Here is a 57,671-nt window from a genome sequence, read left to right on the forward strand (position 1 = left end):
GGCATTTCAAAAATCAATTCAACTCGTTCTGGAGTTAAATACGTTTGATTAATGATTTGTCCACGTTTCTCAATACATAAACTCATTACTTGTCCAACGAAATCAGATTTCGTGATAATCGAAGCTTTAATAAATGGCTCCTCTACTCTATCTAATTTTGATGGATCCGGTAAATCTGATGGATTATTTACAATAATAATCTCGTCTGGTTCTTTCTTTGTATATGCATGATAAGATACGTTAGGAACCGTAGTAATAACTGTCATGTTAAACTCACGTTCTAAACGTTCTTGGATAATCTCCATGTGTAACATTCCTAAGAATCCACAACGGAAACCGAAACCTAAAGCCGCAGAACTCTCTGGTTGAAATACTAAAGAAGCATCATTCAATTGTAACTTCTCCATAGAAGCTCTTAACTCTTCATAATCCTCAGTATCTACAGGATAAATACCTGCGAATACCATTGGCTTTACATCCTCAAAACCTTCAATATTATCAGTTGTTGGATTTGCAAAATCTGTAATAGTATCTCCTACCTTTACTTCCTTCGCTGTTTTAATACCTGTAATTAAATATCCAACATCACCAGTTTTAATTTCTTTCTTTGGCTCTTGATTTAACTTTAACGTTCCAACCTCATCTGCGAAATAATCATTTCCAGTAGCCATGAACTTAATCTTTTGGTTCTTTTTAATTGAACCATCGATAATTCTGAAGTAGGTTTCAATTCCTCTATATGAATTATAAACACTATCAAAAATTAAAGCTTTTAAAGGTGCATCTGGATTTCCTTCCGGAGCAGGAATTCTATCAATAATTGCTTCTAAAATATTATCTACTCCGAATCCTGTTTTTCCACTTGCAGGAATTACATCTTCAGGATCACAACCTAATAAGTCTACAATATCATCAGTAACTTCTTCTGGATTCGCAGAAGGCAAATCAACTTTATTTAATACTGGAATAATCTCCAAGTCGTTTTCTAAAGCTAAGTATAAGTTAGAAATAGTTTGCGCTTGAATACTTTGAGCAGCATCAACAATTAATAAAGCTCCTTCACAAGCCGCAATAGAACGTGAAACTTCGTAAGAAAAATCTACATGACCTGGAGTGTCGATTAAATTCAAGATATATGGTTCTCCATTGTGAACATAATCCATTTGAATTGCGTGTGATTTAATTGTAATTCCACGCTCTCTCTCCAAATCCATATTATCTAATAATTGATCTTGTTTTTCTCGCTCAGTTACTGTTTGAGTAAAATCTAATAATCTATCAGCAAGTGTACTTTTTCCATGATCAATATGGGCGATAATACAAAAATTCCTAATGTTTTTCATTCGTTCTTTATTCCTTCTTAATGACTTGCAAAGATACGCTAATTGTACCGTGTCTGGCAAATAAAAGTTTAGGTATAGAATTTAATTCGAATTACAAGTAGCTGATTTCACATGAATAAACTATTTCAACAGAACAACCGCATAAAACCTGAGGCTTAAAATGGATTGTTCACGAAATTTTCAACCCCATTTTTTCCCTTTTAACCCAAAAAAGTTCCTTTTAACAATGTTTTATAAGGATTAAACAAAACTTCTGAAATACTTTCGTCTACGAATTAATGAACAGAAGGCTACTTGATTTGTTTTACAATTTATGTAGTCATATTTAAAATACCCATTGTGATTGTTCAGAGTAATATCTGGATAATGTTGTTAGAGCGCTGATTCTTGAATTGGCAGATTATACTCAGCATATATGTTTTATGCTTTTGGATTAAAAACTAGGTTAAAGGGGGACGTATTAATAATTAAAGTTTTAAATTCATTTAATTAATTAACACCTTATGCTGAGTTCTCTTACAAACAGTTTCTTTTAAACGTTCTTTTTTCCCTTTTAACCTAAAATAATTCCTGTTAAGTGAGTTTATTCCTTTTAAAACACTGGATACACTATACTTTCGTGGAAGCTTTAAAATGGAATTTATATGGAATAAAGCTTTTGCTTTTTTCGTTATTAAATCATAAACATCATATCATGAAAAAACTAAACCTAACATTACTTTTAGCCTTATCAATTTCGATAATGAGTTGTTCTTCTTCTGAAGTATCTAGTGAAGATCCAGTAGTTATTGATCCTACAACTAAAGTTACTTACGAAAAAGATGTAAAAAACATTATTAATAACAGCTGTGCTGTTAGTGGATGCCATACAGGATCATCTCCTGCAGCTGGAATTGCTTTCAACACTTATAATCAAGTAAGAAGTCAAGCAGAAAACGGAAATTTAATTGGTCGTATAAACAGTGGTTCTAATCCAATGCCTCCAACAGGATTACTACCAACTTCAACAAGAAGTATTATTGATCAATGGAAGGCAGACGGATTCCTTGAAAACTAAACATTAACTATAAAAAGAAACTACCCCATGAGATTACTCGTAATTATTTTATTGATTTCCCAATCTGTTTTTGCTCAAAAATATTTCACAAGAACTGGATCTACTGGATTTAGAGCTTCTGTAAAAGCTTTTGAACCAGTACAAGCTCTTAATAAAAGTACAAGTGCAATTATTACTAATGACGGACAAATTGCAGCACAATTATTTATTAGTGCATTTAAATTTAGATTAGCATTAATGCAAGAACACTTTAATGAAAACTTTATGGATTCTGCTGAATTTCCAAAAGCTACATTTAGAGGTAAAGTTGAAGATGTTAACTTAAGTGAATTAAAAGATTCTAAAGAAGTTGTAATAAAAGGTGTATTAACTGTAAAAGGAATCGACAAGAACATAGAAACAAAAGGAACCTTGTCTAGAATTGGTGATAAGGTAAAATTGGTTTCAAAATTAGTAGTTCTTCCTGGTGATTTCAACATTGAAATCCCAAGTTTAATACGTCGTAAAATCGCTCGTGAGGTAACTATTGATTTAAACTATGAATTCACTGAAAAAAAATAAGAAACTAATTCTCGTCTCTATAATAGTTTTAGCAGGCTTCTTTACATACAATTATGTATTTCAAGAAACTGAAACAACAGAAGATATAGAGGTTGTTTTTACAGGATCTTCCAAGGATTTAATATCTAAGATCAATGAAGGAACAACATATACAAGTAAAGCTGTACTGATTGAAGGAAAAATTTCAACAATAAATGATGAAGGAATTGTAATTGATGAAAGTGTTTTCTGTCAATTTACAAACCCTGACACAGTGCAACAATTAAAACAAAATCAATCTGTAAAAGTCAAAGGAATTATTATTGGCTACGATGATTTATTAAACGAATTAAAACTGAACCAATGTATTATAAAAGACTAACTATACTTTTCTGTTTTATTTTTTCACTCAACATCTTTTCGACATTCGCTCAGGAAGATTTGTTAAACGAACTAGATGATTTAGTAAAAAAAGATAAAGATTCAACAAAAAATAATGATGGAGGTGAAACTAATTTTGAACTTCCAGCATTCAAAACACTCAAAATTGGCAACTTGCAATCAACAAAAGTTGCCGATAAAGGGGATTTATTCTTAATTGTTTCGCATAGATTCGGGCCTTTAAAAGATGGTTTTGATACTTTTCTAGGTCTTGATCTAGCGAATACAAAGATTGAGTTGTTATATAGTTTTTTCGACGGACTTCAATTTAGCATTAGTAGAGAATCTTTTGAAAAGACGATCGCTTTTGCTAGTAAAGTCCGTTTAAAAAGACAATCCAATTCTTTCCCTTTAAATTTAACTGCATATGGAACAATGAATATTAATGCAGAATTAAGTAATAGTCGTTTTACCAATTACACTTTAAAGGACGAAGATAGATTTAGCTATGCATTACAATTTTTAGCTTCTCGTAGATTTTCTAAAAACTTCTCTTTAGAGTTAGCTCCAACATATGTGAGAGAAAATTTACAAATCTTAGATGAAACTTTTGAAGCCAATCATAACCAATTTGCTTTAGGAATTGGAGGTCGTTTAAAGCTTAGTAAAAGAATAAGTTTTAATGCAGAATATGTACATAATTTCAACAGGCACAAAAATTCAATTTTCTATAACCCATATACATTTGGAGTTGATATAGAAACTGGAGGTCATGTATTTCAATTACTATTCACGAATGCACAATCTACTAATGAACCAGGATACATTAGTAATGCTGGTGGCGATATAGCATTTGGATTTAATATCGTAAGAGTATTTTAGCGATTAATCCCTGTCTAAAAAATGTAGTTTACTTCTAATTAATCATGATTAGGGTAAACTACATTTACTTTTTCTCTTATTTTATCTAAAGTTTTGATTAATCTCAAACTGAATTCATTGGTTAAAATTGGACTTTCTATCAATCCTTGATCTAAACACTCCATCACATGAGAAGCTTCAAAATAATAACCATATCCTGGTCCGTCATCTTCTTTTAATTCCTGAATCCCATCTTCTGTTTTTATAATAATCGGACAATTCATTTCTCTTGAAATCTGAACCGTTCCTTTCTCAAAATGAAAAATTGAAAAATTCGGAGTATCATTTTTAAAACCTGCTCTTAAATATGCTTTTTGATTATTCTCATATTCAAAAATAATATCAATATGTTCATCTGATCCTGTTGGACTTTTAATTGCATTAGAGATGATATTTTTAGGTTCTCCTAAAGTTTCAAGTGCTGTAAATACCGGATAAATTCCAATATCGAGTAAAGCTCCACCACCTAGGTCCAAGTTGTATAATCTACTTTTTTCATTATATGGTGAATGAAACATAAAATCAGACTGTACAGTTTTAAGTGCTCCTAATTTTTTAGACTCAATTATCGATAAAACCTTCTTAAATGTGGGAACCAAACGAGTCCAAAAAGCTTCCATTAAAAAAGTATTATACTCTTTCGAAGCATTAATCATTAACTGAACTTCCTTTTCGTTTATGGCAAAAGCTTTTTCGCATAAAACCGCCTTTTTATGTTTTAGAGATAATAATGTATGCTCGCAGTGCAATGTATGAGGTGTTGCAATGTAAACGATATCAACATTATCATCTTCTAACATTTCAAGATAACTTCCATAGGCTTTTTCAAAACCAAACTTATCTGCAAACTTTTCCGCTTTAGATATATCTCGTGAAGCTGCAGCATATAAAACGGCGCTATCTAATACTTTTAAATCGCTTGCAAAAATTTCTGCTATCCAACCACAACCTAATATGGCCCAATTATACTTCTTCAAAAGGAAAATATTTTAATTCAAGTGAAAAGTACAGCAAAACAAATCATGTTACTGATATTAATTCAGCAAACATTCAACAATTTATTCTTCAAAAAAACTAGTTAATCTAGGCTTACTAATTACAAACCACCGAAACAAAGTCCTAATCCAACTATTAAATACAGAACTGCCAAAATGTAAAACACAACAGAAACTTCTTTATATTTTTTTCGAAGCAAAAAACCAATTGCTGCAAGAACTAAAGGCGGAACCAATAGAATTACAAATATGATAATGAAAATACCAGAATAATCAGCTTCTAAAGGAATCATAGTTACAAGGTTTTTAAAGTTTCTAATTGTTTCTTTTTACCGTCTCGATACAACAAATTCATAGTTTCAAAAGGAATAATCTTATAATCCTTATCAACAATATGAACGCAAGATTTTTTAATGGCTCTTACATCAAAATTATAAGCATCAATAAACTGCATAATTATAATTCTGAACAAATTATCATAACCTAAATTGGGAGCATCAATATTTGGTAAACAACACATTATTGATTTTAAATTCTCTTCTGCAACTTCAACTGAATTTCCTGTACTGAACAACTCTATCATTTTACCATGTAATTGTTCATCTTGCTCATAAACAATAGTATTTTTACTATTATCCAATAAATCAGCCGGATTTACATATCGAGTTAATGGAAATACTTCTCCGTCTAATTTTAATGCATATCCCATGACCAATGCATCTGGATTACAAGGAACAGGAATCAAATCATCTGAATTAAAAATTGGAGCTTGTTCTAAAATTTTTCTTCGAACTTCCGTAAGTGTTAATCGATCTGTTTCTGGATCAAAATTCTCTAATCTACCTGCAATTTGAGTTGGTTGCAAAGTAACTCCTCGAACACATTTTTGTTGTAAAGCATAATCAATAATCTTTCCTATTTCATGATCATTTAACCCTTTTTGCAATGTAACTACAAGAGTTGTAGATAAATTTACCTCGTTTAAGTTTGCTATGGCTTGTTTCCGTATATCTGATAATTCAGCTCCTCTCATTGTTTTTAGAACCTCATCTTCAAAAGAATCAAACTGTAAATAAATTTCAAAATCAGGAGTATATGATTTCAACTTTTTTACAAACTCTTTGTCCTTGGCAATTTTGATTCCATTGGTATTTAACATCAAATGCCTAATTGGAAGTGATTTGGCATAATCTAGAATTTCAAAAAACTCAGGATGTATTGTTGGTTCTCCTCCACTAATCTGAACAACATCTGGCTCTTTTTCGTTCTTTACAATAGTATCCAACATCTTTTTAATCTCATCTAAAGTTCTATGTCTACCATATGTTGGCGAAGAACCTGCATAACAAGTTGGACAAGTCAAATTACATCGATCTGTTACTTCTAAAACCGTTAAACAAGAATGTTGTTCGTGATCTGGACATAAGCCACAATCATACGGACAACCATAATGTGTTTTCGTATTAAAAGTATATGGTGTTTCAGATGGTTTATTATAGTTTCTGATGTTTTTATAATATTCAATATCATCAGCTATCAAAACTTTTGAATTCCCGTGCTCAGGACATCTTTTGAGCATATAAACCTTATCATTCTCAAATACAATTTTAGCATCCACACGTTTCAAACATTCTGGACATAAACTCAAAGTAAAATCGTAATATGTATATTTTCTAACGGGCATTTTTCATAGCTTTTAGGATAAACTTATAGTAATATAACCAACAAGTTATGCATAATATTTGAATTGTACTTAAACCCAAAATAAAAAACGCATTTGGTTTTAAAAACTCAATCATAAATCGAAATCCGAAATAAAACAACATAAAAAGTTTAAAAACTTCACCGCTTTCCAAGTTTCGTTTGAGTTGACTTTTCAAGAATAGAAATAAAAACACTAAAAAGATTAATTCATATAATGCTAATGGATGACGAATAACGCCATCTCCTAAATCCATTCCTAAGAAAAAATTAGTTTCTCTCCCATAAGTGAATTCATTAACTCCAGTTAAAAAACAACCGATTCTTCCAATAAAGATTCCGAACACGATAGGTAGCGTGAATAAATCTCCAGATGAATGTCGTTCTCCAATAATTTTTTTAGCAATTTCAACTCCCAATAATCCTCCAAACAATCCACCCATAATTGTTTTTGAATTCATTGCATAAATAAAAGACTGATTGGTAAACGCAAATGGATGTTCTAAAACCCCGATAATTCTAGAACCTAATAATGCTCCAATTGCCGCTCCTAAAATGATATATAATCGATTTGACGAAGGAATTACATCTTCACTATTCTTTTTCAAATACGCGTAATATCGATACCCCAAGAAGAAAGCCAAGTACTCTAAAATTAAATGAATATTGATCTTAAAACCAAAAACAATAGGTTCAAAAGGAATGTCCAAAACGATTTAATTTGAAGTTATTACCAAACATATAAAATCGTTTTTTAAAAAATCTGTAATTTTGCAGCGATTTTGAATTATGGTAAAGATAGACAACATAGAACTTCCAGATTTTCCATTGCTACTAGCGCCAATGGAAGATGTTAGTGATCCTCCTTTCAGAGCTTTATGTAAGGAAAACGGTGCAGATGTAGTATATACAGAATTTATTTCTTCTGAAGGATTAATTCGTGATGCTGCCAAAAGCGTTATAAAATTAGATATTTATGAGAAGGAGCGACCTGTTGGAATTCAAATTTTTGGAGCCAATATGGATTCTATGCTACGCTCTATTGAAATCGTAGAGAAAACAAAACCAGACATTATTGATATCAACTTTGGATGCCCAGTTAAAAAAGTAGTTTCGAAAGGAGCTGGAGCTGGAATTTTAAAGGATATTGATTTAATGGTGAAATTAACTGAGGCCATGGTAAAGCATACAGATTTACCAGTTACAGTTAAAACTCGTTTAGGTTGGGATCATGATTCTATCCGAATTGTTGAAGTTGCGGAACGTTTACAAGATGTGGGAATTAAAGCCATTTCGATTCATGGTAGAACTAGAGCACAAATGTATAAAGGTAGTGCAGACTGGAAACCAATTGCTGACGTAAAAAACAATCCTAGAATGCATATTCCTGTATTTGGAAATGGTGATGTTGATTCACCAGAAAAAGCTATGGAAATGCGTGACAAATACGGGCTAGATGGTGCAATGATTGGAAGAGCATCTATCGGCTACCCATGGTTCTTTAATGAAGTAAAACACTTCTTCAAAACTGGAGAACATTTACAGAAACCTACAATTGCTGAACGAGTAGAAGTTGCTCGTCGTCATTTACAAATGTCAATTGACTGGAAAGGTGAACATTTAGGAGTTGTAGAAACAAGAAGACATTACACGAATTACTTTAAAGGAATTCCTCATTTTAAAGAATATCGATTGAAGTTAGTAACTTCTGATGATCCTAATGATGTTTTCAATGCTTTTAATGAGATTGAAAGTAAATTTGGAGATGCAAGAATTCCAGAAATAGGGTAGTTTTTCCATTTATCGAAGAAAACATTCAATTCACCGAAAAACAAGCTTTTAACTATCTAATTTTCGACTGACGAAAAGGATTTCGGTTGTATCTTGCAAGTGTTAATTAGTTGTAATAATCCCAAGTTATAGAATTAATTAAATTTTGAGTTGATAAATGAAACATAAAGTAAATCTCGCCTTCCCGTATAGAGATCACTAAAAAGAAACATGTATCAATCAAAACAATATAAAACCCTAGCGGGTTAGTTAGGGTTTCTTTTTTCTAATAACTTAGATTCTTATTTTCCGATAAAACTATGCGATATTCTAGAACTTGCAATTTTTGCAGCTAGAAAACCAAGAGTAGCAATAGTAAACATCACTACAAGTAAATTTGTCCATCTGAACTCTACAGGATATGGAATGTTTTGAGTAATCATAAACAATTCGAAACGCTGTTGTACAATTACCAAAATCACGCCTAGAATTAAACCAACTGCCATTCCTACAAGGCATAAAAGAAATCCTTGAAGAACAAATATTCGCTTAATATCTTGAAGCGTAGTACCAAGATCTAATAAAGTTTTTAAATTCTTTCTCTTATCGATTATCATCATAATAATTGCACCAATAACATTGAACAACGCAATAATTACAATTAGCGTGAATATTAGATAGGAAACAAAATTCTCTGTATTGATTACTTTATAGATCAAAGCATTTAATTCTGCTCTAGTTTGAACATTATAATTCTCTCCTAAATTCTTCTGTAGTAATTCTGCCTCCTCATCAACACGATTTGGATCTCTTAATTTAATCTCTACTCCTGTTATTTGTTTTGAATCATAATTCAATAATTGTTGAGCCACTTCCAATTCAGTGAAAACATATTTATTCTGATACTCTTCTGAACCAGAATATACTCCAATTATTTGCACATTTGTAGATCTAAAAGCATTGTTTGCATTTAGTAAACCTTTACCAGGTTTAGGAACAAAAATCTTTAAAGGATCTGAAAGATTAAAAATTCTAAGCGAAAGTTTGTAAGAAATTCCATTTCCGATAACTGCTGTGTTTCTGAACTCAGGATCAATCCAGTTTCCAACAACCAAAGACGAATCTACAGCAACAACATCAGTGTAATTATTATCTACTCCTTTTATATAGGCAATATGACTCTTATCTTTATATTTTAAGAATACTCGTTCTTCCGCTACCTTAGAAAAAGATTCAATATTTGTATTTGAGATTAACTCATCATCAACAATTTTAGAGTACTCAAAAGTTTTACTTTTTACTGGCGAAATTTTAATATCGGGATCTGATGCATTTAGTAAAGAATAACTAAACGTTCGTAATCCTGAAAAACCAGATAGAATTATAAATAAAGCTAAGGTCCCAACGATTACTCCAAACATAGCAATTATAGTAATGATATTAATCGCATTAGTACTGCTCTTTGATCTTAAATATCGTTTGGCTATGTAAAAAGGAAAATTCAATTCGTGTTTAAATGAATAGCAATTTAGTAATTATAATCTCGACTTAACGTTTTTGTCTGCGTGGTAAAATTTCAGGATTTTTTATTGGATTATCATCCTCTCCATTCAATGACTTATCAATCTCTTCGATATAGTCTAAACTATCATCTCCGAAGAATAATAAATCTGGCATTCTTCTTAATTGATTTCTTGTACGTTGTGCTAATTCATGACGAATTAATGGTGTATTAGATTTTACACCTTCAACAATTTCATCTCTTTTATCCGAAGGAAAAACACTAAGATACACTTTAGCTACCCCAAGATCTGCAGTTACTGAAACCTTAGATACTGAGATAATTACTCCTTTCATTCCGTTTTGAGCAGCACGTTGAAGTACATCAACTAAATCTTTTTGTAATAATGCTGCTATTTTTCGTTGCCTGTTCGTTTCTTCCATGCTGCAAATTTACCGATAAATATTGAATTTGTGATGATTCATTGATTTAGATTCAAATATGTAAAAATAAAAAGTCGCCTTTTATAACTCTATTTGAAATAGCGCTATAATACGGCGACTTTATGCTCCTGTAAAATTGTAAAGTTATGGCATATAAATTTTATGTTTAATTGCATACATTACCAATCCTACTCTGTTTCTAATGTCTAATTTCGTAAACAAGCTATCTCTATAGCCGTCTATTGTTTTTGGACTTAAAAACATTTTCTCTGCGATCTCTTTATACGTTAACTCTGAGCAAGCTAAACGCATAAACTTAATTTCGTTTTCTTTGAAATTAACTTGATCTCTACTTTTCTTTCCTGAAACAGAATCTAACAACAGGTTGGTTACACTTTTAGTGTGATAGAAACCATTATCCATTATTTCTAATAATGCTCTTTCTAAGACCTCTTTTTTAGTGTCTTTTAGCAAATAACCAATGGCTCCTGCTTTTAACATTTTAAGGATAGTTCCATCAGCATCTTCCACAGATAATGCTAGGACATTAACATTAGGATAGTTGGTAACAACCCATTCTGTTGTTTCAATACCATTCATTACAGGCATGTTGACATCTACTAGGACGATGTCAGGAATGTTTCGGGGGGAAGCAGTGAATTTTTCTTGAACTTCTCCTCCATTTTTACACGTGTATAATACTTTGAATTTATCAAAAGTATTAACCATACCTTCTATAGCCTGAGACAATAGCGTATGGTCGTCCACTACGACAACTGAATATTTCATGTACGTTAGGTAAAAGTTGGTTACTAAATTTTTTTTTTACTGTATATGTAGGAGATTATACTCTATAAATGTAATAATAAATATTTAAAGTTGTACCCTTATTAGGTATAGATTTTAAATTGGCTTCCGCATTTATTAATTTAACTCTTGTTTTAATATTTTGTAATCCAATACCTTTTTTGTTCACCTCATCGATATTAAAACCAACTCCGTTATCTTTTGCAGTTATTTCTAAAACATCCTCTTTAAAGTTTAAAAACACTTCTAATTTTGAGCCTCGAGCATGTTTTATTGTATTTGAAAAAAACTCTTGAAGAATCCTAAACATTATAATTCCGTGCTTCTGATCTATTTCCTGTTCTTCTCCCTTAACGGTTAAACTAGCATCTATAAATTGCAAACGATTGAATCTCTCAATTTCTAACTCTAGAGCTTCTTTTAGTTTTACATTTTTAATAAACTCTGGATTAATAAGTTTTGATAAAGAACGAATTTCATTCAAACTTTTGGTAATGGTTTCTGAAATATCGTTTAGATTTTCCGGTGAAGCATTTTGTAGTTGAATTTTAGCTAAAGTCAGGAGTTGCCCGATATTATCGTGCAACTCCCAACTTATATTTCTTAACGTTTCTTCTCGAATTTCTATCTGCGTTTCTGCAATTTCTTTCTCGAAACGCTCTTTTTCCTCTGCTTTTTCGCGTAATAAATGGTTCTTTCTTCTTTGAAATATTGTAAAAAGAACTATTAAAAATACAACAATTAAAACTATTAAAATTGTTGAGATTATAAGTACCTCTGCTCCTTGCTGCTCCATATTAAACCGTAAATAATTCCTGAATACATAATAATCCCTAAGATATAAAGTATATAATAGAATGATCTATCATTCATATACTTTAAAATTAGAAAAAACGGAATTGAACTCATATAAAAAATTATAAAAGAAACAGTTAACCAAAAAGGAAACACTTTTTTATAATTTATAATTTTATCAGAAACAAGCAATTCTCTCAAGTAAAGAAAACAATAAATACTAGTATTCAGAGAACCAAATATTAATATATAATTTATTGATACTTCAACAAAAAGACTTGAAAACCAGAATAAAGAAAACAGAACATTCAAAACAACCATAAATAATAAAACCTTTTTACTATTAATTAGTTTTGAATAAGTCAAATAAATGCAATTAAATAATATCAGAGAGTAATAATAGTGAACATTAAATCCAATAACATCAGTCATAAGAAAATATAAACTTAATCCTTCAGTTACAACTGTTGCGAGCAATAAAGCTAATAAGTAACTCATGTAATTATTGGAGTACTTCTTATAGTTTTTTACCGTCATCAATAAAGCAACGAATTCAAAGCAAAATAAAACTACTAAAAATGATATCATTTAAAACGCAAAATTAATGGTAAGGTGGTCTAATTCCTCCAAAATTACCTGCACTACTTTCCTCTTCTCCTGAAAGTCCATCTCCTCTCATAGCAACAGATTTGTGAATGTCCTTATCCTCTGTTATACTTGATTTATTTTTATAATTCTCTTTATTATCATAGCGCCAATCGTAATTATAGTTTTCAAGTATCTCTTTAAGTGTAACTACACTGCCCTTTGATGATTTTAGAACATCAATTTCTACTTCTTTCCCATTTACCATTGTAGTTGGGATGTATAAAAGGTTTTCATACCCTTTCGCAATATCTTTTGGTGCATTTTCTTCATTATACACACCTTTAATAAAACTAATTCCTTTAAGCGATATGTTTCTTTTCTTAGCTTCAATCTCCATATACTCCATATAATTTTTAAGTTCATAAAAATCAAAAGTATTTATTCTTGTATCTTCAAAACCAAGTCCATTAACTAATAATTCAAATCTTGTTCTATCATACTCATGGAGCATTGTAGCAATTTGTTTATAGGTTAATAAACGTTTTGGTTTGCTTGGATCTGGCCCAACATTCCCAGAGCAAAAAATCTTGCAAATGAATCTAAATAATTTTTTCATGATTGTATAAGTTTAGTTTGATCCAAAAATACATTCTATTTTCTTTACCTAAACTCCCCATTATTCGAATCTCTAATTAACTCAACATTTTAGGAATAAAAAATAGGAAAAACCCCTTTTAGCTATCGGTGGCTTTCCTATATCTATTTAAGTGTTTAATGGGGGAAAAATCAGGATTATAAAAAAATTTTTCTTGAAAAGATTGATAACTACTTAAAAACCCCATATAAATATCACAACCTAATTTCACTTATTACCAAGAAGAAAAACACCTAAAAAAGTAACTGAAATCAACTTTTGTATTTCCAGTTTTAATACTGCGCTTCAACCTCTTTCTTTTATAAATCTTTGCCCTCGCTATTTCGAAATACAGATATAATGGCGGAAACCGAAAAGCCAAATTTGAAAAAGAGTAGGTAACATTTTAAAATTATAAATCATGCCAAATTTAGTACCTGAGTTAAACAGCTTAGATTTTAATGTATACGTTGGGGGACCATTACAGGCAGCTATTCAAGCTCAAACTGCAGCTTCTATGGCTACAGTTAACTTTATCAAAGAAGTAGGTTTTGAAAAAGATGCAGATCCTACAAAACCAGACGCATTGCGTTATGTAGATTTCCAATACAAGAAATCTGTTCCGAATCCGCATAAAGGAAAAACTGCTCAAGAATTATCTGATGAAGGATTACCTGCAAATACAGATACCGCTGCTAACTTTATAGATAGTGAAATCGAGATTAAAGTTCCATTTTTAACTATGTTAACAATTCCATCAATTCGAATTGATGAAGTAAACATTGACTTTAATGCTCGTTTAAGTTCTACAGAAACAAGTAATGTTTCTTCTGAATTTGCAGCTAGTGCAGAATTAGGAATCAATTACAAAATCGTAAACTTTAAAGCTTCAGCTTCTTACAAAAGAAACACTTCACAAGGTGTAAAAGTTGATAAAACTTACAACTTAGGTGTAAAAGTTAAAGCGGTAAATGACGAATTACCTGAAGGATTAAGTAGAATTTTAGATATGCTAGAAGATAGCATCGCAGCAGTAGCTTAGTTTTAATTCAAAAGGTCATTCTTATTTTGAATGACCTTTTAAACCATTCAATTTTCATCACTTAATTTAAAATTTTCAATTATGATCAACTTAAATGAATATATCGGAAGTATTACAACAAGTTTAACTGAAGCAAGAATGATTTCTGATTTAAAATCTTTAGAAATCGCAGAGAAATTTGCACAGCACGACTTGCTAAAACATTTTTCTATTCCAAGATTTAGAGCTCAAAACATTGAACTTACGATTCCTGTAGCTATAGGAGAATTAGAAACACAATACGAAAAAGACTATCAGCCAATTGACAATATCGAATTTAGTTCTCAGACCTACACTATTTTGAAGGACGTTGCTCAAAAATCATCTTTTGATAGAAAAACATCGATCCAACTGAAATCAGTTATCAATAATGAAGTTGAATTATTAGAAAAGAAAATTAAGGCAACAAATGATGAATCAAAATCTTTACAAGCCTACTCTGAGAGAATTGCTGAACAATTTTTAGCAATTTCAAGAGAGAAAATTGAATTTCCGGTTTTAACCAAAAGAATATCTCAAAGTTTAGCATCCCAAATAAAACCTAAACAACCTGCCAAACAAGAACCAAAAGTAATTGTTGAAAGTCATAAACTTCAAGAAATAAAACCTGAGAATATTATTCAGATTAAAATGACATTAAACGAAGAAGGTATGGAATGGCATACTTCTGAGGATGATAATGGAAATGTGAATTCTAAATTATTACCAGAATAGCCATGAGAAAGTCAACGACCAAAATTGTTCGCGATATTGAGGCACAACTTGCACAAATTTCAACCATCGTCAACCTACTTGAAAAAAAGAGTAGTACTAGTTCTAAAAAATTAAAGGATTGGTTAACAGAAACAGAAGACATGCTTCAACAATTGAGTATTCCAGAAGCTTCTATGTTTGCCGTAAAAAGAGGAGAATTGACTACTTTTTTACCAAAGGATTCGAGAAATAAAAGAAAGGAACTCTATTTTTTCTCAGCTAACCTATTAACCAATGCGCAATCGGATTTATGGGATGTGTACAAAAAGCACACTGAGAAATTAGAAAACGCGACGCAACTGATTCATCAATTGCTCCAAATTATTTATCAAACCAAACAATTTAAGTACGATACCAATGAAGATTTTACTTTATTCATTCATCAAATTTGGGATTTTTGTGCTGCTCATGATCAGCTAAAAGCACTTACTGTGCAAATTCTTTCATTAATCAACAAAACTGATGTGTTACTTGTATTGGCCAAAGAAATTGAAATAGAAAATCTATAAAACATCATACTAAGATTTTTTATTTTTACATCATGAACAAAATTGAACACATTGGTATTGCTGTAAAAAGCATTGAAAAATCGAACGCTTTATTCGCTTCTCTATTTGGAGAGGAACATTATAAAATTGAAGAAGTAGCTAGTGAAGGCGTAAAAACTTCTTTCTTTAAAACAGGACCGAATAAAATTGAGCTTTTAGAAGCTACAAAACCTGACAGTCCTATTGCGAAGTTTATTGAGAAAAAAGGTGAAGGAATTCACCATATTGCTTTTGCTGTAGATGATATTGAAAGTGAAATTAAACGATTACAAAACGAAGGGTTTACTGTTTTAAATGAAGTTCCTAAAAAAGGAGCTGATAATAAACTAGTAGCGTTTTTACATCCGAAAACAACTAACGGAGTTCTTATTGAACTTTGCCAAGATATTAAAAGTTAGAAGGTAGGGTATTTCAAAAGTGAATTGTTTTATTAGTGTTAAACATTTTTTTGATTTATTTTTCACCTCTAAAAAGAGAAGTATTCTTGCTCACTTCTCTTTTTTTCATTTTTAATAATTATCAGTTTCTAGCAATAATTTGTAAATTGCCAAACAAAACTAGAGTAAATGACGAATTCTTATGATTCTTTCCAGAAAAGACGATTACGTTCATCGTATGCTTCGGTTATTATAAGTATTGCTATTGTACTGTTTATGATTGGTATTTTAGGATTGATTTTATTAAAGTCGACCAAAGTTGCCAACCACTTTAAAGAAGAAGTAGTGATGTCTTTATTCTTAAAAGACGAAGTCACCAAAGATCAAATTAATAGTTTTAGAGAATCTCTTGTTAAAGAATCGTTCACTAAAGAATTGTACTTTATTTCTAAGGAAGAAGCAGCAAAAACATATAGTAAAGATTTAGGAGAAGATTTTTTAGATTTCTTAGGAAGTAATCCTTTAAAAAACGGAATTGATTTGCATTTAAATGCTGATTATGTTACTCCTGAACAGATGCAAGAATTGGAACAAAAATTCTTGAAAAACGCTTATATAATTGACGTTTCTTACGACAAACCTTTGGTTGAACAGTTAACTAAAAATATTCAGCGCATAAGTTTTTGGCTTTTAGTTTTAAGTGGATTTTTTGCTGTAGTTTCTATTATATTAATTAATAGTTCTATTCGATTATCAATTTACTCAAAGCGATTTAATATTAAAACAATGCAAATGGTGGGAGCGACTAAGAACTTTATTCGTAAACCATTTATTTGGCAAAGCATTCGTTTAGGATTAATTGGAGCATTAATTGCTTTAGTAATTTTAGCTTTTGTGATTTACTATATTGACAAGTACATACCTTCATTAGAATTAACGAAAGATTATTTGTCTTTACTATATTTGGCCTCTGGCATTTTAATTAGTTCATTAATTATTACTTGGGTTAGTACATATTTCGCTACTCAAAGATTTTTGAATTTACAAACGAACGAATTATACTATTAGACTATGAGTAAAAATAAAAATTCAAATCAACCAGAATTTTTATTCGGTAAAAGAAATTATATGCTAATGCTTATTGGATTAGCGGTTATTGCTTTAGGATTTATCTTAATGGCAGGCGGAGGAAGTAAAGATCCTAATGTTTTTAATCCTGAAATTTATAGTTGGAGAAGAATTCGTTTAGCTCCTACCCTAGTTATTATTGGATTAGGAATCGAAATCTATGCTATTTTAGCCAATCCTAAAAAATAACAATGAACATTATTGAAGCTATTATCCTTGGAATTATTCAAGGACTTACCGAGTTTTTACCAGTATCATCAAGCGGGCATTTAGAATTAGCAAAAGCCATTTTAGGAGACACTTCTGTTCCTGAAGAAAGTTTAACCTTTACTGTAGTTTTACACTTTGCAACTGCATTAAGTACACTAGTTATTTTTAGAAAAGAAGTTGCTGAAATATTTAAAGGATTATTTCAATTTAAATGGAATGAAGAATTTCAATTTTCATTAAAAATTGTAATCTCTATGATTCCAGCGGTAATTGTTGGTTTATTTTTTGAAGAACAACTTGAATCTTTATTTGGAGGAAAAATACTATTTGTAGGCTTTATGTTGTTAGTAACTGCAGTTTTATTATTACTTGCAGATAGAGCTAAAAATACAGACAAAAGTGTTTCTTTTTCAAATTCATTAGTTATTGGTATTTCACAAGCCATTGCTATGCTTCCAGGAATTTCAAGATCTGGTGCTACTATTTCTACTTCGGTTTTACTTGGGATTGATAGAACTAAAGCAGCTAAATTTTCTTTCTTAATGGTTGTTCCATTAATTTTTGGAAAAATAGCTAAAGATATATTAGGAGGAGATATTAATTTTCAATCTTCTGAAATCATTCCAATGTCAGCAGGTTTTGTTTCAGCTTTTGTTGCGGGATTATTAGCTTGTCAATGGATGATTGCTTTAGTGAAAAGAAGTAAGCTTTCTTACTTTTCGATTTACTGTGCCGTTGTAGGTATTATTGCTATCGTATATTCTTTACTTAATTAATTATGAATACTGTTGAAGATTTTAAAGACGGTAAGGTTTTACTTATCGATAAACCTCTTGAATGGACGTCTTTTCAGGTAGTAAATAAGCTTCGTTGGCATATTCGTAAGCAATTTGATATAAAAAAGATAAAAGTTGGTCATGCCGGAACTTTAGATCCTCTTGCTACTGGTTTGTTAATTATTTGTACAGGGAAACAAACTAAAAGTATTGAAACCTATCAAGGGCAAATTAAAGAATACACAGGAACTATTGTTTTGGGATCTACAACACCTAGCTATGATTTAGAAACTGAAATTAACGAAACGTTTCCTACAGATCATATCACTGATGATTTAATTCATAAAACTACCGAACAATTCGTTGGGAAAATTCAGCAGAAACCACCAATCTTTTCGGCAATTAAGAAAGACGGGAAACGCTTGTACGAATTAGCACGACAAGGAAAAACTACTGAAATCAAATCCAGAGAAATTGAAATTCGAGAATTCGAGATTACCAATATCAATTTCCCAAATGTTGAATTTAGAGTTGTTTGTAGCAAAGGAACTTACATTAGATCTTTAGCAAACGATTTTGGTGTTGCCTTAAATTCAGGAGCTCATTTATCTGTTTTACGTCGTACTAAAATTGGTGAATTCTCAGTTGATAACGCACAAAGCATTGATGGATTTATTCAGAGTTTAACTTCTTAATTTTTTCGCAATCCAAACCCTCTGTTTCACAACGATTGCGATAACAGTTGTTTATTTTCATTTTTATTAAGGAGTTCTCCAGAGATAATTCCTTAGCCTTGTGGTAAAAAAACAAAGCATTTTTGTAATGGTATGAATGATAAAACGTATCACCCTTTTCCATATAAACAGCAATTTGCTCTTCTTTAATCTTTAGATTATTCTCTTGAATCTTTTTTCTGTAAGCATTATTAGCACTTATAATAAAAACTGTTATAAAACTTATTATAACGACTGCTAACACTGCAATAACATAGTTTATAAATTTTCTTCTTTTAGCCTTCTTTTTTAATTTTTCTTTAAGCAATAAAATTCCTCTTCTGAATATTCTCTAAACTCTAATTCTCCTTTCTCAGACTTTACTATTTTCTTTTTGTCCTTGAATAAACTTTTCTTACGTAATAACTGTTTGTTATTCTTTAGAATAGGTTGTATACTTCCATATCCTCCCATAGCTTTTTTTATTATAAGACGGATAAAATATTTTTTGTTACACCGCTTTCATGGAACAGTTATTGATATTTAGAAGAAAACTTAAAAAAATTAACATGAAAAAACTACTACTTATTCTTTTCGTTGCAATCAGTCAAATTACTCAAGCTCAGATAAAAGAAAAGCAACCTTTCTTTATTGGTAATATTGGAACTACATTTGGTATTAATCAACAGTTCAAACTTTCAGAAGAAGGTAACGGACCTTTTATTACTCCTAAATCTATTTTACTTCGAGCTGAAGTTGGTTATCAATTAGATAAAAGATGGTCTGGAAGTATTAGTATTGGTTACGATCATCACTTTAGATATAGTATTAACTCTATTCCACAATTCGGAACTATTCGCTATAATTTCATCAGTAGAAATAGCTCTGCATACTTTATAGATGCAAGTTACGGCAGAACCTGGAGACCTTCGAAAAGCTTTAGTAATGGCGACTATTATAAATTAGGACTAGGAATTATGAGTTTTAGTTCAAGCAGATGGAATGGTTTGGTTCGATTAGATTTTCACAGAAAGAAAATAGCTCAATTTGAAAATGGAAACTTAGATAGTGTTTCTCTAGGCATTGGTTTCTCATTTTATTAAAACATAAAAAGGTGTGCTTAACTATTTAAACACACCTTTTCTATTAATTTTTTATTGCTACTTTATTTTTTCACAAAACGCAAAGATTGATATCCTTTTACCTTAAGAATATATACTCCTTTTGCTAATTGGTGAACTTTAATTTCTTCAGTTGAAATTTTACTAGATTGAACTTCTTTACCTAAAATTGAATATATCTTATATTCTTTATTTAGTAATTCAATAGGTAATATTAAAACGTTAGATGCAGGATTTGGATATACCTTTAACATCTTCTCGTTAACATCATCCACACCTAAAACTCCAGAATTAAATTCGATTACAGGAGATAAAACTGTTTGTGTAGAACTTTTGTTTACTGTAGTTTTATTTACCACTTCAGTTGAAGTTTGATTGATAACCATTTCTACTTGATATCTTCCAGATTTAGTTGGTTGATACGTAGCTTGAGTTGCTCCAGAAATTGCTTCATTCATATCAACATCAATCCACTGATATGAATTCGCGCTCTTATAAGATGCTTCTAATACATCAGAAACCTGAGTTACAGTATTATCAATTACGATTTTATCTATTGTAACAGTTGTTGGATCCGAAATACATCCATTTGCATCTTGAACCGTAACTTTATATGAACCTTCTTCTAAATCAAAGAAACTATTAGAACTTTGGTATTCACCATCATTAATACTATACGTATACCCTTCGATTCCTCCTTCTGCTCTAACTACAATTTTTCCACTTGCAGCATTACCCGTAGAAGTTACATCAATGGTATTAATTGCAAGAGATTTTGCATCAGCAACCTCAATAGCAATTGCACTTAAAAATGGCCAATACACATCTCCACTTGTGGTAAATCTTGCTTCAACTGTAGACTGATTATTTACAATTAAATCATTCTGAGAGTTATCAATATCGAATAAATCAACATCAAACCCTAAAGTATTTGTACTAGCAGGATTTCTACTAGCTACACTAGTATCGTATTGTGTAATAGAACTGTTAAAAAAGTTATCCTGACTGTTAGTTTGATTGAATACATTCTTGTATACGCCATTGGTATCTTTCAGCTGAAAGCGATCACCAGTAATTGATTGATCTCCTTCTAAAGCAGCAACCATAGCTTTAACTTTTACAGGACCTGTAGGAGAAGTTTGAATACCAGAAAATAAAACATCTGAATTACTTGCTCCATCTACAGTTGAAAACCCATCAAATAATGAGATGTACCTTTCTTTCTCATTTGAATTTTCATAAATCACAACTAAAATCCAACCCGCTGTTCCTCCTAATCCATTATTAGAATCAAGACCTACTGTACCTCGGATATTAGCCGCAAAATAATCTCCGTTAGGATTGGCCAATTCAACAACAGAAGAAGTCATATCCTTATAGCATACATAAGGACGCTGTGTTGCTATACCATTATCATAAATGATTTCGTCACTTGTAATATCTTGGTATTCTTGTCCAGGTAACTTGAACTTAATGTTTCGGTAATCGCCTGATCTCGCTTCCTGTCCTTCCCAAGTTTCATAGGCATAAACTGCAGACCAATATAAACCTGCGTAAACAACCTTAGAACAACTTGGAAGATTTAACGATGAACTTGAAGATGAAAACGTTGTGTCATCATTGTCAATATCAATGTACTGCACATTGAGTTGACCATTAACACCATCTCCATCGTAGGAATCATTTGGTGAAAATGAATTGTCTTTTCGGTTCACAATATTGTTTGAAACAAACGTAATATTACCTCTTACTGAAGTCTGTTCAGATGATAATCGTTGTGTAAACGGTACATCCTGTGCATGCGAACTGAATACTGTAGTTAATAAAATAAATAATGGGAGTATAGTTTTTTTCATAAATAAAAATTTCCTTAAAAGTAGAATTTTTACTCTGAAAACAAACTTAAATTTTAAAAATATGCTGTAAAGAAAACATCAATTTTTACAAGAATCGATTATACCAACTATCAGTAATTGGCACTTCCCAAAAATGCTCCAAATCGTATTTTGTTTGAACCAAATTATCAAAAACCACTGTTTTTGCATTTACAGATTTATTCTTCAGTAACTTCTTAAACTCTTTCACATCCTTATACTGAACAAATTCTCCTTGTTTAAAGCAAACATTCATTTTATCCAATAGTTCAACTTCATATTCCAATTGTAATTTCAATATAAAAGCTACTTGCTCATCAAGTTGTGAGTTTGTTAATTTAACTTCATCCTCAACTCCAAAAACGATAAATCTATTATACAATAACTGATATGAAATCTCACCATCTATGGTTTCTGCCCATGAAGTAATAAAAGAAGAAACTTTCTCTTTTAAAGGATCTAATTCTTGTGGATAAAACTTTCGACTTGACGGATAAATCCAAACCTTTGCATCGTCGGATAATTTTTCAAACTCTACTACCATTCGGCAAATATAGATAAAGAAAAACCACCTAGTAAATTACTAGATGGTTTTCACAAAATAACCTCTACTTTTAACTTAATTTGATAATAAAGAAATAATATCCTCCTGAACATTAACTCCTTTATCTTTATTATACCACCTTTGTAGGTCTTCCTTAACTTTTGCGTCTACAACTCCATTTGCTTCTTTATAATCCGCTATCATTTTTGTAGCTACTGAAGGTCTTGGTCCCCAAGTAAAAAGAACATTCTTTTCTTCGTCTAGTGCAATAAGTTTTGGAATTGACCTTCCTCCATTCGTTAAGAACTCATCCATTAATTCTAAATTTTCATCTCTAAGAACTAATTTCAAATCAACATTATCATTTTCATTAGCCATTTTACTTAAAACTGGTAAATTTTGAGCAGCATCACCACACCAACCTTCTGTTAAAACTAACCATGTTTGAGGTTGATTAATTTTTTTTACATTTTCGACAGTAGATTCAGTTAGTTTAGATGTTTTATCTAAACGCTTCATTCTTCTATCATTCAATAAACTGTAATTGTATAATGCTTCAGACTGTTTAGGTCCTGTAGATTTTTGATCTTTTAATAAGTCACTAACTAAATCTCTATATTGATCATATGAGATTCCTTTTTCTAAACTATTCTCTATTACTTTTTTCATGTCTTCTTTATGTTTCACAGCAATTAAGACGAAAAGAATAATAACAACTTACAAGTACATTTATGCACTAATTATTTTAGATTGAATATTCTTAAGCATTTCTTCCGTCATAGAAGCCAAATCAAAATCGTGAGACCAACTCCAATCTTGTCTTGCTTTCGAATCATCAATAATCTGAGGCCAACTATTTGCAATATCTTGTCTGAAATCTGGATTGTAGCTTATTTCAAAATCTGAAAGATGCTTCTTGATTTCATTTGTTATTTCTTCAGGAGTAAAACTAATTGCTCCTAAATTATAAGAAGTTCGAATTTGAATATCTTTAGAATCGGCTTCCATGATTTTAATTGTAGCCTTAATAGCATCATTCATATACATCATCGGAAGCATAGTGTTTTCATCCAAAAAACATTCGTACTTACCTTCTTCTATAGCTTTAAAATAAATATCTACAGCATAATCCGTAGTTCCACCTCCTGGTTTTGTTTTCCAACTAATAATTCCTGGATAACGTAGGCTTCTAACATCAACTCCATATTTATCATGATAGTAATTACACCAATGCTCACCTGCCAATTTACTCATTCCGTAAACTGTTGTTGGGTTCATAATGGTATCTTGTGGTGTATTTACTTTTGGTGAAGACGGACCAAAAACTGCAATAGAACTAGGCCAATACACAGTTTTAATATGCTTTTCTCTAGCCAATTCTAAAATAATCAAAAGAGAATTCATGTTTAACTCCCAAGCTTTTTGAGGATATTTTTCAGCTGTAGCAGAAAGCATAGCAGCCATTAAGTAAACCTGAGAAACACTATATTTCTGAATTACTTCAAGAATTTTTTCTCTGTCTGTTGCATCTATGATTTCAAATGGACCTTCTTTTACAAATTCATCATCTCCATATCTTATATCCGAAGCTATCACATTCTCACTTCCATGAATTTCTCTTAAACTCTGAGTTAATTCTGTTCCTATTTGCCCACAAGCTCCAAGTATTAAAATAGTATCTGCCATTTTTATATTTATATTTTCAGACCATTGCAAAGTTAATAATTTTCGGAATTCGTAAAATTGTTTTGTTATTTTTTAACTATTATCAAAAACACAATTCAAATAGTTGATTTACAACCTTTAACTTTAAATTTAGGAAGTAAGCTGTTAAAAGATGTATTTTTGCAGCGTATTTTACAATTTATGATTCGACATATTATTATTCTTTCTATAAGTACATTTCTTTTGGTAAGCTGTAAAAAAACAGTTCAAAACACCACCACTAAACCTCAAAAAACAGGTATGCAAATTCCCGTTAAAAGAAGAGGGATTGATACTTTATCCAGTTTATCAAGAAAACAAGTTAACGATTGGATGGAATATGAAAATTTGAATTCTTACTTGAAACAATTCAATAACACAAGTCCTAATGATGCTTTGAATATGGCTGTTGAATTGAATGAGTACATTAAAATATTAAAGGACAGTTTAAAAATTGAAGATTTAAAAACAAATTCTTTAAACGCTCGTTTTAATGTCCTTAGAAATGAGGCGTTACGGTTAACGGATATGACACGTATTCCTGCTATTCAACCAGACCAAGTAAATGCCCAAGTAGATAAAATCTTACTGGTTTTTAATAGCTACACTCAAAAAGTAAACACCATTTATAGTAAGAAGAAGTTTGATGAAGAAATAGATTTGGATAATTTTTTTAACACAAACCAATAAAATCAATTCCTTTTAATTCTTAAAACTGTTAATTTTTTGAGTTTATCTCAAATTTTAACATTTTTTCTCCTCAATAGGTTAACCTAACACTATAAAAAGTGCTATACTTTCATTATTTTTGACAAAATTTTTTAAAATATGAAACACATATACATTATTCTATTCTTATTTGTATATACTGTTTCTCAGGGGCAAATTAAAAGCAATTCCCCTTGGGATATAAGTGATGTTCAACGAAAAGGTTCAAAACCTACATTGAAGGAGGTAGCTAAGCATGCTGAAGATTACTTTAATAGTATTGATAAATTTAAAAAAGGTAGTGGTTTAAAACCATTTAAGAGATGGGAATACCACTGGTCACATTATTTAAATGAAGACGGTACATTCTTCTCAAAAGAAAGATTATGGGATGCATGGCGTCAAAAAAATGCTTTACATCAACGATCTGTTGCTCAAATGACAGATGTTAGTGATTGGAAACCATTAGGACCATATGATAGTTCAACAATTTTTAGTTCGACTAAAAGAATTGGTCAAGGTAGAGTTAATGCAATTGCTGTTGACCCGAATGATTCTAACACTTATTATGTTGGAGCTCCGGCAGGAGGTATTTGGAAATCTACAGACGCTGGATTAAACTGGACACCTTTAACTGATTATCTTCCACAAATTGGAGTTTCTGGTATTGCAATTGACCCTACGAATTCTAATGTAATTTATATTGCAACTGGAGATGATGATGCTTCTGATTCAAGCTCAGTAGGTGTATGGAAAAGTACAGATGGAGGTACTACATGGAATAATACTGGAGGTATTCCTGGGGATCCAAATTCTATGAATGAAATTTACATTCATCCAACGAATACTAACATTGTTCTTGTTGCTACAGAAACTGGTGTTCAAAAAACTACTAATGGTGGGACTACTTGGACAACAAAATTATCTGGAGATATTATTGACTTAAAGATGAAGCCAGGTGATCCAAATACTTGGTATGCGGTTTCTTCGGATACTTTTTATACCTCTACAGATGGAGGGGAATCTTTCACCTCTGTTGCAATTACTGGATTAACTGGATCTAGACGTTTAACAATGGATGTTACTATCGCTAATCCTAATTACGTATACTTAGTTAGCGCAGGTTCTGGTTTTGCTTTCAATGGTATTTATAAGTCTACAAATAGCGGAGCTAGTTTTGTAAAGACAGCTGAAAGTGACGATATTTTTGGTAGTACTCAAGCGTGGTATGATTTAGCTTTAACCGTTTCAGATAAAAATGCGGACATTGTATATGTTGGAGTTTTAGATATCTGGAAATCTACTAATGGAGGAGATAACTTTGCTAAAATTAACGACTGGAGACAAGTGGATCAACCATCATATAGTCATGCCGACATTCACTTCATGAGATTCATTGATGGTAAATTCTTCGCAGGAACTGATGGAGGTATTTACGTTTCTACAAATGAAGGTTCTGTATTTACAGATTTAACAAAAAACATCGCAATTAGCCAATTCTATAGAATTTCTATATCTCAGCAGAAACTAAATGTTATTGCTGGAGGATTACAAGATAACGGTGGATTTGGATTTGATGGAACTAACTGGAGACATTACCAAGATGGTGATGGTATGGAAGGAATTGTTAATCCTATGAACGCTAACAAATTTTATGGATTCTCTCAGTACGGTGGTGGTTTAAGTATCACAAACGACGCTGGAAGAACCAGAACTACAAGAATTGGTGCACCAACTGCCGAGACTGGAACTAATGATGGAGGTGGTAAATGGATTACTCCAATGGCTATTAACAAAGAAGGAGAATTATATTCAGGATATAGCCAAATCTATAAATTAGTTAACGATGCTAGTTGGGAAAAGGTCTCTAATCAGTTTTTTGGAGCAGATTTTGATCGTTTAGTTATTGATCCAACTAATAGTGACATCATGTATGCAACAATCGGAGCTTCAATTTTTAGAACAGCCGATAGAGGACAATCGTTTACTAGAATTAATTTTAGTTCAGGTACAGTTAGAGGTATTGCTACAAATCCAAATGATCCTAATTCTATTTGGGTTGCTACCACAAATAATGTTCACAAATTATCTAATATTACTGATGCTTCTCCAACAAGTGAAACTGTTGGGTTAAGTACTCCTACAGAAGGTTTAACTGCCTTAATTAGACATGAAAGAAGTGGTAAAAATACATTATATATAGGTACCAATCTTGGTGTTTATTATTTCAATGATGATTTAACTAGATGGCAAACTTTTGATACCAATTTACCAAATGTACATATTAGAGACTTAGAAATTAACGAGGAAGATTCTCGATTGTATGCTGCAACATACGGAAGAGGGGTTTTCTATACGGATATTCCAAGAGAACTACCTGAAAATGACGTACGTTTATTGGCTATTGAAAATACAGATAATAGCATCTTATGTGGAACAACAGAGTACAGACCAGAAATAAAAGTTGCGAATCAAGGAACTCAAGCTATTACCAGCTTAACTGTTAACTATAATTTAGATGGTGGAACAAACCAAGTTTATAACTGGACTGGAAACATTGCTTCTGAAGCTGAAGCTACTATTACTTTACCTGAAGTTTCAACAACTTTAGGAGCTCATGAAATTAATGTAGAAACAGTACTCACAAATGATGCCTATAGTTCAAATAACTCTGTAACATCTCAATTTTCTTTAAACAAAAGTAACTCAGAACCTACTACTGTAAATAGTTTTGCTAGTCCTACGGACGAACTATTAGTTGAGACTTCAAGTGGTAGTGAAATGTGGAAAACGATTGGTTCTAGTAAAACTTTATTAAATATTCCTACTGGACGTAGAGCCTATGCTACTGCAGATGGTGATTATCCAGTAAACACAGTTGGATATTTATATACCAATTGTTATGATTTAACTCAAATTACAAATCCTGTTTTCAAGTTTAACATGGGATTTGATATTGAGCAAGATTGGGATTATTTAGTAGTTGAATACACAACAGACTCTGGTAAAAACTGGGAAATCTTAGGTAATGCTGGAGATGCGAATTGGTATAATAGCAGCTCTACTTTAAATGGTTTACCAGGTAAACAATGGACTGGAGAAGGTGAAGATGTAGATGGTGGTGATGGTTTAACTAATGCTACAATTAGAGAGTACAGTCATGATTTATCTGCTTTAGCTAGTGAAACAAGTATTATTTTCAGATTTAGATTCAACTCTGATCAAGCTGTTGTTGAAGAAGGTGTTATTCTTGATGACTTAGTTATTTCTGGAGTATTATCTACTGAAGACGAAATTTTCTTAAGCGGAATTTCAGTTTATCCTAATCCATCACAAAGTATCTTCAACATTAATAGAAATACTTCAGATGAATTAACAGTTAAAGTATTTGATATTACAGGAAAGCAAGTATTTTACAAAAAGAACGCGACTGAAACTTCTTTTGAAATAGACATGAGTTCTCATGCAAAAGGAATTTATATAATGAATATGGTTTCTAATGGAAGAACGGCTACGAAGAAGCTAATTTTAAAGTAAGAAACTAAACACATTGCAACATAAAAACTCATGCTTTTTCGCATGAGTTTTTTTCTTTTATAGGCATGAAACATTTCTACGCTAACTTAATTTCTTTAAAATGTCTCTGTTAAAAATGTTAAATCTTTGTCATAACTTCTATTTTAACATTTACAAACCTAGGGTAAACTCAATCCCAACTGTTATATAGGCTAAACTTATTTGATAAATTTTAGAAGTATGAAACATTTTTACATGGTCCTAATGTTACTGGCTTTTTCAGTTTCTCATGGACAATTTAAAAAGAATGCTCCATGGTATAACAGTGAAGCACAACGCAAGGGAACTAAGCCAACATTAAAAGAAGTGGCTCAGTATGCAGAGAATTACTTTAATACTATTGACCGAAATAAAAAAGGTAGTGGTTTAAAGCCATTTAAAAGATGGGAATACAACTGGTCTTTTTACTTAAATCCAGATGGTACTTTCGCCTCTAAAGAAAAGTTATGGGATGCTTGGCGTCAAAAAAACCAACTCCATGAAGCATCTGCAAAAAGAAATGCAAGTGATTGGAAATCACTTGGACCTTATACTAATATTTCGTTTGATGCTCCACCAAAGAAAATTGGTCAAGGTAGAGTGAACGCAGTTGCGGTTGATCCTAACAATTCAAATACTTATTATGCAGGAACGCCTGCAGGTGGAATTTGGAAATCTACAGATGCTGGAGCAAATTGGACTCCATTAACGGATTATCTGCCTCAAATTGGAGTTTCAGGTATTGCCATAAACCCAAATGATTCCAATGTTATTTACATCGCAACAGGAGATGATGACGCAGACGATTCAAGTGCTGTTGGTGTATGGAAAAGTACTGACGGAGGAACAACTTGGAATAATACAGATGCTATTCCAGGTAATCCTGATGAAATGGGAGAAATTTACATTAATCCTAATAGTGTAAATACTGTTTTAGTTGCGACAAGTACCGGAGTTCAAAAAACTATTAACGGAGGAAGATCTTGGACTACTACTTTAGCTGGAGATATAATTGATATAAAGATGAAACCTGGAGACTCAAATATTTGGTATGCGGTTTCTAGCGATACTTTTTATAAATCAACAGATGGAGGTGACACTTTTAATGTTGTTTCTATACCTGGATTAACAGGATCTCGTAGACTAACAATGGACGTAACTATTGCAAACTCTGATTATGTTTATGTTGTAAGCGCAGGAGGAGGATGGGCTTTTAATGGTGTATATAAATCTACAGATAGTGGTAGTACGTTTACTAAAACCGCCGAAACCAATGACATATTCGGAAGTACACAAGCTTGGTTTGATTTAGCGTTAACGGTATCTGATAAGAATGCAGACATTGTTTATGTAGGAGTTTTAGATGTATGGAAATCTACAGATGGAGCTGACACTTTTAACAGAATTAACGACTGGAGAATTATCGATTCTCCTCGATATACACATGCCGATATTCACTTCCTACGTTTTATTGATGGTAAATTCTTTGCTGGAACAGATGGTGGTATTTACGTATCAACAGACGAAGCAAGCTCTTTTACCGATTTAAATGACAATTTAGCTATTGGTCAATTCTACAGAATTTCAGTATCTCAAACTGACCTTGATGTTATTGCGGGTGGTTTACAAGATAATGGAGGATTTGGATTTGATGGAACTACTTGGAGACACTATCACTTCGGTGATGGTATGGAAGGTGTTGTTGACCCTTTAAATTCAAATACTTTTTATGGTTTTTCTCAATATGGAGGAAGATTAAACATTACTAATGACAGAGGTATTACTAGAGCTTCTTTCTTAGGAGCTCCTGCTGCTGAAACTGGCACAAACGATGATGGAGGTGAATGGATTACACCATTAACCATCAATAAAGAAGGAGAACTATATGCTGGATATAGCCAAGTATATAAACTAGATAGTAATGTTTGGACTAAAATTTCTGATCATAATTTCCAAGGAGATATTGATAGACTAGTTATCAATTCTGAAAACAGTGACATTATGTATGTTGCTCAAGGAAATAGTTTATTCAGAAGTACAGATAGAGCTCAAAACTTTACGAAAATTAACTTTTCTGAAGGTCAAATTAGGGGAATTGTAACTGATCCTTCTGATGCAGAAGCAGTTTGGGTAGTAACACAAACTAAAGTTGTTAGAGTTACGAATATTTCAGCTTCATTCCCAACAAAAACTACAATTGGAACAAATACTCCTTCTGAAGATTTAACTGCTTTAGTATTACATAAAGGAAGTAGTAAAAACTCTTTATACTTAGGAACTACTTTAGGAGTTTATTTCATAAATGATGATTTAACTGAATGGCAAGCTTTTGACACTAACCTACCAAATACTCAAGTTAGAGATTTAGAAATCAACGAAACTGAATCTAGATTATATGCAGCTACTTTTGGTCGTGGAGTATACTATTCAGCTATCACTCCTTCTGGTGTATTATCAACAGATGATCAGGTATTCTTAGATGGTATTTCTATTTACCCTAATCCATCTCAAAGTATTTTCAAGGTTAATAGAACTAATACTGATGAAATCACGGTTAAAGTTTTTGATATTACTGGAAAACAAGTATTCTTCAAGAAGAATATTACAGAGGCTAATTTTGAAGTTGATATGAGCTCTCATTCTAAAGGAATTTATATTATGAATATGGTTTCTAATGGAAAGACAGCTACTCGTAAAATTATTTTGCAATAAGAACTTATCTTTTTTATAAACATAAAACTCACGTTTACACGTGAGTTTTTTTATTTGGTATATGTTTCAATAGCTTCTTGAATTAAATTTGTTTCATAGCCTCTATAATTCAAGTAAGCATATAGTTTTCGCTTTCTTTCGTACGTATTAGTATCTTTTATCAAATTATTCTTTTTCTCTGCTAAACCGTATAAGTTATTCATATAGGTTTCCTCATCAATTTCTTTCAAAGCAGTTTTAATATTGTATTCAGAAATATGTCTGAATTTAAGCTCTCTTACAATACGTATTCTCCCCCACTTCTTAATTCTAAACTTTCCTCTTGCAAAACTCTTGGCAAAACGTTCTTCGTTTAAGAAATTATGCTCTAATAAATGAAGTAAGATAGCTTCTCTTGCTTTAGTAATTAATTTATACTCTCTAAGTTTATCTTCAACCTCTTTATGACAACGATCTTGGTACACGCAATAACGCTCCATTTTACGTTTAATCTCCTCAACAGTGTAAACTGGTTTCTTATTCATACCTCAAAAAAACAAAAAGAGTTAGAAGTAAACAACTTCTAACCCTTTTCTAATAACAAATTATTTAATAATTAACTGGCTACACCAGTAATATCTTCAAATGTATCTTCATCTATTTCTGAAGTACTTTGATTTCTTATCCACATTTTAAACTTAGTGATTAAATAGAATAAGATTGGAACGACTATAAGTGTTAAGAAGGTTGCTACAATTAATCCGTAAATTACTGTCCAAGCTAAAGGACCCCAGAAAATAACATTATCTCCTCCTACATAAATATGTGGATTCAACTCAGAAACTAATGTGTAGAAATTTATATTTAAACCTGTTGCTAACGGAATTAATCCTAAAATTGTTGTAATTGCAGTTAATAATACAGGACGTAAACGTGCTTTTCCTCCCTTAATAATACTCTCTTTTAAATCCGCAACTGAAACATAATCGTCTTCCTCTAAACCTAAATCAACTTTCCTCCTATCGATCAACAGTTGCGTATAATCCAGGAGAACCACACCGTTATTTACTACAATTCCCGCCAATGAGATAATTCCCATCATTGTCATCATAATTACGAAAGATGAACCAGAAATTACAATTCCTCCAAATACTCCAATTAAACTTAAGAAAATTGCCAACATAATAATTGCTGGTTTTGAAATTGAATTGAATTGATAAATTAAAATCAAGAAAATTAATCCTAATCCTGAGAAGAATGCTCCCATTAAGAAAGCCATCTGTTTATTTTGCTCCTCGATTTGCCCAGTATAATCAACTTTAACAGTACCTGGTAATTCTGTAAAACTTGTCATTTCATCCTGAATTTTCGAAACAATTGCTCCCGCATCTGTAAACCCAGGTGCTAAAGCCGAATACACAGTTACAACTCGTTTACCATTTTTATGCTTAATAGAACTAAATCCAGAAGTATTCTTTTGATTTGCTACAGCAGAAACAGGTATTGATTTTACTTGTCCGCTTGCCATATCTCTGAACGTAATTGTTTGATTGAAAATAGCACTTGTGTTATAACGATTCTCTTCATTAAAACGAACGTAGATATCATAATCTTCACCATCTTCTTTATAAACACCCGCTTTAGTTCCAAAAATTGAATTACGTAATTGTTGACCAACTTGCGAAGCAGAAACTCCTAATTCACCAGCTTTCTTTCTATCTACATTAACCAACATTGTTGGTTTTGATTTATTCACATCAATCTTTAACTCTGCAATTCCAGGAATAGACTTAGTATTGATAAAATCACGCATTTTCTCTGCCGTGTTAATCAACTGAACATAATCCTTTCCTTCTAATTCAATGTTAATTGGATATCCCGCAGGTGGACCAACAGGATCTTTTTCAACAGAAATAGACAACCCTGGATACACTCCTTGTAAATCATCAGTAATTGCCTTTTTAAGCACTTTACTATCTGCTCCTTTACGATACTTATATTCACGCATTGAAGCTACAATCTTACCTCTATGCGGCATTTCTGCAGTAGAACCACCATCAGTTTGTGGATTTCCAGAACCCGCACCAACTTGAGTAATAGAACTCTCTACTAAGAAATTATAATCTCCATCTAAATATTCAGAAGAATTGATAATTTTTGTAACTCTTTCTTCTAAATCACTCATAATTGCATTTGTTTTCTCAATATCCGTTCCTTGTGGATATTCAACATATACAATAACTTGGTTTGGTGTATTATCTGGGAAGAACTCAACCTTTGTTCTTTGAGAACCTACAGAAGCTCCAAATCCAACAAACGCAATAATTAATCCTATAAAAGTTAATACTGTAATAATTTGAGGTTTCCAACCTTTTAATACAGCAGTAATTGCTCTTTCATAAAAACGCTCCCATCTTGGTAAAATGTCACTTTGGAATTTATTTGCCATCGGACGCATTACAAATCTGTAGATCCAGAAGTTTGCCGCCGCAAATACCAATAATGTTCCTAATGGTCGTAATGCTCCTCCAAATAGTAATAATAATATTCCTAATACTCCAAGAACTACGGTTAATCTGATAATTCGTTTTAACGGCATGTTCTTATCTTCCGTACTCATAAACTGAGATACTAAAACAGAATTGAAGAAAATTGCCACAAAAAGAGAAGAACCTAATACAACTGATAATGTAATTGGAAAATAAATCATGAACTGCCCCATTACTCCAGGCCACATTCCTAATGGAACAAAGGCAGCTACTGTTGTTGCCGTAGAAATAATAATAGGTAATGCAATTTCTCCAATACCTTTCTTAGCTGCTTCTAAACGACTCATTCCCTCTTCATCCATTAAACGATATACGTTCTCCACAACCACAATACCATTATCCACGAGCATTCCTAATCCCATAATCAATCCAAACAGAATCATGGTGTTCATGGTATATCCCATCATGTTTAATATCATTAAAGACATGAACATTGACATTGGAATTGCAAATCCTACGAAAAGTGCATTCTTTAAACCTAAGAAGAACATTAATACGGTTACAACAAGGATAACTCCGAAAATGATATTATTTACAAGATCATCAACCTGTCCAACTGTTTTTGAAGATTGATCATTAGCTAATGTAATCTTTAAGTTCGTTGGTAAAGCTTTCGATTCTTGAGCAACTTTTACAATTTCACGAATTTTATCCGTTGCTTCAACCATATTTTCACCAGAACGTTTCTTTACATCTAGCATTACCACTGATTCTCCGTTCTCACGTGCATAAGTAGTTTTGTCCTTATCCTTGAAGCTTACCGAAGCAATATCCTTTAGATAAATAGAATTTCCTCTTTCTGACTTTACTACGAAGTTTTCAAGTTCACTAGGCTTTTCAATTTCACCTAAAACTCTAATAGTTCTTCTTTGTCCACTTGATATAATATTACCTGCTGAAACCGTTGCATTTCCATTTCCAATAGCCTGCATTACATCATTGAAGCTCACTTGAGCCGCCATCATTTTATAAATGTCTACAGCAACTTCAACTTCCTTCTCCTCTGCTCCACGAATATCTGCCTTTTTAATTTCCTTTAAATCTTCGATATCATCTTGAAGATACTCCGCAAATTCTTTTAATTGTTCAACAGTATAATCTCCAGAGATGTTTATGTTTAAAATTGGAGTTTCCTCAGCAATATTTAATTCAAAAACATTTGGTTCTACTTTAGCTCCATTAAAGGTTGGCCAGTCTTCACCAGAAACCTCTTCGTCTATTTCATCTTTAACTAATTGCTTTGCTTCTTCAACTGTTACTGCTTCACTAAATTCAACAGTAATCATTGATACATTTTCTTGAGAAGTTGAATTAATTTTAGTTACGTTACTAACTGTTTTTAATTTCTCTTCTAAAGGATCAGTAATTAATTTCTCAATATCCTCCGCCGTGTTACCTGGGAAAATAGAGTTTACATATATTTTAGTCTCTTTTATTTCTGGGAAATTTTCTCTTGGCATGCTTAAGAAAGCAGAGATTCCAGAGAACAATATAATTACCATCAATACATAAATGGTAGTTTTATTGTTAATTGCCCAAGAAGATAAACCAAACTCTTTATCTACTTTTTTTTGTTGATCTGTCATCAGTTTAGTTTTTAGTTGTTACTTGGCTAACTTTAAAATTTTAACTTCTTGTTTATCCTTAACACTTCTTGCTCCTTCGTCAACAATCTCCATTCCACTTGCTAAACCTTTTGTAACCTCAACAATATCTCCTTGAGTTTTACCAGTTTCAATAATTACTTGTTTAGCTACTGATTTATCTTTTGAATTTTCCACGATATAAACGTATTGTTCTCCTTTTGCATTTTCTGAGATAATACTTTGTGGGATTAAAATCGCATTAGGATTTGTATAGTCGTTAATTTTCAACTTAGCCGTTAAGTTAGGTTTGATAGATCTGTCCTTATTTGGCACACCGATTTCCACCTTAAATGTTCTATTCGCTGGGTTAATAAAGTTTCCTGCCTGACGAACTTTTGAATGTACTTCTTTTCCTAAAATTGGAAATTCGATTTCAACTTCTTTTCCTTTAATTACAGAACTAATATAGCTTTCAGGAACATCCGTCTCAATGTACATATCTCCTAAGTTTACTACTCTGAAGATTTCTGCACCTGGACCAGGAGAAACTACTGTTCCTTGCTCTTTAATTACATCGTCTACAATTCCTGTAAATGGAGATTTAACAGTATACTTCGCCATGTTCTTACGTAAGTTCGCAACAACATTCTTTTGTGCTTCGTAATTTGTTTTTGCTTGTAAGTATTGAATTTCTGATCCAATTCTTTGATCCCATAAACGCTTTTGACGTTCATAAGTCGTTTTAGCTAAAGCTTCATTTGCTTCTAATTGTGCTAATTGATTAGATAATCCTCCATCATCAATTCTAGCTAAAGCCTGACCTTTTACTACTTTTTGTCCTTCTTTTACAAAAACGCTCACTAACTGACCTGGAACTTCTGGATACACCAAAACGTTCTTTTTAGTTTGCACACTACCTTGTAATTCTAAATAGTGAATAAACTCCTTTGCATCAGCTTTAATTGTAGTAATTAAAGGAATCTTTTTGTTTTTATCTAACTTAGATATCGCAGCATCTAATTGCTTAAGCTTACCTAAAATATCTTGAGATTTAGAGCTTAATTCATCTTTTTTAGCTCTAATTTGTTTCAAATCGTTAGAAGCTAAGACCGCTTCTACTGTTTGTTCTTTATTTCCACAAGAAAATAAAAAAACTGAAGTTACTGTTAGTATTAATATCTTTCTCATTAGTTGGTTATTTAACTGGTACATTTAATGCGTTATCTAATTGTGCTTTACTAGCAATAATATCTAGCATAGCTTGTAAGAAATTGTTTTGTTGTGTATATAATTGGTTTCTAGTTTCTAATAATTCAAAACTACTAGTTACCCCTTCGTCAAACTTTATCGTTTGCTTTTTCTCAATACGTTCTGCTAACCCAAGGTTCTTTTTGGCCGTTTCATAATTTTCAATGCTTAATTGATATTTACTTCGTGCTTGTTTTACTTGAAGATTTAAGCGTTGTTTTGTTTCCTCTAATCTAATATCAGAAGATGCCAATGCTATTTCAGCTTGTTTTGTTTTAGCCGATCTACCGAGGCTACTAAAAATTGGAACATTAATTCCTACTCCAAAAACAGAAGTTGAAATCCAATTTTGAGAAGAATTAAAGAATGTAAAATCTTCTGAATTGGCTAATCTAGTATAGTTGATAAAAGCATTAACACTTGGTAAGGCTTTACTCTTTTCTAATTTTAAAAGTAAACGATTACTTTCTCTATTGTTAGCCGCAATTCTGAAATCAATATGATTATCTAAATCAAAACTTTGTGATAATAATTGTAAATCTGAATTCATTAACACTAAATCCTCTAAAGATTCAGTTAGTGTTAGCTTCGTATCGATTGGATTTCCTAAAGCAACATTTAAATACTCATAAGCAATCTCTACCATTCTTTTGGCATTTCTAATATTACTAACAATGTTTCCTTCAGAAATTTCGAAACGCTCAACATCTTCTTGTTCAGCTAATCCGTTTTTAAATCCTTCTCGAGCTCCTTTAAGTAATCTATCATTTACTTTTTTATTACGCTCAAGAATTCTAACACTTTCTTCGGCAACTAAAACATTCCCATAAGCATTAATAACTGCCTCTCTAGTTGCCATTTCTGTTTTCTCTTTAGCCTGTTCAGAAATTTTTAAATACGTTTTAGCAGATTGTAATCCTACTAAATACGATCCATCAAATAATAACTGACTTAAAGTTACTGTTCCTGTAATATTGTGTTGTGCATTAAAATCAATAGTTCCATCACCAGTGAAATCTACTCCTGGGAATTGTCTTTTTAAATTATTTTGATAGTTAACACTTGCGTTAATTTGTGGTAAACCTGTAGCTGTAGTTTCCCACTTTCTCTTCTTAGCAGCTTCAATATCATTTAAAGCTGTACGGTTGTCGTAGTTGTTTTTGACAGCATAGCCAATAGCTTCACTCATTGACAAGCTCATCTCTTTTTGTTGAGCATTAATAGTGCTCGTAAAAAATAATACAAATACAATTAAAATGTATTTCTTCATTAGTTTACTAATTTTGATTAATTATTTCCAGTTGTTTTTCTAGCTCAAGTATTCCTTTTTCTGTAGCAATAGCCCTTATATGGTATTCTAATATTTTATATTCAATTTTTACTAATTCTTGCATGTCATGACTGTACATGTCCGATTCAAACAATCCAAAAACCAAAGTGAAATAGAAATTGGTAATCATATTTAAATCTATATCCGCTCTATATAAACCTTGTTGAATACCTTTCTCTAAATTATCTCGATTACAATCTCTAAAAATGCATACCTCTCGTTCCATAAGATCATTGTAGATTTCAGGATAATATTTTCTCAACTGATGCATTGGTGAGTCTTTTGCATTTTTAAACATTTCTTTAAAAATTGCTTTGATGGCAAATTCCTCTTCAATTGAGTTGTAATTTTTCTCCTTTATAAAATCTATAGTTTGTTCAATAGACTCATGAATTGCCGAACAAGATGCATTTACTAACGAAACTTTATTAGAAAAGTATTTATAGAGCGTTTTTTTAGATATCCCTAACTCACTAGAAATATCGTCCATAGTAACGCTCTTAAATCCAAGATTTAAAAACAATTCTCCGGCTTTGTTTATAATTTTATCTTCCATAATACTTTGCAAATGTACAATAGGAAACTTTAGAAACAAAAAAAGTTTCCTAAGTTTTAATGATTTTTTAACATTAAGATTATCTAGTTCCTTGAATTGGTTTATTTTTGCATAAAATTTTAGCCTTTGGACTTAACAAAATATTTTCAGTCTTTTATTACATATTTAGAAGCACAGGATTTTAACAGAGAACCTAAAAACTTATATACTCCGGTAGACTATATCTTACAATTAGGAGGAAAGAGATTAAGACCATTATTAACATTAATTGCTTGTGATGTAGTTTCTGGCTCGCATGAAAAAGCACTTCCAGCAGCAATGGCTGTGGAAACGTTTCATAACTTCACTTTAGTTCATGATGACATTATGGATGAAGCTCCTTTGCGAAGAGGAAAGGAAACTGTTCATGAAAAATGGGATATCAACACTGGAATTTTGTCTGGTGATGCAATGCTTATTTTGGCTTATCAATATTTCGAAAACTACGAGCCAATTATATTTCAAAAATTAGCAAAATTATTTAGCAAAACTGCTCTTGAAGTTTGTGATGGTCAACAATTAGATGTTGATTTTGAAACTCGTAACGATGTAACAATTTCGGAATATATAAAAATGATTACGCTAAAAACCTCTGTTTTAGTTGGAGCCGCTCTTAAAATGGGAGCGATTGTAGGTGAAGCTAGTGAGGAAGAAGCGCAAGGATTATATAATTTCGGAGTGAATTTAGGAATTGCTTTTCAATTACAAGACGACTTTTTAGATACTTTTGGTAATCCTGATACCTTCGGTAAACAGATTGGAGGAGACATTATAGAGAATAAAAAGACCTTTTTATATTTAAAGTGTTTAGAAATTGCTAATCCTGAAGATCAGGAAAAATTACAATTCTTTTACAACCAGAAATTAGAAGACAACTCTATTAAAATATCTGAAGTAACGAGAATTTTCGAACAAAACGATATTCCAACATTAACTCAAAACTTAATTCAAGAATATACCAATAAATCTTTTGAAGATTTAAAAGGGTTAAATATTTCAGAATCAGCAAAAGAAAGTTTAATCGCTTTCGGAAAAAACTTAATGACGAGAAAAGTATAAGAAAAGCCTTTTCAATTTCAAAAAAGTTTTTATTTTTGCAATCCATTTTACTGGTCCTATAGCTCAGTTGGTTAGAGCACCTGACTCATAATCAGGGGGTCCATGGTTCGAGCCCATGTGGGACCACAAAAAACCTCATGAAATTCATGAGGTTTTTTAATTAAAATATCTTATTTATCAGTTATAATTTTGAATCATTACTAATTCCTTTAAACGATTCTTTAAACATTTGCTGAAACTCCTCTTTAGTAAATTTTGCCTTATTTCGAATAACAACATTCCCTATAAAATTCATTTGTTGCACTTTAGGTGCTGAAGAAAAGTTTTCCTTTACACCACTTAAATCAGGCATTTGAGGGTTTTCATTTAGATCGAAAGTATTATCCATAGAATAGATTTTTACTCAAACTTACAACTTTAAATTCTAGTTTTTACATATCCCAATCCTTTTTACTGCAACTATTGAATATACAGTCCAAAAAATATAAAACAACACCTTACAATTAAAGATATTTACAGATAAAATAGCGATACTTTGAGTAGTAAGGAAAAAAGAATATTTATACCAAACACAGAGAAAAATTCTTTAATGCGATTGCAAGAAGAATTCGTTTCAATCTGTAACGAACATTATCAACAACATAAAAAACGAGGTTTATCTGAAACAATAGACCCTATAGATATTGTTATTGATATAGCTACTTCAGATCTTGATGAGCAGAACTTTTCTAATACCTTATTACAAACAGTAAATGCAACTCAATCTAAAATTATAAATAAAATAAGGAGTGAGTCACAAATTGAAAAACTATCAAATTCAATCGCTTTTACAACAACCTCAAGGCAATCTAAACCAATTATTACTGCTGCATTCATTATTGAAATAATTGCCAAGAAATTTTTAAATGAAAAAGGGTTAAAAGATTATGAAAAAATGCAATGGGTCAATCTAATTGCCTTTTTCAAAAATATTAACACCCAAAATGAAGCCGAAGAAATTCAACTATTTCTAAAGCGGTATAACGGAAATTTAATCACTAAAATCTATCTTAATAATGATGACATTTCGTTGTCAAGATTGGAATCTTTATATGGTAGGCTGACTACATATATTAATTATTTAGTAAATAATAATATCGCTCAACACTTAACAAATTCTTCAACTAATAAAATAAAAATTGAGAATTTAGATTATGTAATTATAGCAATTAATGATCTATATCTTAGAAATCCAACATATTCTAAACATACTAAAAGCTATTGGGAAGCAGTAATAAAACTACTAAGTCAAAAAAAAGAAATAGGTCCAAAACATTTAACGCTAAACGATATTGCTAGTCTACCTCAATTTCATGAAATTCAAAACTATATTGCAGAGAACAAAGAATATTTAGAATCCAAGTTTAATGAACAGTACCGACTATTAATAAGTGCTCTTTCAGAATCCTATAACTATTCCAAAGAACGCTTTGAAGAAGACATTTCTACACCTCAATTAATATCAGCTATTACAGAGAAGTTTCTTACCAATGATAATTTATATAGTAATGAGGTTAACTATTGGCTTACTATTATTGAAGACCTTATCACGTCAAGAACTGATGTAGGATCTATTTTGATAGACCCCAACAATCATTCTTTAAAATTATTTTTATACGAAGATTTCTTACTACGACTTCAAAAAACTACTCAACCCATTAACCTTGAAGAATATAAAGAAACACTTAAAATAGAATTAAATAGACTAATTGAGGATTTATCTTTTACATCATCAAAAATAGGAACAGCTGTTATTATGTCTTTATACAGAGTTGTTTACTATTCTCTTCGTGCACTGAATGAATACGATAGTGTATTTGAAACTTTAAAAAAGCACAATTCGTTATTCCTTGTTTTGGATTTATTATTGGATATTAAACAATTCTCAAACCATAATCTTTATCCTAAAATAGCTCCTATATATGAGGAGTTTTTAAGCTCTAAAGCCTCTGTTTATTTAGATAATAAAATCCTTTTTAAGCTTAAGAACACTCTGGATGAAGTAGTAGTTACTGCTACTAAAAAAGACACTAGCAATAAATTAAACATTTCTTTTGAAGTAGAGTCCCAATATGATTATGGATATCTCATTGTTAAACCAGAGCACATTCTTAAATTCATCAGCAAATTTATTGGACAAGAAATTGCCTTTAGAAACGCCGTTATATCATCGGATGATGATACTTTCGAAAAGGAGGGAAAAAAACTAAAAATCGGCAAGTATGAATATGAAGTTTATAGATATAACAAGAATGCTTTCGATAGGGTTGCAAATTTAAAACCTGAAAGCTTTAATTTCAGATTCTCCTCTGGCTCTTTCCATTTTAAATACCATATAGAGATATTTGATTTAAATGGTGAATTATTATTTTCATTTAACACAATTGATTATAATGCTTTTGAACACCTTACTCGAACATTCAAATTTACCCCCGATGAAAATACTATTGCCGAGCTAATTGAGACGTTTGAAAAAGATTTTAAAAACGCTGGAAGCGATAAAGATAAAATAGATAAACTTTATGCTAGCTTACCTCACGCTTTTTACAACAGAAGCGAAAACAATATCAATAGAAAAGAAAAAGATCAAGAATTAAAAAATCATCTTATTGTAATTCTTAGTGGAGAAGTTGATGAAACATTCGGTACAAATGAAGAATTAGCTGTGGTAAACATTGTTAAAGCAATGTCTCCTGAATATGCATATAATCTATTTCAAAAGAACACAAATTTATTATATAAAATCTTCAGAAAACTTCATCAATACTGGGTTACAACCGGAACAGCCTATGAAGCTTTTGGCGATTATATGATTGAACTAATTCTCAAATTCGGGCAACAAAAGGGTTATACTGCTGTTTGGTTTAGCAATGAAAATTGGGCATTCAACCGAATAGAATTAGATGTTTCTGACTGGGGTGAACATACAAGCAAAATAAATTTAAAAAACTACTACCAAAAAGCTTGGATTCCACTATTCAATCCGAATGGTTCAAATGAATTCATAAGTGATATAGAACAGGATTATCACCCACTAGATTTAGTTGAAATGCAAACCATGGTGAATGGAAAACCTGAAAGCATTGTCAAAATCCCAATGTTTATGCTATATCATAAAGCAGAATCTAAAGCCAATTGGGATACATTTAACGTTGTTACTGATATTATAAGTGTTTTAAGCGTTTATGGTGCAGGTAGAGTATTAATATCTAAAACATTATCTCTAGGAGCCAAAGCATTAGCAGGTGCGGTAATTGCTAAAGAAATCAGTAGTAAAGCTATACAACATGAAGGGTTAACAAGCTGGTTACAAAGAGAACATAAAACGTTATACACAACATGGACCACAGTTGACACCATTGGTGATTTTGCAATGCTATTTACCTCATTAGCAAAAGCTGATGACATTATAAATAATTCTAAAAATCTTTTCAACAATTTAGTGGCAGCTGAAATAGCTGTACCAGAAGAATATTTAAGATGGCTAGAAAAAGCGAAAAGAGCCCTTGGTGAGCTATTCCCTAGAAGAACTCCTGAATACGGTCTTATTTACGCTATGGAGGGGATCTCATCTCAAAACTCGTTTAAAGCAACTACTTATGCTTTAAATTTTACAGAAACATCAGATGATGCAAGAAAAACGTTACAAAATGTTTTAAGAGGAAAAACAGACAAAACAGTTGATTCGTTTAAAAAAGAGCTAGGAGGACTAATGAATACTGCATCAGGCAAGTTTTTAGAAGACTTAACCAACCTAGCAGTTTCTCTTAAAGGTTTTGCGGGGGATAACCAAAAGTTATTTGACTATATCTTAGAATTTGAACGTATAAAATTAACTAAAGGACAAAGTGCTTTAACAGGAGAACAGATTAAACGATTACAAGAGTTAAATAAATACTCTAATATCAAACCTGCATTAAGGAATAAAATTCTTAAGTACATTTTTGACTCGCCAACAGGTAAGCTAAAAATCAATCAAGTTATTTCTAGATTTAACAAAAACCAGATTTATGATTCTAAAATCAATAGTTGGCGTTTACCAAATACAAAAGAGAAAATAAATCAAATTAAAAAATGGTTAGAAAAGAAAGAGTTAAAACCCAAAGAGGCTGAAGATGCAATTTGGTTTTTAAACAATGTTCCTAATTCAAATAAAACTATTGATGAAATAAAAGATCTCGTTCAAAACAGCAAAAAAGTTCTAAAAAAAGAAACGGGGCATTTTATTCCAAAAGACAAAAGTATAGATATTTATTACCAAACCCAATCAAAAAACAATCTGAAACCTGATAAAGAATTAAAAGATCATTTGATGAAAGATCTCAAGAAAAGAGAGAAAGCAAGAAAAGAAAGAGATTTATTCCCTAAAAAATCAAAAGAATATATAGCTCAAAACCACCTCGTTATTCAATTTACTGAAATACTTGGAGAAAAATCTGCCATTAAAATTATTGAAAAATATTTTCCTGGCTATAAACCAGTAGCTAATATAGCACCACATGGTGGTAAACGAGATCAGTTTGACTTAGTATTTAAAAAAGGTAATAATTACATAATTGTTGAGGCAAAAGGTGGTACTTCCACATATAACAGCCGAATTATTAAATTCCAAGAAGACTTAATTGGTTTAAGGGTACAACAAGGAACAAGACAATACTTAGTCGAACTAAATGAGGTACTTTTAAGATATAGCATAACCAAAGCACTAGCCGAAGACATTATTAAAGCTTTAGACAAAAAACAAGTAAGATACTTTGGTATTAAACAAAAATTAAACAAAGACAAATTGGGTAATATTGAAATAAAAGAGTTTAAAATTTACTAATTTTACACGGGTATGATGGAATTAAACTATAAAGAAAGACATAGAATAAACAAGGAGATAATAAAAATATCATTAGAAGAGTTTGTTAATTGCAATTTTGAATATTATAAAAACGAACTAACACAAAATATTGGTGATATATATAAAAAATCAGGGGGCACAAGTCCTGGTATCGAATTCCAATATGCTCTACAGAGATCATTGGCAGCAATAATAGAAAGGAAAAATAAACAAGAAATTTTAGAGTATTTACATTATGCAAAAGATTTAGGAAGTCTTACTTTATTGACTGGTAAATTCGATTCAGATGAAGATGGTTTACGGGCTAAGTTTCGTGATGGAGAATTTGAAATGGAAGGCTTAAAAGATTCAGGATTTGTAACCAATTGCGATGTACGAACTTGGCAAAAAACCTTATACCTAGCGGTAATCCTTAAAGACTTTGATTTGATTTATTGGTTATGTGAATGCATTTCAAATGAAGAATTAATGTTTTTTGATCCAAATAACTCCTTTTATAAGTCAGACTACATTGTAAAAGACTTCTTAAGTGAGTGGTATAAAACTATTAGGAACGAATCTAAATTTGAGCTTGATAAAAGAATAACAAACGCATTAAAATCTTCAATTTCAAAAATTGATACAATAGGAGAATCCGGGAATATTGCTCTTGAAAATAACACCATAGAAGCCTATGACGAATTATTCATTGACAAATCAAACTACGCAAGGCTTATAAAATACAATGAAATTCGTTTATACATTCACATTACAATATCTCAAGAGCATGACACTCAATTTCAAGACAACTTAAAAGATTCGTTGATTATGTTCAAGGACTATTATAATGGCCATGAATATAATAAAAGTATTGATTTAATTTCTGACAGTTGGTTTGCTCTACCTTATATTGCCGCTTGTTGCACTGCGGTTAGAGAAAGAGAATTTAGCGATAAAAACAACCCTTTAATTATTGAAACCACTTCAGACTACCTACCACATTGGTTAATTTATGGTGATTTTGAAGACAATAATAATTGGAAATAAATTGCTTCCAAATCATGAACACTCAAATCCAAATAAACGCCAATGATCCGAAAATAAGGATTACACGAGCCATTGCAAATATTAAAAACAAATATATTATTGGCAACTCAAACACCCAGGAAATAAAGCAATGGCAAGAAGTAATACATAAATTATCATCGCTATTAGATAAAGAAGAAAAACACCCTTCAAAAGACCCAACAATTAGTTTTGGAAATTTTGAAGATCCAGTAATCGACGATCCAGTAGAAATTGATTTCAGCGAAATAAAGTCTAAATACTTTATAGATTTAAACGTGTATCCTAATTTTAATATCTATTTCAAACCTACAAAGCCAAAGAATAAACATTTTTCAGTATCAATTACATCAATTTAAGTAATACCAATAATATTTATTTTTAATATTTATAGCTGACTTCTCCTGTTAGTTAATACATCCTTACATATTATGTTAAAAAATGAAATAAATACAACTGATTATAGTTTTTAATATGTAAATTATAAAGTTTTACTTTAAAAGTATAACCAAAAAAGTTATATTTGGAGTAATCGAAATCAACCAAATAATTGTCCTCCGATGAAAAATCCACTATTTATGATAGTGCAGAGGCTGCTATCTAAGAATAAAATTGCACATGATAAGAAAGAACTTGCCTTTCAAATAAAAAGTCACCCTTCTTATCCAAGTTTACACGCTATTACAGGTGTATTAGATCATTTTAATATAGAAAATGTTGCAGCTGAAGTACCAACTGACAGTCAAACACTACAACAACTACCCGACAGTTTTATTGCTCAAATAAATACTGATGAAGGAAGTGATCTTGTAACCGTTTCCAAAGTTAAAAACAAATCAGAATATTCTATTTTTTCGAGTTCTAGTAAAGATTCTAGACTTACCGAATCTGAATTTATTCAAAAGTTCACTGGAATTATTGTTGCTGTAGAAAAATCTGAAAATGAAAACGCAGGAAAAGAAGCTAATCCTTTAGTTAATTATGCTCTTTTAATTGCATTACTTGGTATTACTGGGTTCTTAGTATATGATAAAATCGGAGCAATTAATATTGCTCATTTATTATTATCTGTATTTGGAATCGTTGCCAGTTATAGTATTCTGAATCAAGAATTAGGAGAAAGCACCATAATTGGTGAAGCTTTTTGTTCTGGAAATAATGAGAAAAAAGATTGTGATGCTGTATTAAGTTCAAAAGGAGCAGAAATAATAAAAAATCACAAACTAAGTGATTTAAGCATCATCTACTTTGTTGGCTTAACCATTGCCTCATTGAGTTTAAGCAATTTCAACCCTGTTTTTATTATTAGTGCATTAGCGCTACCTATTACTCTTTATTCTATTTATTACCAATACAGCGTTGTAAAATCTTGGTGTACTTTATGTCTATCAATTGTTGCTATTCTTTGGTTGCAAGCAGGATTAATTGCACTTAAAACTACAGATATAACCTCTTTATTCAATCTTGAAGTATCAGATATTCTTGTTACCGCATTAAGTTTCATTGGAACTTACACTGCTTGGAGATATCTAAAACCTCTAGTGAAAAACGTTATTGAATTAAGAAAAGAAAAAATTGAAGCAGTAAAGTTTAAAAGAAACTTTAACCTATTTAACAACTTGCTACAAAAATCTCCAAAACTGAACACAGCTTTAAATAAACCTGGAGAAATAGTTTTAGGAAATAAAAATTCATCATTAGAAATTACAGTTATCACTAACCCGTTTTGCGGACATTGTAGACCAGTACATAAACTAATCGATCAAATACTTGAACGTTATGGTAATATCGTAAAAGTTGTCATCCGATTTAATGTTCCGGTTGAAAATCCAGATGTAAATGGAGTTGTAGTTGCCAATAGATTAATTGAGTTATACAACGAAAAAGGTGAAAAAGAATGTATGCAAGCAATGAGCGAAATCTATGGTGATGTAGATTATGAAACTTGGATAAGTACCTGGAAACCGAGTACTAATTTTGATAATTATCAGGAAATATTAAAAAGTGAAAAAGACTGGTGTACCACAAATGCTATTAATTTCACTCCTGAAATTCTAATTAACGGAAAATCTTTCCCAAAAGAGTATAGCAGAACAGATTTAAGCTTTTTCATTGAAGACTTAGAAGAAAACTATAGTAACATTCCCCAACATTCTGAACTATAAAAAAGATAAGCAAAGTCGAATTAACGACTTTGCTCTTTTGAACAATATTCTCTCGCGAAGAATAGACACACTCGGTGAGTGTTTTAAAATGTTCGCCGCAAATGTAGTTTTAAAATTTTAATTATGAAAACAACAATCCAAAACCTAGGAAAGCCATTACACAAAGAAGAGTTGAAATCAATTAAAGGTTCAGATTTATTTTTATCTGAATACTGCACTGAAGATTGCTTTAAAACAGGGGGATCTTGTGTTGATGGTGTCTGTATTAACTTTTAAATAACATGGCAACATTTTAAAAAACAATAAGTTTTAACTGGGAAATTTTAATTTTCCAGTTAATTTAATCAATCATAAATTCTTTGAGAAAATTTCCACATTACAAACAAACAGAAGCCAAAGATTGTGGCCCTACTTGTATAAAAATAATTGCAAAACATTATGGAAAAACCATAAACACTCAGCAATTAAGAAATTTAAGTGAAACCACAAGAGAAGGAAGTAGTTTATTAGGTTTAAGTGAAGCTGTTGAATCTATTGGATTTAAATCACTAGGAATAAAACTAGCCTTTGAAAAATTTATCGAGGCTCCTCTTCCATGTATTGTGCACTGGAACAAAAATCATTACGTAGTAGTTTATAAAATCAAAAAAGATACTGTTTATGTATCTGATCCAGCACATGGATTGATAACATTTACTAAAAAGGAATTCATTAAACATTGGATTGGAAATAATGCAGATGAATCAACTGAAGAAGGAATTGCATTATTAATTGAACCAACTCCAAAGTTCTACTCTGAAGAATTTGAAGAAGATGAAAAGTTTGGTTTCTCATTCATATTTAAATACGTCTTCAAATACAAGAAGTTTATTGTTCAGTTAATTATTGGGCTTCTGGCTGGAAGTGTTTTACAACTGATATTACCATTTTTAACACAAAGTGTTGTTGATGTAGGTATTGAAAATCAAGACTTAAATTTTGTTTACCTAATACTATTTGCCCAACTTTTTTTATTCTTTGGTAAAGCATCTCTTGAAATTATTCGTAGTTGGATATTGCTTCATTTGAGTACACGGATCAACATTTCCCTTATCTCTGATTTCTTTATCAAATTAATGAAACTACCTATCTCCTACTTTGATGTGAGAATGACTGGAGATTTATTACAAAGAATTAATGATCATAAACGAATTGAAAGAATACTTACTACTTCTTCCCTAACGGTTTTGTTTTCATTCGTTAACCTTATTATTTTCAGTCTTGTATTAAGCTTTTATAGTTTTCAAATATTTGGTGTTTTTGTACTTGGTAGTGTTTTATACTTTTCTTGGGTACTATTTTTCTTTAAAAAGAGAAAGGAACTTGATTATAAACGATTCTCTGAAGTAAGTCAGGAACAAAGTAAAGTTATTGAGCTTATCAATGGAATGCAAGAAATTAAATTGCATAATGCAGAACGAAGAATGCGTTGGAACTGGGAATATGTTCAAGCACGTTTATTTAAGGTAGCAACAAAAAGTTTGGCTTTAGAACAAACACAAAGTGTAGGTTCAAATCTTATTAATGAGCTAAAGAACATGTTCATTACTATTTTGTCCGCTAAACTTGTAATTGATGGAGATATTACTTTAGGTATGATGATGGCTATAAGTTATATCGTTGGTCAGTTAAACGGACCTATCACTCAGTTAATCAACTTCATGAGAGATTTACAGGACGCACAAATCTCCTTGGATCGATTAGGTGAAATTCACAACATGGAAGATGAAGAAAGTCCTAATGATGAAAAAGTAACCAATATTCCTACCGACAATTCAATTGAATTAAACAACATCTCATTTAGATATACTGGTGGATTAGAACCTGTAATTAAAGATTTAACATTAGAGATCCCTGCTAATAAAACAACAGCAATTGTTGGTGTTAGTGGTAGTGGAAAAACAACTTTAATGAAACTTTTACTTGGTTTTTACCAAGTGGATGAAGGAGAAATAAAAGTAGGAAACTTTAACTTTAAAAGTTTATCTCAAAAAGAGTGGAGAAGAAACTGTGGTGTGGTTATGCAAGAAGGATATATTTTCAATGATACTATTGCTAAAAACATTGCTGTTGGCGAAGACTTTGTAGATAAAAAGAAATTGGCACACGCCATTGATGTAGCAAATATTTCAGACTATATAGATGCCCTTCCACTCGGATTCAATACTAAAATTGGTAGTGAAGGAAGCGGATTAAGTACAGGACAAAAACAAAGAATGCTTATTGCGCGTTCTGTTTATAAAAATCCTAAGTTTTTATTCTTTGATGAAGCTACTTCTGCTTTAGATGCAAACAATGAGAAAGTGATTATGGAAAAACTAAACACTTTCTTTTCTGATAAGACAGCTGTAGTTATTGCCCATCGTTTAAGCACGGTAAAAAACGCACATCAAATTGTTGTTTTAGACAAAGGTAAAATTGTGGAAAAAGGAAATCATCAAGAATTAATCAAATTAAAAGGAAACTATTATAACCTAGTTAAAAATCAATTAGAACTAGGTAGTTAAAAATATTCTTTCGCGAGGACAGACACATACCTTGAGTGTCTTTAAATGTTCAGGGATTTAATCATTTAAATCTTTAAGATTATGAAAAAATCGATTTTAAACCTTGGAAAAGCTTTGAACAAAGCTGATCAAAAGGAAATTAGTGGAGGTATGTTAAGACCTATCAAATTTAGATGTATCGTTAATTACGGAGATCCAAGATGTTGTACCCCTTCTGAATGTGGAGAAACTGGAGGAATTTGGCGTCCAGGTTCAGTAGGATATGGAACTTCAGCTAATTGTGCTTGTTTCTAAACCTAATCGTTTTGAAAAAGTCAATTTTAAATTTTGGGAAAGCTTTAAGTAAAGCAGATCAAAATAAGATTAACGGAGGAACCAGGGAATGTAGAGTACTTCCATGGTGTTCTGGATTAGATAACTACATTATCATACAATGTAGATGTTACCAACAACCTTTTTAATTTAAAAATTATGAAAAAATCAATCTTAAATCTAGGTAATGCTTTAAACAAAGCAGAACAAAAAAACATTCAAGGGGGTCAAGTATTTAACGGGCCTTGTTTTGAATGGTGCGCTGATCCGTACATTCAAGAATTATACTGGAAACCTTTATTCTGTAGCTGTAACACCAGTGGCGGAGGTGGAGGAAATCCTCCAGGAGGTGGCAATGATGGACCAACAGATTGGGTTTAATATCAAATTTTAAATTAAAATTTAAGGAAAGTAAATGCTTTCCATAAAACATCAAATAAATATGAAAAAATCAATTTTAAATATCGGTAAAGCTTTAAATAAAGCCGACCAAAGAAATATAAAAGGAGGACAAGTTTTTAGAGGACCTTGCTTCGAATGGTGTGCTGATCCATACCTACAACAAATGTATTGGAAACCTTTATACTGCAGCTGTAATAGCGGTGGATCTGGTGGTGGAAATAATAATCCTCCTGGTGGTGGAGGCGGACCAGTTGATCCAGTTTAGAAGTTAAAGTTTAATTCAGAAAGTAATAAACTTTCTTTAACACATTATTACAAATGAAAAAATCAATTTTAAGCTTAGGAACGATTCTAAACAAAGCAGAACAAAAAGAAATTAAAGGAAGCTTTGATATAGCTCCTTGGACACCTCATGATAATTGTTTTCAAATAACTAATTCGCGTACATGTGGAAAAACAAGAGGTTGTAACTGGTATAATTCTTGTTATTGTGGACCTCTTTCGCCCCACATTGCACCTTGTTAGATATTAAAGTTAAAAAAATGAAACAATTAATATTAAACATTGGAAAAAGTTTAACGAAGGAACAACAACAATCATTGAAGGGTGGTTTTATTCCCACTCTTTATCAATTTTGTTGTACTCGAACTCAAGGATTTTGGATTAGTCAATACCCTTTTCTAGGAAGTGATCCTTATTACACTTGTACAAGTGATGTATGTAATAACAGAAACGAATTTTAATTATGAAACAATCAATTTTAAAAATAGGAACTGTTTTAAACAAAACAGAACAAAAGTTAATTAGTGGTGGATTAAGGAGTGTTGGAATTTCGGACGGAGACTGTAATCAAGCGGTTCAATCTCAAATTCATTGTTCTCCAACTAGTGATTCATGTGAGCTAGATGCCGTATGTAACTACAGCACAGGAAGATGTGAATGTGATGACCCAACATTTGGTGGATTAGGATAATCCTTCAATTTAATGAATACTAATTTTAGAATTTGAAATGAATATAACACGAATCAATAACTATCATATCTCAAATTGTAGTTGTACAAAAACTACTAATCGATTATTGGTAACAACTACCAAAGACTTGATAGATAATTGTTTTACAAGATTTTCAAAAACTAATATTAAATTTTTATATAACTTTTCAAGAGAGAGATAATTATATCTCTCTCTTTTATACTTTTTAGCATAATGCCGCAAGATATTCAAGACATAGAAATTAGGAGTGAAGAGGTACAAGAAATACTAACTAAAGTACCTAATTGGATGATTCGATATGGAAATACATTAATTTTTGTATTGATTCTCATGCTGTTATTTATTTCATGGTTTATTAAATATCCAGATGTAATTACCACTCAAGTTATGGTAACTACTTCTACTCCACCCGAAAAACTATATGCTAAATCAACGGGGCAATTTGAAGTGTTTTTAACTACTGAAGGCGCAGATGTAAAGGCAAACGACGTATTAGCTGTAATTGAAAACACCGCCTCTTATAAAGATGTTTTATTACTTAAAAGTATTGTAGACACAATACAGAATTATGAAAAAGACTTTTCATTTCCAATTGATGATTTACCTCCATTAATTTTAGGAGATATCATATCTAGTTTTTCACAATTTGAAAATGATTATTCAGAATATATTTTAAACAAAAAACTTACTCCATTTAAATCTGAATCATTTGCAAATAAAATGTCAGTAATTGAAGTTAAACGAAGATTACAAATTGCACTATCACAAAGAAGTTTAAGCGAAAAAGAATTAGAAATTAAAAAATCAGACCTTGAGAGGAGTAGAAAAATGTTTGAACAAGGTGTTATTTCTGCTAAAGAAAAAGAACAACGAGAGGTTGCCTTTTTACAATCAGAAAGAAACAACCAAAATAATGAAACAACAATTTCTCAATTGAGAGAATTGATCAATAACTCCAACAAAAACTTAGAAGGAACATCTATCAAAAAAACTCAAAATGATATTCGTTTAAGAAAAAAAGCTCTTCAATCTTTCTTTTACTTAAAAAAGGCAATTAAAGATTGGGAAAAGCTTTACGCTTTAACTTCTTCTATGGACGGAAAAGTATCTTTCCTATCGTTTTGGAATAAGAACCAGAATGTAAATACTGGTGATTTAATATTCACAATTATACCAGAAGCTAATGAAAACTTCATTGGAAAAATAAAGGCTCCTGTAGCCAATTCTGGTAAGATTAAAACTGGTCAAAAAGTTCAAATAAAATTACTCAACTATCCTGCTGAAGAATTTGGTAAGTTAAATGGAACTGTTAAATACATTTCTCCTATTGCTGACCAAGAAGGAAATTACCTAGTAGATGTTGCTTTACAAAAGGAACTTAAAACAACCTACGACAAAAATATTGAGTTCAAACAAGAAATGACAGGAACAGCTGATATTGTAACAGAAGATTTAAGATTAATAGAACGCTTCTTTTATCAGCTTAAAAATGTTCTAAAATAAATATATCGCGAAGAATAGACAGATACCTTGGATGTCTTTAAATGATCAAGGGTTTAATTAATTTTAAATCAATTCTCCCATGAAAAAATCAATCTTAAACCTAGGGAAAGTTCTGAGTAAAACAGAACAACAAAAAGTAAATGGTGAATTCGGCGGATGCGACATCGCTCCTCCAGGATGCCCATGTAAAGTTCCACCAAATCATCCATGTTTAAGTGGCGGTAATGGTGGCGGTAGCTCTACTGGATTATGTTTTGGTCCTTTTGGAACGTATTCTGTTTCTTGCAACAGTACATGTGACGATGGCACCCAACCAATCTGCTAATCCTGTAAACATCAAAACTTATTAGAAAATTTTAAATGTGAGTTAATCTGCATATAAGATTAATATCATAATGGTTTGTATTGTATCACCTTTTCACTGAATTGGTTGAAGCAGTGCGTTGGGCATTTATGCTCTTTATGAAGAATTATCGCGAAGAATAGACATACACCTTGAGTGTCTTTAAATGATCAAGGATTTAATCAATTTAAATCTTTTCAACTATGAAAAAATCAATCTTAAACTTTGGAAAAGCTTTAGAAAAAGCAGAACAAAAACAAATTAACGGAGGTATAACAGTTGCTTATTGTAACGAAGGAGGGAGAGCATTAGTTGCTTGTATTGGCGGACAACTTCTAGGTTATTGTAGAGGACCGCAGGGTCTTTACACTTTGTTTTTAGGACCATGTTTATAAATCTAACTTAAATTTTTTAGAATGAAAAAGTCAATATCAAAATTAGGTAAAGTATTAAAGAAGTCTGAACAAAGAAACATTAACGGGAGTTTTTTCGATGATGAATATGGTGTTTGTAAAGAAAGGTTTAGCTTTTCCTGTGGAGTACCAAACCATGTTTGCTGTAACTACATGTGTGTTTTAATAACACATCCAGCTTGTGGTTTTTAATATTAAAACTAAAAAATATATCGCGAAGAATAGACACAAACCTTGGGTGTCTTTAAGTAATCAAGGGTTTAATCAATTTAAATCTTTTCAATTATGAAAAAATCAATTTTAAACTTAGGTAAAAACCTAAATAAACAAGAACAAAAACAAATCAATGGAGGTTGGCATCGCTGCTATAATTCTGGTCAATGTTCGGGAAGATACGACTGCTGTAGTGCAGGTTTTTGTATCGACACAAGCAATGCTATTTTAGCTCCATATTGTACTTAAAATTAAAAGTATATCGCGAAGAATAGACATACACCTTGAGTGTCTTTAAATGATCAAGGATTTAATCAATTTAAATCTTTTCAATTATGAAAAAATCAATTTTAAACTTAGGAAAATCTCTTAATAAAGTTGAACAAAAACAAATCAATGGAGGATTCAACTGTCCAACTTATCCAGCAGAAAGATGTCTTGCCTGTGGTGGAGGTCCGCTTCCTAATGGATGTTGTTTAGGATCTATGGAAACCCATTATTGTTTACGAGGTTTAGAACCTAGATAAAGAGAAATTATCTTATAAAAAAATAGCCGTCCAATTTGGACGGCTATTCTATTTTTTTATCCACCCTGTTATAAGTTTAAATATGGCTTTTCAGTTACAAAAAGTCCACCTCTAATATTATTCTCCCAATTCGTTGGAATTTTTCCATCTAAAATGATATTTGATAATACATACACATGAGCTTTCCATTTTGTAGTTAACTCAGAAATCTGTTTTTCTACATTTGAGAATTGTCTCCTTTTAATTAGAGATACTAGCTTATCAACATAAGCCTTATCCATTTTTAAAGGCTCTAATAAAGGAATCATATTGCTATAATCTTTCCCTTTTTTCACATATAACCCAAGCATTGGCCAAACCGTATTAAAGTTCAAAGATTCTTCCTCTAGGTTGTTCATAATTCTATCACTAAACTCTTTGGTAATTCCTTTAGAAGCAGCAACCATTGCTCCAACATAATCTACATTACTTTCGTATTTTTTAGCTAAGTTATACGCCTCTTCTAACTTTCCTTGCCCCAATAAGTAATAGATATAATCTGGGTTATCACTTCCACCATCAATATCTCCGCTTTCAATCTTCCTATACAATTCGACATCTGAGTTATCAACTATTGATCTTAATTTGGTTCCTGGTTCTAAATTTAAAACTCTCTTAATACGCTCTGCATCTAAAGCTATAATATTACGTATTGTCGGATTTCTTCTAGCTGCAATTTTATAGGCCGCATACGCATCTTTTAATTTATTCTCTTTGGAATAGATATAACCAGAGGCATAGGCTAACCAATTATGATCTTTCCATTTTTTAAATCCTTCCAAAAATTTCTGATCTTGTTCTTCACCGTCCTCCATACATCGAATAGACAAATAATAAAAGTCAGGATTATTTGGTTCGTTTTGAGCTAATTTTGAGTGATTATTACAAATCTCATTCTTTGTTGACTCATCTGAAATATCCTGAAGCACTCTCATACTGATAAATTCATTTGGTCTATCTTTTAATCTTGCTTTTAAAACATCTACTCCATTTTCCATTCCTTGCAAAGCATATAACCAATTTACAATTTGTTCACTATCACCATCATCCCATTTCACGTGATTCTTTACTATTTCTGCAACATTTTTATCCTCCGTTAAAATTGAAATAAGACTTTGTGGATCTTCCTTACTATATGCTTTAACAACATCTCTTCTTTCTATAGTTGTTGATGATGACATTGAAATTTCTTCCGGTGGCTCAACAAAAAGATAGTCCGCTTTTACAGGGAAGACCTTATCCTTTTCTAGTATTTCACTTTCATTATTATTATTGTTTCGTCCTGCAGCAAATGTGCTATAAAAAATAGGATACTTTACCATTACCGCAGCGTTTGCAATATTATAAACATGCGCAGAATGTTCATTTACAGTAAAATTCAAACTGTCAATTAATTCTCCTTCTTTATTTCTTGACTTAATCACATATTCTTGTCCATAACTCAGTTGAATTTCTTCGTTATAGTTAGGATCAAGTTCAAACTCTTCTTCACCAACAGTGACATTTACTACAGTTTGTAACCCATTATAAATGTGAAAAGGTAACTTTTGAGATCTATTACCAAAGAAAATTGCTGCAAACACAATTCCTCCAGAAATTCCAAACTTTGCAATCGAAGGAATAATTCCATCTCCAGTTACAAAACGATCCCAAACACCTAATTTAGTTTGTAGTTTTCTTTCTTTACCAGGAGTAAGCACGTCATAACTATCAGGAAACCCTTTTATTACGGAAGTAGTTCCTTCTGACAATTTATTTTGATATGCTTCCTTAATATACTTCTCTGTTTCCAATAACAGTTCTAAAGATTCATTTCTTAATTTGGTTAAATTCTCTAAAGCTAACGAAGCCCAACTTCCAACTACGTTTACCCAATCGTTAATGTTCTCTTTGTAAGGTGGCGGTAATTTAAATTCCTCGTATAACGAACTATAACTTTCAATATTCATATTTTTCAACAGCGTATTATCGAGAGATAATTCTTCCGAGTGTTTATAAACTCGACGAAGAACGGCATGATAAGTAGTTCCTATTGATAATATATCTGCTAATTCTTCAGATGAAACATTTCCATCTGCTAATGCAATACTCATTACATTATTATACTTTCTAGAAACATCTTTCAAATTAGCTAAAGCATGCTCACTGTAGTGCACGAGTTTAACTAACCTTTCATGATAATTTGCCCAACTTTTATCAACGGACTGTGCCATTCTTTGAAATACTGAACGACATAACTTATCATGATCTTTTAATTTTTCTCTTACTGAAGAAATCTCACCTTTTAAATCATTTAAAATTTGAGGAATCTCCTTTCTCTTAATCTGATTTCCGCGATGCCAAATTCTTCTTTTCTCTAAGGTTAAAGATTCATCTTTACTCACTTCTAATGCTACTTCCTCTTCCTGAAGCTCTTGAAGTTCTTGGATATTTTGACTAATACTTTTTGGATATAAACTATTCAGTACTTCGGAAATATCACGTTCTTTAATATCGCTTGATAATAAATCTTCATGAGAATCGAAATTCTGGAAAGCATATCTATTTAAAAAGTTGGAATTATACCTTGGTTCTAGGAATGTCCAATCAAAACACGTTTTGTTCTGATACTTTAAAGCTTCTTCTTCACTCTCTTCCGTAGTTTCAACTTTCGCTGTAC

Annotated in this window: 59 protein-coding genes and 1 tRNA gene (2 of these 60 only partly in view); 37 read left to right on the forward strand and 23 right to left on the reverse strand. The window is 31.4% G+C overall.

The features are described 5' to 3' along the window. Nucleotides 1-1,343 carry the 5' portion of a translation elongation factor 4 gene (lepA, locus tag ABNT61_RS09575; RefSeq protein ID WP_348712850.1) on the reverse strand. Its footprint begins 454 nt before the window's first position, so 1,343 of the gene's 1,797 nt are visible here — the first part of the coding sequence; the start codon lies at nucleotides 1,341-1,343; its stop codon lies beyond the left edge, outside the window. 694 nt (nucleotides 1,344-2,037) lie between these two features. Between lepA and ABNT61_RS09580 the strand changes: the two genes are divergently transcribed. From ABNT61_RS09580 to ABNT61_RS09595, 4 genes are read left to right on the forward strand one after another with little or no spacing between them, the layout of a single operon-like run. Then, complete coding sequence (locus ABNT61_RS09580; RefSeq protein ID WP_348723969.1) at nucleotides 2,038-2,400, forward strand: hypothetical protein; 363 nt, start codon at nucleotides 2,038-2,040, stop codon at nucleotides 2,398-2,400. Nucleotides 2,401-2,427: 27 nt separating this feature from the next. Further along, on the forward strand, nucleotides 2,428-2,961 hold the full coding sequence (locus ABNT61_RS09585; RefSeq protein ID WP_348712852.1) for a YceI family protein: 534 nt from the start codon (nucleotides 2,428-2,430) through the stop codon (nucleotides 2,959-2,961). Beyond that, nucleotides 2,939-3,322 carry a hypothetical protein gene (locus ABNT61_RS09590; protein WP_348743038.1) on the forward strand — a complete coding sequence of 128 codons (384 nt, stop codon included), beginning with the start codon at nucleotides 2,939-2,941 and terminating at the stop codon, nucleotides 3,320-3,322. The genes ABNT61_RS09585 and ABNT61_RS09590 overlap by 23 nt, the downstream gene beginning before the upstream one ends. Further along, nucleotides 3,304-4,203, forward strand: a complete 900-nt coding sequence (locus tag ABNT61_RS09595; RefSeq protein ID WP_348743039.1) for a DUF5777 family beta-barrel protein — start codon at nucleotides 3,304-3,306, stop codon at nucleotides 4,201-4,203. Before ABNT61_RS09590 ends, ABNT61_RS09595 begins: the two co-directional genes overlap by 19 nt. A 38-nt stretch (nucleotides 4,204-4,241) precedes the next feature. Here ABNT61_RS09595 and ABNT61_RS09600 read toward each other — a convergent pair whose 3' ends face one another. The 4 genes from ABNT61_RS09600 to ABNT61_RS09615 form a co-directional block, all read right to left on the reverse strand. Beyond that, a complete protein-coding gene (locus ABNT61_RS09600) occupies nucleotides 4,242-5,219 on the reverse strand; it encodes a Gfo/Idh/MocA family oxidoreductase (protein ID WP_348743040.1) in 978 nt (325 codons plus the stop codon). Nucleotides 5,220-5,338: 119 nt separating this feature from the next. After that, a complete protein-coding gene (locus ABNT61_RS09605; protein WP_348712856.1) occupies nucleotides 5,339-5,530 on the reverse strand; it encodes a hypothetical protein in 192 nt (63 codons plus the stop codon). 2 nt (nucleotides 5,531-5,532) lie between these two features. Next, nucleotides 5,533-6,921: a radical SAM protein gene (locus tag ABNT61_RS09610; protein ID WP_348743041.1), complete on the reverse strand. Its 1,389-nt coding sequence runs from the start codon at nucleotides 6,919-6,921 to the stop codon at nucleotides 5,533-5,535. Continuing rightward, complete coding sequence (locus ABNT61_RS09615; protein ID WP_348743042.1) at nucleotides 6,911-7,648, reverse strand: prolipoprotein diacylglyceryl transferase; 738 nt, start codon at nucleotides 7,646-7,648, stop codon at nucleotides 6,911-6,913. Before ABNT61_RS09615 ends, ABNT61_RS09610 begins: the two co-directional genes overlap by 11 nt. A 79-nt stretch (nucleotides 7,649-7,727) precedes the next feature. Between ABNT61_RS09615 and dusB the strand changes: the two genes are divergently transcribed. Continuing rightward, a complete protein-coding gene (gene dusB / locus ABNT61_RS09620) occupies nucleotides 7,728-8,729 on the forward strand; it encodes a tRNA dihydrouridine synthase DusB (protein ID WP_348723980.1) in 1,002 nt (333 codons plus the stop codon). Nucleotides 8,730-9,010: 281 nt separating this feature from the next. On the opposite strand, the gene ABNT61_RS09625 is transcribed toward dusB, so the two are convergent. From ABNT61_RS09625 to ABNT61_RS09645, 5 genes are all read right to left on the reverse strand, one after another. Next, a complete protein-coding gene (locus ABNT61_RS09625; RefSeq protein ID WP_348743043.1) occupies nucleotides 9,011-10,129 on the reverse strand; it encodes an ABC transporter permease in 1,119 nt (372 codons plus the stop codon). 127 nt (nucleotides 10,130-10,256) lie between these two features. Next, a complete protein-coding gene (gene rbfA / locus ABNT61_RS09630) occupies nucleotides 10,257-10,652 on the reverse strand; it encodes a 30S ribosome-binding factor RbfA (protein WP_348712861.1) in 396 nt (131 codons plus the stop codon). A gap of 144 nt (nucleotides 10,653-10,796) precedes the next feature. After that, complete coding sequence (locus ABNT61_RS09635) at nucleotides 10,797-11,441, reverse strand: response regulator transcription factor (protein WP_348712862.1); 645 nt, start codon at nucleotides 11,439-11,441, stop codon at nucleotides 10,797-10,799. A 55-nt stretch (nucleotides 11,442-11,496) separates the two neighbouring features. After that, on the reverse strand, nucleotides 11,497-12,255 hold the full coding sequence (locus ABNT61_RS09640) for a sensor histidine kinase (RefSeq protein ID WP_348743044.1): 759 nt from the start codon (nucleotides 12,253-12,255) through the stop codon (nucleotides 11,497-11,499). A 600-nt stretch (nucleotides 12,256-12,855) separates the two neighbouring features. Beyond that, nucleotides 12,856-13,458 carry a hypothetical protein gene (locus tag ABNT61_RS09645; RefSeq protein WP_348743045.1) on the reverse strand — a complete coding sequence of 201 codons (603 nt, stop codon included), beginning with the start codon at nucleotides 13,456-13,458 and terminating at the stop codon, nucleotides 12,856-12,858. 439 nt (nucleotides 13,459-13,897) lie between these two features. On the opposite strand from ABNT61_RS09645, the gene ABNT61_RS09650 reads away from it, so the two are divergent. The 8 genes from ABNT61_RS09650 (at nucleotide 13,898) to truB (ending at nucleotide 19,044) form a co-directional block, all read left to right on the forward strand. Then, nucleotides 13,898-14,518 carry a DUF2589 domain-containing protein gene (locus tag ABNT61_RS09650; protein ID WP_348712866.1) on the forward strand — a complete coding sequence of 207 codons (621 nt, stop codon included), beginning with the start codon at nucleotides 13,898-13,900 and terminating at the stop codon, nucleotides 14,516-14,518. Between the two features lie 81 nt (nucleotides 14,519-14,599). Next, nucleotides 14,600-15,271: a hypothetical protein gene (locus ABNT61_RS09655; protein WP_348743046.1), complete on the forward strand. Its 672-nt coding sequence runs from the start codon at nucleotides 14,600-14,602 to the stop codon at nucleotides 15,269-15,271. 2 nt (nucleotides 15,272-15,273) lie between these two features. After that, nucleotides 15,274-15,819 (forward strand): hypothetical protein, encoded by a 546-nt coding sequence (locus ABNT61_RS09660; protein WP_348743047.1) that lies wholly within the window; start codon nucleotides 15,274-15,276, stop codon nucleotides 15,817-15,819. Between the two features lie 32 nt (nucleotides 15,820-15,851). Further along, nucleotides 15,852-16,256, forward strand: a complete 405-nt coding sequence (mce, locus tag ABNT61_RS09665; RefSeq protein ID WP_348723989.1) for a methylmalonyl-CoA epimerase — start codon at nucleotides 15,852-15,854, stop codon at nucleotides 16,254-16,256. 168 nt (nucleotides 16,257-16,424) lie between these two features. Continuing rightward, nucleotides 16,425-17,303, forward strand: coding sequence for a cell division protein FtsX (locus ABNT61_RS09670; RefSeq protein WP_348723991.1), 879 nt, complete (start codon nucleotides 16,425-16,427; stop codon nucleotides 17,301-17,303). 3 nt (nucleotides 17,304-17,306) lie between these two features. Further along, on the forward strand, nucleotides 17,307-17,552 hold the full coding sequence (locus ABNT61_RS09675; RefSeq protein WP_348712871.1) for a DUF3098 domain-containing protein: 246 nt from the start codon (nucleotides 17,307-17,309) through the stop codon (nucleotides 17,550-17,552). Between the two features lie 2 nt (nucleotides 17,553-17,554). Then, entirely contained in the window at nucleotides 17,555-18,349 is a 795-nt protein-coding gene (locus ABNT61_RS09680) for an undecaprenyl-diphosphate phosphatase (RefSeq protein WP_348743048.1), read from the forward strand. 2 nt (nucleotides 18,350-18,351) lie between these two features. Then, entirely contained in the window at nucleotides 18,352-19,044 is a 693-nt protein-coding gene (truB, locus tag ABNT61_RS09685) for a tRNA pseudouridine(55) synthase TruB (RefSeq protein WP_348743049.1), read from the forward strand. Here truB and ABNT61_RS09690 read toward each other — a convergent pair. Then, nucleotides 19,022-19,390, reverse strand: coding sequence for a hypothetical protein (locus tag ABNT61_RS09690; protein ID WP_348743050.1), 369 nt, complete (start codon nucleotides 19,388-19,390; stop codon nucleotides 19,022-19,024). The two genes, truB and ABNT61_RS09690, sit on opposite strands and share 23 nt — an antisense overlap. Continuing rightward, complete coding sequence (locus ABNT61_RS09695) at nucleotides 19,372-19,536, reverse strand: hypothetical protein (protein WP_348743051.1); 165 nt, start codon at nucleotides 19,534-19,536, stop codon at nucleotides 19,372-19,374. Before ABNT61_RS09695 ends, ABNT61_RS09690 begins: the two co-directional genes overlap by 19 nt. Before the next feature lie 95 nt (nucleotides 19,537-19,631). Between ABNT61_RS09695 and ABNT61_RS09700 the strand changes: the two genes are divergently transcribed. Next, nucleotides 19,632-20,165, forward strand: coding sequence for a hypothetical protein (locus tag ABNT61_RS09700; RefSeq protein WP_348743052.1), 534 nt, complete (start codon nucleotides 19,632-19,634; stop codon nucleotides 20,163-20,165). 62 nt (nucleotides 20,166-20,227) lie between these two features. On the opposite strand, the gene ABNT61_RS09705 is transcribed toward ABNT61_RS09700, so the two are convergent. The 4 genes from ABNT61_RS09705 to ABNT61_RS09720 all read right to left on the reverse strand — a co-directional run bounded on the left by ABNT61_RS09705 (nucleotide 20,228) and on the right by ABNT61_RS09720 (nucleotide 24,287). After that, nucleotides 20,228-22,039 carry a T9SS type A sorting domain-containing protein gene (locus ABNT61_RS09705; protein ID WP_348743053.1) on the reverse strand — a complete coding sequence of 604 codons (1,812 nt, stop codon included), beginning with the start codon at nucleotides 22,037-22,039 and terminating at the stop codon, nucleotides 20,228-20,230. Between the two features lie 85 nt (nucleotides 22,040-22,124). Further along, a complete protein-coding gene (locus ABNT61_RS09710) occupies nucleotides 22,125-22,601 on the reverse strand; it encodes an ABC transporter ATPase (RefSeq protein WP_348743054.1) in 477 nt (158 codons plus the stop codon). Between the two features lie 75 nt (nucleotides 22,602-22,676). Continuing rightward, entirely contained in the window at nucleotides 22,677-23,270 is a 594-nt protein-coding gene (locus tag ABNT61_RS09715) for a thioredoxin family protein (protein WP_348743055.1), read from the reverse strand. 60 nt (nucleotides 23,271-23,330) lie between these two features. Further along, nucleotides 23,331-24,287 (reverse strand): NAD-dependent epimerase/dehydratase family protein, encoded by a 957-nt coding sequence (locus ABNT61_RS09720; RefSeq protein WP_348743056.1) that lies wholly within the window; start codon nucleotides 24,285-24,287, stop codon nucleotides 23,331-23,333. A gap of 57 nt (nucleotides 24,288-24,344) precedes the next feature. On the opposite strand from ABNT61_RS09720, the gene ABNT61_RS09725 reads away from it, so the two are divergent. From ABNT61_RS09725 to ABNT61_RS09735, 3 genes are all read left to right on the forward strand, one after another. After that, nucleotides 24,345-24,995 (forward strand): hypothetical protein, encoded by a 651-nt coding sequence (locus ABNT61_RS09725; RefSeq protein WP_348743057.1) that lies wholly within the window; start codon nucleotides 24,345-24,347, stop codon nucleotides 24,993-24,995. A gap of 138 nt (nucleotides 24,996-25,133) precedes the next feature. Continuing rightward, nucleotides 25,134-28,550, forward strand: coding sequence for a T9SS type A sorting domain-containing protein (locus ABNT61_RS09730; protein WP_348743058.1), 3,417 nt, complete (start codon nucleotides 25,134-25,136; stop codon nucleotides 28,548-28,550). Nucleotides 28,551-28,769: 219 nt separating this feature from the next. After that, a complete protein-coding gene (locus tag ABNT61_RS09735) occupies nucleotides 28,770-31,280 on the forward strand; it encodes a T9SS type A sorting domain-containing protein (RefSeq protein ID WP_348743059.1) in 2,511 nt (836 codons plus the stop codon). 50 nt (nucleotides 31,281-31,330) lie between these two features. Here the strand turns inward: ABNT61_RS09735 and ABNT61_RS09740 are convergent, their stop codons facing one another. The 5 genes from ABNT61_RS09740 to ABNT61_RS09760 all read right to left on the reverse strand — a co-directional run bounded on the left by ABNT61_RS09740 (nucleotide 31,331) and on the right by ABNT61_RS09760 (nucleotide 38,528). Next, a complete protein-coding gene (locus ABNT61_RS09740; RefSeq protein ID WP_348743060.1) occupies nucleotides 31,331-31,804 on the reverse strand; it encodes a regulatory protein RecX in 474 nt (157 codons plus the stop codon). A 71-nt stretch (nucleotides 31,805-31,875) separates the two neighbouring features. Continuing rightward, a complete protein-coding gene (locus ABNT61_RS09745) occupies nucleotides 31,876-35,394 on the reverse strand; it encodes an efflux RND transporter permease subunit (protein ID WP_348743061.1) in 3,519 nt (1,172 codons plus the stop codon). An 18-nt stretch (nucleotides 35,395-35,412) separates the two neighbouring features. Further along, the gene (locus ABNT61_RS09750; protein ID WP_348724009.1) at nucleotides 35,413-36,582 is read right to left on the reverse strand and encodes an efflux RND transporter periplasmic adaptor subunit; all 1,170 of its coding nucleotides are present in this window, start codon (nucleotides 36,580-36,582) and stop codon (nucleotides 35,413-35,415) included. 7 nt (nucleotides 36,583-36,589) lie between these two features. Then, entirely contained in the window at nucleotides 36,590-37,912 is a 1,323-nt protein-coding gene (locus ABNT61_RS09755; protein ID WP_348743062.1) for a TolC family protein, read from the reverse strand. 7 nt (nucleotides 37,913-37,919) lie between these two features. Further along, nucleotides 37,920-38,528 (reverse strand): TetR/AcrR family transcriptional regulator, encoded by a 609-nt coding sequence (locus ABNT61_RS09760; protein WP_348712886.1) that lies wholly within the window; start codon nucleotides 38,526-38,528, stop codon nucleotides 37,920-37,922. A 126-nt stretch (nucleotides 38,529-38,654) separates the two neighbouring features. Here ABNT61_RS09760 and ABNT61_RS09765 point away from each other — a divergent pair, with 126 nt between their 5' ends. Then, a complete protein-coding gene (locus ABNT61_RS09765) occupies nucleotides 38,655-39,626 on the forward strand; it encodes a polyprenyl synthetase family protein (RefSeq protein WP_348743063.1) in 972 nt (323 codons plus the stop codon). Between the two features lie 52 nt (nucleotides 39,627-39,678). Next, a tRNA-Ile gene (locus tag ABNT61_RS09770) sits at nucleotides 39,679-39,752 on the forward strand. A 55-nt stretch (nucleotides 39,753-39,807) separates the two neighbouring features. On the opposite strand, the gene ABNT61_RS09775 is transcribed toward ABNT61_RS09770, so the two are convergent. Continuing rightward, nucleotides 39,808-40,014: a hypothetical protein gene (locus ABNT61_RS09775; protein WP_348743064.1), complete on the reverse strand. Its 207-nt coding sequence runs from the start codon at nucleotides 40,012-40,014 to the stop codon at nucleotides 39,808-39,810. A 147-nt stretch (nucleotides 40,015-40,161) separates the two neighbouring features. Between ABNT61_RS09775 and ABNT61_RS09780 the strand changes: the two genes are divergently transcribed. The 18 genes from ABNT61_RS09780 to ABNT61_RS09865 all read left to right on the forward strand — a co-directional run bounded on the left by ABNT61_RS09780 (nucleotide 40,162) and on the right by ABNT61_RS09865 (nucleotide 54,973). After that, a complete protein-coding gene (locus ABNT61_RS09780) occupies nucleotides 40,162-44,490 on the forward strand; it encodes a hypothetical protein (protein WP_348743065.1) in 4,329 nt (1,442 codons plus the stop codon). Nucleotides 44,491-44,502: 12 nt separating this feature from the next. After that, entirely contained in the window at nucleotides 44,503-45,537 is a 1,035-nt protein-coding gene (locus ABNT61_RS09785; protein WP_348743066.1) for a hypothetical protein, read from the forward strand. Nucleotides 45,538-45,551: 14 nt separating this feature from the next. Further along, complete coding sequence (locus ABNT61_RS09790) at nucleotides 45,552-45,914, forward strand: hypothetical protein (protein WP_348743067.1); 363 nt, start codon at nucleotides 45,552-45,554, stop codon at nucleotides 45,912-45,914. A gap of 201 nt (nucleotides 45,915-46,115) precedes the next feature. Further along, on the forward strand, nucleotides 46,116-47,720 hold the full coding sequence (locus tag ABNT61_RS09795) for a vitamin K epoxide reductase family protein (RefSeq protein ID WP_348743068.1): 1,605 nt from the start codon (nucleotides 46,116-46,118) through the stop codon (nucleotides 47,718-47,720). Nucleotides 47,721-47,843: 123 nt separating this feature from the next. Next, the gene (locus tag ABNT61_RS09800; RefSeq protein ID WP_348743069.1) at nucleotides 47,844-47,996 is read left to right on the forward strand and encodes a hypothetical protein; all 153 of its coding nucleotides are present in this window, start codon (nucleotides 47,844-47,846) and stop codon (nucleotides 47,994-47,996) included. 83 nt (nucleotides 47,997-48,079) lie between these two features. After that, complete coding sequence (locus tag ABNT61_RS09805; RefSeq protein WP_348743070.1) at nucleotides 48,080-50,266, forward strand: peptidase domain-containing ABC transporter; 2,187 nt, start codon at nucleotides 48,080-48,082, stop codon at nucleotides 50,264-50,266. An 81-nt stretch (nucleotides 50,267-50,347) separates the two neighbouring features. After that, nucleotides 50,348-50,560 carry a hypothetical protein gene (locus ABNT61_RS09810; protein ID WP_348743071.1) on the forward strand — a complete coding sequence of 71 codons (213 nt, stop codon included), beginning with the start codon at nucleotides 50,348-50,350 and terminating at the stop codon, nucleotides 50,558-50,560. A gap of 11 nt (nucleotides 50,561-50,571) precedes the next feature. Next, nucleotides 50,572-50,727 carry a hypothetical protein gene (locus ABNT61_RS09815; protein WP_348742210.1) on the forward strand — a complete coding sequence of 52 codons (156 nt, stop codon included), beginning with the start codon at nucleotides 50,572-50,574 and terminating at the stop codon, nucleotides 50,725-50,727. Nucleotides 50,728-50,737: 10 nt separating this feature from the next. After that, a complete protein-coding gene (locus tag ABNT61_RS09820; protein ID WP_348743072.1) occupies nucleotides 50,738-50,959 on the forward strand; it encodes a hypothetical protein in 222 nt (73 codons plus the stop codon). Between the two features lie 61 nt (nucleotides 50,960-51,020). Beyond that, nucleotides 51,021-51,245 carry a hypothetical protein gene (locus ABNT61_RS09825; protein WP_348712893.1) on the forward strand — a complete coding sequence of 75 codons (225 nt, stop codon included), beginning with the start codon at nucleotides 51,021-51,023 and terminating at the stop codon, nucleotides 51,243-51,245. A gap of 277 nt (nucleotides 51,246-51,522) precedes the next feature. Further along, nucleotides 51,523-51,723, forward strand: a complete 201-nt coding sequence (locus ABNT61_RS09830) for a hypothetical protein (protein ID WP_348743073.1) — start codon at nucleotides 51,523-51,525, stop codon at nucleotides 51,721-51,723. 2 nt (nucleotides 51,724-51,725) lie between these two features. Next, nucleotides 51,726-51,953: a hypothetical protein gene (locus ABNT61_RS09835; RefSeq protein WP_348743074.1), complete on the forward strand. Its 228-nt coding sequence runs from the start codon at nucleotides 51,726-51,728 to the stop codon at nucleotides 51,951-51,953. A 234-nt stretch (nucleotides 51,954-52,187) separates the two neighbouring features. Next, nucleotides 52,188-53,477, forward strand: a complete 1,290-nt coding sequence (locus tag ABNT61_RS09840; RefSeq protein WP_348743075.1) for an HlyD family secretion protein — start codon at nucleotides 52,188-52,190, stop codon at nucleotides 53,475-53,477. A gap of 79 nt (nucleotides 53,478-53,556) precedes the next feature. Beyond that, a complete protein-coding gene (locus ABNT61_RS09845; protein WP_348743076.1) occupies nucleotides 53,557-53,802 on the forward strand; it encodes a hypothetical protein in 246 nt (81 codons plus the stop codon). Between the two features lie 221 nt (nucleotides 53,803-54,023). Beyond that, complete coding sequence (locus ABNT61_RS09850) at nucleotides 54,024-54,215, forward strand: hypothetical protein (protein ID WP_348743077.1); 192 nt, start codon at nucleotides 54,024-54,026, stop codon at nucleotides 54,213-54,215. 21 nt (nucleotides 54,216-54,236) lie between these two features. Then, nucleotides 54,237-54,425, forward strand: a complete 189-nt coding sequence (locus tag ABNT61_RS09855; RefSeq protein ID WP_348712899.1) for a hypothetical protein — start codon at nucleotides 54,237-54,239, stop codon at nucleotides 54,423-54,425. Nucleotides 54,426-54,518: 93 nt separating this feature from the next. Beyond that, a complete protein-coding gene (locus ABNT61_RS09860) occupies nucleotides 54,519-54,695 on the forward strand; it encodes a hypothetical protein (RefSeq protein WP_348743078.1) in 177 nt (58 codons plus the stop codon). A gap of 86 nt (nucleotides 54,696-54,781) precedes the next feature. Next, nucleotides 54,782-54,973: a hypothetical protein gene (locus tag ABNT61_RS09865; protein WP_348712900.1), complete on the forward strand. Its 192-nt coding sequence runs from the start codon at nucleotides 54,782-54,784 to the stop codon at nucleotides 54,971-54,973. Between the two features lie 68 nt (nucleotides 54,974-55,041). On the opposite strand, the gene ABNT61_RS09870 is transcribed toward ABNT61_RS09865, so the two are convergent. Beyond that, nucleotides 55,042-57,671, reverse strand: partial view of a M48 family metallopeptidase gene (locus ABNT61_RS09870; protein ID WP_348743079.1) — the 3' portion only. 1,213 nt of this gene lie beyond the right edge of the window; the window shows 2,630 of its 3,843 coding nt (coding positions 1,214-3,843); its start codon lies beyond the right edge, outside the window; its stop codon occupies nucleotides 55,042-55,044.

Origin of the sequence: Tenacibaculum sp. 190524A05c (assembly GCF_964036595.1) — a bacterium.
GTDB classification, from domain to species: domain Bacteria; phylum Bacteroidota; class Bacteroidia; order Flavobacteriales; family Flavobacteriaceae; genus Polaribacter; species Polaribacter platacis.

Coding starts and splice junctions, on each gene's coding strand:
- ABNT61_RS09830 (WP_348743073.1), top strand. CDS start 51,523: ATGAAACAATTAATATTAAACATTGGAAAAAGTTTAACGAAGGAACAA.
- ABNT61_RS09845 (WP_348743076.1), top strand. CDS start 53,557: ATGAAAAAATCAATCTTAAACCTAGGGAAAGTTCTGAGTAAAACAGAA.
- ABNT61_RS09840 (WP_348743075.1), top strand. CDS start 52,188: ATGCCGCAAGATATTCAAGACATAGAAATTAGGAGTGAAGAGGTACAA.
- ABNT61_RS09700 (WP_348743052.1), top strand. CDS start 19,632: ATGAAAAAACTACTACTTATTCTTTTCGTTGCAATCAGTCAAATTACT.
- ABNT61_RS09605 (WP_348712856.1), bottom strand. CDS start 5,530: ATGATTCCTTTAGAAGCTGATTATTCTGGTATTTTCATTATCATATTT.
- ABNT61_RS09675 (WP_348712871.1), top strand. CDS start 17,307: ATGAGTAAAAATAAAAATTCAAATCAACCAGAATTTTTATTCGGTAAA.
- ABNT61_RS09705 (WP_348743053.1), bottom strand. CDS start 22,039: ATGAAAAAAACTATACTCCCATTATTTATTTTATTAACTACAGTATTC.
- ABNT61_RS09635 (WP_348712862.1), bottom strand. CDS start 11,441: ATGAAATATTCAGTTGTCGTAGTGGACGACCATACGCTATTGTCTCAG.
- ABNT61_RS09640 (WP_348743044.1), bottom strand. CDS start 12,255: ATGGAGCAGCAAGGAGCAGAGGTACTTATAATCTCAACAATTTTAATA.
- ABNT61_RS09820 (WP_348743072.1), top strand. CDS start 50,738: ATGAAAAAATCAATCTTAAATCTAGGTAATGCTTTAAACAAAGCAGAA.
- ABNT61_RS09860 (WP_348743078.1), top strand. CDS start 54,519: ATGAAAAAATCAATTTTAAACTTAGGTAAAAACCTAAATAAACAAGAA.
- ABNT61_RS09595 (WP_348743039.1), top strand. CDS start 3,304: ATGTATTATAAAAGACTAACTATACTTTTCTGTTTTATTTTTTCACTC.
- ABNT61_RS09800 (WP_348743069.1), top strand. CDS start 47,844: ATGAAAACAACAATCCAAAACCTAGGAAAGCCATTACACAAAGAAGAG.
- ABNT61_RS09650 (WP_348712866.1), top strand. CDS start 13,898: ATGCCAAATTTAGTACCTGAGTTAAACAGCTTAGATTTTAATGTATAC.
- ABNT61_RS09790 (WP_348743067.1), top strand. CDS start 45,552: ATGAACACTCAAATCCAAATAAACGCCAATGATCCGAAAATAAGGATT.
- ABNT61_RS09810 (WP_348743071.1), top strand. CDS start 50,348: ATGAAAAAATCGATTTTAAACCTTGGAAAAGCTTTGAACAAAGCTGAT.
- ABNT61_RS09825 (WP_348712893.1), top strand. CDS start 51,021: ATGAAAAAATCAATTTTAAATATCGGTAAAGCTTTAAATAAAGCCGAC.
- ABNT61_RS09580 (WP_348723969.1), top strand. CDS start 2,038: ATGAAAAAACTAAACCTAACATTACTTTTAGCCTTATCAATTTCGATA.
- ABNT61_RS09740 (WP_348743060.1), bottom strand. CDS start 31,804: ATGAATAAGAAACCAGTTTACACTGTTGAGGAGATTAAACGTAAAATG.
- ABNT61_RS09625 (WP_348743043.1), bottom strand. CDS start 10,129: ATGTTTGGAGTAATCGTTGGGACCTTAGCTTTATTTATAATTCTATCT.
- ABNT61_RS09835 (WP_348743074.1), top strand. CDS start 51,726: ATGAAACAATCAATTTTAAAAATAGGAACTGTTTTAAACAAAACAGAA.
- ABNT61_RS09710 (WP_348743054.1), bottom strand. CDS start 22,601: ATGGTAGTAGAGTTTGAAAAATTATCCGACGATGCAAAGGTTTGGATT.
- rbfA (WP_348712861.1), bottom strand. CDS start 10,652: ATGGAAGAAACGAACAGGCAACGAAAAATAGCAGCATTATTACAAAAA.
- ABNT61_RS09590 (WP_348743038.1), top strand. CDS start 2,939: ATGAATTCACTGAAAAAAAATAAGAAACTAATTCTCGTCTCTATAATA.
- ABNT61_RS09735 (WP_348743059.1), top strand. CDS start 28,770: ATGAAACATTTTTACATGGTCCTAATGTTACTGGCTTTTTCAGTTTCT.
- ABNT61_RS09585 (WP_348712852.1), top strand. CDS start 2,428: ATGAGATTACTCGTAATTATTTTATTGATTTCCCAATCTGTTTTTGCT.
- ABNT61_RS09715 (WP_348743055.1), bottom strand. CDS start 23,270: ATGAAAAAAGTAATAGAGAATAGTTTAGAAAAAGGAATCTCATATGAT.
- ABNT61_RS09865 (WP_348712900.1), top strand. CDS start 54,782: ATGAAAAAATCAATTTTAAACTTAGGAAAATCTCTTAATAAAGTTGAA.
- ABNT61_RS09775 (WP_348743064.1), bottom strand. CDS start 40,014: ATGGATAATACTTTCGATCTAAATGAAAACCCTCAAATGCCTGATTTA.
- ABNT61_RS09645 (WP_348743045.1), bottom strand. CDS start 13,458: ATGAAAAAATTATTTAGATTCATTTGCAAGATTTTTTGCTCTGGGAAT.
- ABNT61_RS09610 (WP_348743041.1), bottom strand. CDS start 6,921: ATGCCCGTTAGAAAATATACATATTACGATTTTACTTTGAGTTTATGT.
- ABNT61_RS09855 (WP_348712899.1), top strand. CDS start 54,237: ATGAAAAAGTCAATATCAAAATTAGGTAAAGTATTAAAGAAGTCTGAA.
- ABNT61_RS09660 (WP_348743047.1), top strand. CDS start 15,274: ATGAGAAAGTCAACGACCAAAATTGTTCGCGATATTGAGGCACAACTT.
- ABNT61_RS09750 (WP_348724009.1), bottom strand. CDS start 36,582: ATGAGAAAGATATTAATACTAACAGTAACTTCAGTTTTTTTATTTTCT.
- ABNT61_RS09795 (WP_348743068.1), top strand. CDS start 46,116: ATGAAAAATCCACTATTTATGATAGTGCAGAGGCTGCTATCTAAGAAT.
- dusB (WP_348723980.1), top strand. CDS start 7,728: ATGGTAAAGATAGACAACATAGAACTTCCAGATTTTCCATTGCTACTA.
- ABNT61_RS09785 (WP_348743066.1), top strand. CDS start 44,503: ATGATGGAATTAAACTATAAAGAAAGACATAGAATAAACAAGGAGATA.
- truB (WP_348743049.1), top strand. CDS start 18,352: ATGAATACTGTTGAAGATTTTAAAGACGGTAAGGTTTTACTTATCGAT.
- ABNT61_RS09760 (WP_348712886.1), bottom strand. CDS start 38,528: ATGGAAGATAAAATTATAAACAAAGCCGGAGAATTGTTTTTAAATCTT.
- ABNT61_RS09680 (WP_348743048.1), top strand. CDS start 17,555: ATGAACATTATTGAAGCTATTATCCTTGGAATTATTCAAGGACTTACC.
- ABNT61_RS09850 (WP_348743077.1), top strand. CDS start 54,024: ATGAAAAAATCAATCTTAAACTTTGGAAAAGCTTTAGAAAAAGCAGAA.
- ABNT61_RS09670 (WP_348723991.1), top strand. CDS start 16,425: ATGACGAATTCTTATGATTCTTTCCAGAAAAGACGATTACGTTCATCG.
- ABNT61_RS09730 (WP_348743058.1), top strand. CDS start 25,134: ATGAAACACATATACATTATTCTATTCTTATTTGTATATACTGTTTCT.
- ABNT61_RS09655 (WP_348743046.1), top strand. CDS start 14,600: ATGATCAACTTAAATGAATATATCGGAAGTATTACAACAAGTTTAACT.
- mce (WP_348723989.1), top strand. CDS start 15,852: ATGAACAAAATTGAACACATTGGTATTGCTGTAAAAAGCATTGAAAAA.
- ABNT61_RS09720 (WP_348743056.1), bottom strand. CDS start 24,287: ATGGCAGATACTATTTTAATACTTGGAGCTTGTGGGCAAATAGGAACA.
- ABNT61_RS09755 (WP_348743062.1), bottom strand. CDS start 37,912: ATGAAGAAATACATTTTAATTGTATTTGTATTATTTTTTACGAGCACT.
- ABNT61_RS09695 (WP_348743051.1), bottom strand. CDS start 19,536: ATGGGAGGATATGGAAGTATACAACCTATTCTAAAGAATAACAAACAG.
- ABNT61_RS09745 (WP_348743061.1), bottom strand. CDS start 35,394: ATGACAGATCAACAAAAAAAAGTAGATAAAGAGTTTGGTTTATCTTCT.